Origin of the sequence: Fervidicella metallireducens AeB, from assembly GCF_000601455.1 — a bacterium.
GTDB classification, from domain to species: domain Bacteria; phylum Bacillota; class Clostridia; order Clostridiales; family Caloramatoraceae; genus Fervidicella; species Fervidicella metallireducens.
In genome coordinates this window covers 1-57,671 of the sequence record NZ_AZQP01000006.1, presented here as the reverse complement: position 1 = coordinate 57,671, position 57,671 = coordinate 1, and the positions used below count along the sequence as shown (strand labels likewise).

52 protein-coding genes and 5 pseudogenes (1 of these 57 running past the window's edge) are annotated in these 57,671 nt (G+C 31.1%); 5 read left to right on the top strand and 52 right to left on the bottom strand.

Annotated features, from left to right (window positions below; genetic code table 11):
* The 19 genes and pseudogenes from ffh to pta form a co-directional block, all read right to left on the bottom strand.
* A pseudogene (gene ffh / locus Q428_RS03175) lies at positions 1–470 on the bottom strand (signal recognition particle protein); it reaches 870 nt to the left of the window's first position.
* Positions 471–484: 14 nt separating this feature from the next.
* Positions 485–817, bottom strand: coding sequence for a YlxM family DNA-binding protein (ylxM, locus tag Q428_RS03170; protein ID WP_242847758.1), 333 nt, complete (start codon positions 815–817; stop codon positions 485–487).
* Between the two features lie 102 nt (positions 818–919).
* The gene (gene ftsY / locus Q428_RS03165; RefSeq protein ID WP_035378113.1) at positions 920–1,825 is read right to left on the bottom strand and encodes a signal recognition particle-docking protein FtsY; all 906 of its coding nucleotides are present in this window, start codon (positions 1,823–1,825) and stop codon (positions 920–922) included.
* Between the two features lies 1 nt (position 1,826).
* Positions 1,827–5,375: a chromosome segregation protein SMC gene (gene smc, locus Q428_RS03160; RefSeq protein ID WP_035378110.1), complete on the bottom strand. Its 3,549-nt coding sequence runs from the start codon at positions 5,373–5,375 to the stop codon at positions 1,827–1,829.
* Between the two features lie 331 nt (positions 5,376–5,706).
* Entirely contained in the window at positions 5,707–5,967 is a 261-nt protein-coding gene (locus tag Q428_RS03155) for a stage V sporulation protein S (RefSeq protein WP_035378108.1), read from the bottom strand.
* A 74-nt stretch (positions 5,968–6,041) separates the two neighbouring features.
* Positions 6,042–7,111: pseudogene (locus Q428_RS03150) on the bottom strand (elongator complex protein 3).
* On the bottom strand, positions 7,104–7,820 hold the full coding sequence (gene rnc / locus Q428_RS03145; RefSeq protein WP_051514862.1) for a ribonuclease III: 717 nt from the start codon (positions 7,818–7,820) through the stop codon (positions 7,104–7,106). The pseudogene Q428_RS03150 and the gene rnc overlap by 8 nt, the downstream one beginning before the upstream one ends.
* A gap of 110 nt (positions 7,821–7,930) precedes the next feature.
* Positions 7,931–9,169: a beta-ketoacyl-ACP synthase II gene (fabF, locus tag Q428_RS03140; RefSeq protein WP_035378105.1), complete on the bottom strand. Its 1,239-nt coding sequence runs from the start codon at positions 9,167–9,169 to the stop codon at positions 7,931–7,933.
* A 91-nt stretch (positions 9,170–9,260) separates the two neighbouring features.
* Positions 9,261–9,494: an acyl carrier protein gene (gene acpP, locus Q428_RS03135; protein ID WP_035378103.1), complete on the bottom strand. Its 234-nt coding sequence runs from the start codon at positions 9,492–9,494 to the stop codon at positions 9,261–9,263.
* A gap of 38 nt (positions 9,495–9,532) precedes the next feature.
* Positions 9,533–10,276, bottom strand: a complete 744-nt coding sequence (gene fabG / locus Q428_RS03130; RefSeq protein WP_035378102.1) for a 3-oxoacyl-[acyl-carrier-protein] reductase — start codon at positions 10,274–10,276, stop codon at positions 9,533–9,535.
* Between the two features lie 14 nt (positions 10,277–10,290).
* A complete protein-coding gene (fabD, locus tag Q428_RS03125) occupies positions 10,291–11,229 on the bottom strand; it encodes an ACP S-malonyltransferase (protein ID WP_035378182.1) in 939 nt (312 codons plus the stop codon).
* A 5-nt stretch (positions 11,230–11,234) separates the two neighbouring features.
* Positions 11,235–12,167 carry an enoyl-[acyl-carrier-protein] reductase FabK gene (gene fabK / locus Q428_RS03120; protein WP_084478069.1) on the bottom strand — a complete coding sequence of 311 codons (933 nt, stop codon included), beginning with the start codon at positions 12,165–12,167 and terminating at the stop codon, positions 11,235–11,237.
* A gap of 11 nt (positions 12,168–12,178) precedes the next feature.
* Entirely contained in the window at positions 12,179–13,165 is a 987-nt protein-coding gene (locus tag Q428_RS03115) for a beta-ketoacyl-ACP synthase III (RefSeq protein ID WP_035378100.1), read from the bottom strand.
* A gap of 20 nt (positions 13,166–13,185) precedes the next feature.
* On the bottom strand, positions 13,186–14,178 hold the full coding sequence (plsX, locus tag Q428_RS03110) for a phosphate acyltransferase PlsX (RefSeq protein ID WP_035378098.1): 993 nt from the start codon (positions 14,176–14,178) through the stop codon (positions 13,186–13,188).
* Positions 14,179–14,181: 3 nt separating this feature from the next.
* Positions 14,182–14,754, bottom strand: a complete 573-nt coding sequence (gene fapR / locus Q428_RS03105) for a transcription factor FapR (protein ID WP_035378096.1) — start codon at positions 14,752–14,754, stop codon at positions 14,182–14,184.
* A gap of 339 nt (positions 14,755–15,093) precedes the next feature.
* Positions 15,094–15,270, bottom strand: a complete 177-nt coding sequence (gene rpmF, locus Q428_RS03100; RefSeq protein ID WP_035378094.1) for a 50S ribosomal protein L32 — start codon at positions 15,268–15,270, stop codon at positions 15,094–15,096.
* A 12-nt stretch (positions 15,271–15,282) separates the two neighbouring features.
* Positions 15,283–15,777, bottom strand: a complete 495-nt coding sequence (locus Q428_RS03095) for a YceD family protein (protein WP_035378092.1) — start codon at positions 15,775–15,777, stop codon at positions 15,283–15,285.
* Between the two features lie 119 nt (positions 15,778–15,896).
* A complete protein-coding gene (locus tag Q428_RS03090) occupies positions 15,897–17,093 on the bottom strand; it encodes an acetate/propionate family kinase (RefSeq protein WP_035378090.1) in 1,197 nt (398 codons plus the stop codon).
* Between the two features lie 76 nt (positions 17,094–17,169).
* Positions 17,170–18,173, bottom strand: a pseudogene (gene pta / locus Q428_RS03085) (phosphate acetyltransferase).
* 182 nt (positions 18,174–18,355) lie between these two features.
* Between pta and Q428_RS03080 the strand changes: the two are divergent.
* Positions 18,356–19,585 carry a nucleotidyltransferase gene (locus Q428_RS03080; RefSeq protein WP_035378088.1) on the top strand — a complete coding sequence of 410 codons (1,230 nt, stop codon included), beginning with the start codon at positions 18,356–18,358 and terminating at the stop codon, positions 19,583–19,585.
* Positions 19,586–19,663: 78 nt separating this feature from the next.
* Here Q428_RS03080 and Q428_RS15335 read toward each other — a convergent pair whose 3' ends face one another.
* Together Q428_RS15335 and Q428_RS03075 are read right to left on the bottom strand one after the other, a co-directional pair.
* Positions 19,664–19,816, bottom strand: coding sequence for a hypothetical protein (locus Q428_RS15335; RefSeq protein WP_161633582.1), 153 nt, complete (start codon positions 19,814–19,816; stop codon positions 19,664–19,666).
* Entirely contained in the window at positions 19,816–20,463 is a 648-nt protein-coding gene (locus tag Q428_RS03075; protein ID WP_051514860.1) for a patatin-like phospholipase family protein, read from the bottom strand. Before Q428_RS03075 ends, Q428_RS15335 begins: the two co-directional genes overlap by 1 nt.
* Positions 20,464–20,516: 53 nt before the next feature.
* On the opposite strand from Q428_RS03075, the gene ylbJ reads away from it, so the two are divergent.
* Entirely contained in the window at positions 20,517–21,686 is a 1,170-nt protein-coding gene (gene ylbJ, locus Q428_RS03070) for a sporulation integral membrane protein YlbJ (protein WP_035378086.1), read from the top strand.
* Between the two features lie 176 nt (positions 21,687–21,862).
* Here ylbJ and coaD read toward each other — a convergent pair whose 3' ends face one another.
* The 7 genes from coaD to Q428_RS03035 all read right to left on the bottom strand — a co-directional run bounded on the left by coaD (position 21,863) and on the right by Q428_RS03035 (position 27,926).
* Positions 21,863–22,366 (bottom strand): pantetheine-phosphate adenylyltransferase, encoded by a 504-nt coding sequence (gene coaD / locus Q428_RS03065; RefSeq protein WP_035378084.1) that lies wholly within the window; start codon positions 22,364–22,366, stop codon positions 21,863–21,865.
* Entirely contained in the window at positions 22,359–22,922 is a 564-nt protein-coding gene (gene rsmD, locus Q428_RS03060) for a 16S rRNA (guanine(966)-N(2))-methyltransferase RsmD (RefSeq protein WP_035378082.1), read from the bottom strand. The genes coaD and rsmD overlap by 8 nt, the downstream gene beginning before the upstream one ends.
* Before the next feature lie 174 nt (positions 22,923–23,096).
* On the bottom strand, positions 23,097–23,312 hold the full coding sequence (locus Q428_RS03055) for an alpha/beta-type small acid-soluble spore protein (protein ID WP_035378080.1): 216 nt from the start codon (positions 23,310–23,312) through the stop codon (positions 23,097–23,099).
* A gap of 144 nt (positions 23,313–23,456) precedes the next feature.
* Complete coding sequence (locus tag Q428_RS03050) at positions 23,457–23,672, bottom strand: alpha/beta-type small acid-soluble spore protein (RefSeq protein ID WP_035378077.1); 216 nt, start codon at positions 23,670–23,672, stop codon at positions 23,457–23,459.
* Between the two features lie 100 nt (positions 23,673–23,772).
* Entirely contained in the window at positions 23,773–25,809 is a 2,037-nt protein-coding gene (gene recG, locus Q428_RS03045; protein WP_035378075.1) for an ATP-dependent DNA helicase RecG, read from the bottom strand.
* Between the two features lie 107 nt (positions 25,810–25,916).
* Complete coding sequence (locus tag Q428_RS03040) at positions 25,917–27,557, bottom strand: DAK2 domain-containing protein (protein ID WP_035378073.1); 1,641 nt, start codon at positions 27,555–27,557, stop codon at positions 25,917–25,919.
* An 18-nt stretch (positions 27,558–27,575) separates the two neighbouring features.
* On the bottom strand, positions 27,576–27,926 hold the full coding sequence (locus Q428_RS03035; protein ID WP_035378071.1) for an Asp23/Gls24 family envelope stress response protein: 351 nt from the start codon (positions 27,924–27,926) through the stop codon (positions 27,576–27,578).
* 281 nt (positions 27,927–28,207) lie between these two features.
* Here Q428_RS03035 and rpmB point away from each other — a divergent pair, with 281 nt between their 5' ends.
* On the top strand, positions 28,208–28,399 hold the full coding sequence (rpmB, locus tag Q428_RS03030) for a 50S ribosomal protein L28 (protein WP_035378069.1): 192 nt from the start codon (positions 28,208–28,210) through the stop codon (positions 28,397–28,399).
* Positions 28,400–28,425: 26 nt separating this feature from the next.
* On the opposite strand, the gene Q428_RS15595 is transcribed toward rpmB, so the two are convergent.
* The 20 genes and pseudogenes from Q428_RS15595 to dapF form a co-directional block, all read right to left on the bottom strand.
* A complete protein-coding gene (locus Q428_RS15595; protein WP_035378067.1) occupies positions 28,426–28,617 on the bottom strand; it encodes a hypothetical protein in 192 nt (63 codons plus the stop codon).
* Between the two features lie 22 nt (positions 28,618–28,639).
* Positions 28,640–28,801, bottom strand: a complete 162-nt coding sequence (locus tag Q428_RS15330; protein WP_161633581.1) for a hypothetical protein — start codon at positions 28,799–28,801, stop codon at positions 28,640–28,642.
* Between the two features lie 83 nt (positions 28,802–28,884).
* Complete coding sequence (locus tag Q428_RS03020; RefSeq protein WP_035378066.1) at positions 28,885–29,517, bottom strand: thiamine diphosphokinase; 633 nt, start codon at positions 29,515–29,517, stop codon at positions 28,885–28,887.
* Complete coding sequence (gene rpe / locus Q428_RS03015; protein WP_035378064.1) at positions 29,514–30,173, bottom strand: ribulose-phosphate 3-epimerase; 660 nt, start codon at positions 30,171–30,173, stop codon at positions 29,514–29,516. The genes Q428_RS03020 and rpe overlap by 4 nt, the downstream gene beginning before the upstream one ends.
* Positions 30,170–31,051: a ribosome small subunit-dependent GTPase A gene (gene rsgA, locus Q428_RS03010; RefSeq protein ID WP_035378061.1), complete on the bottom strand. Its 882-nt coding sequence runs from the start codon at positions 31,049–31,051 to the stop codon at positions 30,170–30,172. The genes rpe and rsgA overlap by 4 nt, the downstream gene beginning before the upstream one ends.
* A 12-nt stretch (positions 31,052–31,063) precedes the next feature.
* A complete protein-coding gene (gene pknB, locus Q428_RS03005) occupies positions 31,064–32,758 on the bottom strand; it encodes a Stk1 family PASTA domain-containing Ser/Thr kinase (RefSeq protein WP_051514858.1) in 1,695 nt (564 codons plus the stop codon).
* Positions 32,755–33,480, bottom strand: coding sequence for a Stp1/IreP family PP2C-type Ser/Thr phosphatase (locus tag Q428_RS03000; protein ID WP_035378059.1), 726 nt, complete (start codon positions 33,478–33,480; stop codon positions 32,755–32,757). Before Q428_RS03000 ends, pknB begins: the two co-directional genes overlap by 4 nt.
* 14 nt (positions 33,481–33,494) lie before the next feature.
* Positions 33,495–34,526: a dual-specificity RNA methyltransferase RlmN gene (rlmN, locus tag Q428_RS02995; RefSeq protein ID WP_035378057.1), complete on the bottom strand. Its 1,032-nt coding sequence runs from the start codon at positions 34,524–34,526 to the stop codon at positions 33,495–33,497.
* 4 nt (positions 34,527–34,530) lie between these two features.
* Positions 34,531–35,871 (bottom strand): 16S rRNA (cytosine(967)-C(5))-methyltransferase RsmB, encoded by a 1,341-nt coding sequence (gene rsmB / locus Q428_RS02990; protein WP_035378055.1) that lies wholly within the window; start codon positions 35,869–35,871, stop codon positions 34,531–34,533.
* Positions 35,872–35,973: 102 nt separating this feature from the next.
* Complete coding sequence (locus Q428_RS02985; protein ID WP_035378053.1) at positions 35,974–36,657, bottom strand: zinc metallopeptidase; 684 nt, start codon at positions 36,655–36,657, stop codon at positions 35,974–35,976.
* A gap of 12 nt (positions 36,658–36,669) precedes the next feature.
* On the bottom strand, positions 36,670–37,599 hold the full coding sequence (fmt, locus tag Q428_RS02980) for a methionyl-tRNA formyltransferase (protein ID WP_035378051.1): 930 nt from the start codon (positions 37,597–37,599) through the stop codon (positions 36,670–36,672).
* 11 nt (positions 37,600–37,610) lie between these two features.
* Positions 37,611–38,051 (bottom strand): peptide deformylase, encoded by a 441-nt coding sequence (gene def / locus Q428_RS02975; RefSeq protein ID WP_035378049.1) that lies wholly within the window; start codon positions 38,049–38,051, stop codon positions 37,611–37,613.
* A gap of 16 nt (positions 38,052–38,067) precedes the next feature.
* Complete coding sequence (gene priA, locus Q428_RS02970; protein ID WP_035378048.1) at positions 38,068–40,488, bottom strand: primosomal protein N'; 2,421 nt, start codon at positions 40,486–40,488, stop codon at positions 38,068–38,070.
* Positions 40,489–40,542: 54 nt separating this feature from the next.
* Complete coding sequence (gene coaBC, locus Q428_RS02965) at positions 40,543–41,733, bottom strand: bifunctional phosphopantothenoylcysteine decarboxylase/phosphopantothenate--cysteine ligase CoaBC (protein ID WP_035378046.1); 1,191 nt, start codon at positions 41,731–41,733, stop codon at positions 40,543–40,545.
* 14 nt (positions 41,734–41,747) lie between these two features.
* The gene (gene rpoZ, locus Q428_RS02960; RefSeq protein ID WP_035378044.1) at positions 41,748–41,969 is read right to left on the bottom strand and encodes a DNA-directed RNA polymerase subunit omega; all 222 of its coding nucleotides are present in this window, start codon (positions 41,967–41,969) and stop codon (positions 41,748–41,750) included.
* Positions 41,959–42,581, bottom strand: a pseudogene (gmk, locus tag Q428_RS02955) (guanylate kinase). The gene rpoZ and the pseudogene gmk overlap by 11 nt, the downstream one beginning before the upstream one ends.
* 14 nt (positions 42,582–42,595) lie before the next feature.
* A complete protein-coding gene (gene remA / locus Q428_RS02950) occupies positions 42,596–42,871 on the bottom strand; it encodes an extracellular matrix/biofilm regulator RemA (RefSeq protein ID WP_035378042.1) in 276 nt (91 codons plus the stop codon).
* 13 nt (positions 42,872–42,884) lie between these two features.
* A complete protein-coding gene (locus tag Q428_RS02945; RefSeq protein WP_035378040.1) occupies positions 42,885–43,763 on the bottom strand; it encodes a YicC/YloC family endoribonuclease in 879 nt (292 codons plus the stop codon).
* 138 nt (positions 43,764–43,901) lie between these two features.
* Complete coding sequence (locus Q428_RS02940; RefSeq protein ID WP_035378039.1) at positions 43,902–45,065, bottom strand: LL-diaminopimelate aminotransferase; 1,164 nt, start codon at positions 45,063–45,065, stop codon at positions 43,902–43,904.
* A gap of 68 nt (positions 45,066–45,133) precedes the next feature.
* The gene (gene dapF, locus Q428_RS02935) at positions 45,134–45,958 is read right to left on the bottom strand and encodes a diaminopimelate epimerase (RefSeq protein ID WP_035378036.1); all 825 of its coding nucleotides are present in this window, start codon (positions 45,956–45,958) and stop codon (positions 45,134–45,136) included.
* A 98-nt stretch (positions 45,959–46,056) separates the two neighbouring features.
* Between dapF and Q428_RS02930 the strand changes: the two genes are divergently transcribed.
* Positions 46,057–47,793 carry an Rqc2 family fibronectin-binding protein gene (locus Q428_RS02930; RefSeq protein WP_035378035.1) on the top strand — a complete coding sequence of 579 codons (1,737 nt, stop codon included), beginning with the start codon at positions 46,057–46,059 and terminating at the stop codon, positions 47,791–47,793.
* Between the two features lie 25 nt (positions 47,794–47,818).
* Here the strand turns inward: Q428_RS02930 and Q428_RS02925 are convergent, their stop codons facing one another.
* Entirely contained in the window at positions 47,819–51,598 is a 3,780-nt protein-coding gene (locus Q428_RS02925; RefSeq protein ID WP_479723633.1) for a phosphoribosylformylglycinamidine synthase, read from the bottom strand.
* Between the two features lie 276 nt (positions 51,599–51,874).
* Between Q428_RS02925 and truA the strand changes: the two are divergent.
* A pseudogene (gene truA, locus Q428_RS02920) lies at positions 51,875–52,611 on the top strand (tRNA pseudouridine(38-40) synthase TruA).
* 33 nt (positions 52,612–52,644) lie between these two features.
* Here the strand turns inward: truA and Q428_RS02915 are convergent.
* From Q428_RS02915 to Q428_RS02905, 3 genes are all read right to left on the bottom strand, one after another.
* Positions 52,645–55,572, bottom strand: coding sequence for an insulinase family protein (locus Q428_RS02915; RefSeq protein ID WP_035378033.1), 2,928 nt, complete (start codon positions 55,570–55,572; stop codon positions 52,645–52,647).
* Between the two features lie 126 nt (positions 55,573–55,698).
* Positions 55,699–56,316 (bottom strand): acetate uptake transporter, encoded by a 618-nt coding sequence (locus tag Q428_RS02910; RefSeq protein ID WP_035378031.1) that lies wholly within the window; start codon positions 56,314–56,316, stop codon positions 55,699–55,701.
* A 253-nt stretch (positions 56,317–56,569) separates the two neighbouring features.
* Complete coding sequence (locus Q428_RS02905; RefSeq protein WP_035378029.1) at positions 56,570–57,646, bottom strand: M24 family metallopeptidase; 1,077 nt, start codon at positions 57,644–57,646, stop codon at positions 56,570–56,572.
* Positions 57,647–57,671 lie beyond the last annotated feature (25 nt).

Below are 57,671 nucleotides of genomic sequence, written 5' to 3'. Positions count from 1 at the left end.
ACGTCAATCTGATTACCAAGAACTTGTAATTGTTTTATTGCAGCTGGCCTATATACGTCAGCAGCAACTAGCAATGGCTTTTTGTTATGTTTTTTCAGGTACAATGCAAGTTTTCCTGTCATCGTTGTTTTACCTGCACCTTGTAAACCAACAAACATAATAATGGTCGGTGGCATAGACGAAACATTAAGCTTGCTTTCAGTTTTTCCCATAAGAGTTACCAGTTCTTCATTTACTATTTTGATTACATGTTGAGCTGGTGTTAAGCTTTCCATTACTTCCTGTCCTACTGATCTTTCACTTACAGTATTAATAAAATCCTTAACAACTTTATAATTAACGTCAGCTTCAAGCAAAGCTAACTTTACTTCTCTCATAGCATCTTTTACATCTTTTTCAGTTAACTTACCCTTACCCTTTAATTTTTTAAAGGCTTCTTGTAATTTTGAGGAAAGACCTTCAAAAGCCATATATAAACCTCCCATTATTGTTCAATAAGCTCATCTATTAAGTTAATTACCTCAATTAATTCCTGCTTATTTTGTACCAACAATTTTTCTTTAACTTTTTCTAATTTTTGCTTCTGCAAAATAAACCTGCTCACTAGTCCTAGTTTATCTTCATAGTGTCTCAAAATTTTCTCACTTCTTCTAACTACATCGTGAACTGCTTGTCTTGATATATTTAATAATTCAGATATCTCTCCTAAAGACATATCCTCTTCAAAATGGTAGGATAGTATTTGTCTTTGCTTTTCAGTTAAAAGATTTCCATAAAAATCAAGCAGTAATGCTATTTCACTATACTTGTTAATCACACTTAACACATCCTTAAATGATAATAACAAAAAGGATTAAAGCTGTCAAGTAATTTTACTTAACATTTAAAATGTAAATTACACATCTTTATTGTATATGTTCTATAGCAAAGCATTTGCAAAAGCTGTTGGGTCAAATTCTTGAAGATCTTCTATTCCTTCGCCAACACCAATCATTTTCACCGGAATTTTTAATTCATTATTTATTGCTATAACAATTCCACCCTTAGCAGTTCCATCCAACTTTGTAAGAATTATGCCATTAACATCTGATACTTCCATAAATTGTTTTGCTTGTATTGTTGCATTCTGACCTGTAGTTGCATCTAGCACAAGTAGTGTCTGCTTATAAGCATCAGGACATTCTCTCTCAATAATTTTATTAATTTTTCTCAACTCTTCCATTAAATTTTTCTTGTTGTGTAATCTTCCCGCGGTATCACAAATTAATACATCTATTTTCTTAGCCTTTGCAGACTGAATTGCATCAAAAATTACTGCAGCAGGATCTGCTCCCTCCTGATGCTTTATAACATCTATTCCGCTTCTGTTTCCCCATACTTCAAGCTGATCAATTGCTGCTGCCCTGAAGGTATCTCCAGCAGCCAGCATTACCTTATATCCTTTATTTTTTAAATAAGCAGCCATTTTCCCAATTGAAGTAGTTTTACCTACTCCGTTAACACCAACAACCATGTATACAGCTAAAGTTTTTTCAGGTAAAATATTTCTAACTTCATTTCCAAGTAATTCTATTATTATTTCTTTCAAGAGTTTTTTAACTTCTTCAGCATCTGAAACTTTCTTTTCCTTTATCCTTTTTCTTAATAAATTTATAATATCTGTTGTTGTTTGAAATCCTATATCAGACATTATTAACGCTTCCTCAAGCTCCTCTAATAATTCTTCATCAACTGGTCTACTGAATGAAAGTATCTGATCAACCTTACCAGTAAGACTATCTCTAGTTTTAGCCAATCCTTCTTTTAGTTTATCAAACCATCCCATTTTAAATTCCTCCTTTTAATTTAAGAGATACCATCTTTGAAACTCCTTTTTCTTCCATGGTAACTCCATATAATGAATCTGCTACTGACATAGACCCCTTCCTATGTGTAATTATAATAAATTGAGTCTTTAATGCAAAATCCTTTAAAAAAGCAGCATACCTATTAACGTTTGCATCATCTAGTGCAGCTTCAATCTCATCTAAAACACAAAACGGTGTGGGTTTCATCCTTAATATAGCAAAAACTAATGCTATTGCTGATAACCCTTTCTCTCCCCCTGAAAGCAAAGATAAACTTTGTAGTTTTTTACCAGGCGGTTGAACTATTATGTCTATTCCTGAACTCAACACATCCTCACCTTCTAACTTCAGGTCAGCATAACCCCCACCAAATAACTCTCTAAAGGTTAGATTAAAGTTTTCTTTTATTTCTTTAAATTTTGATACAAACTGTTCCTGCATCTTTGTTGTTATATCTTCAATAACGCTCATTAATGAAGTTTCTGCCTTTTGAAGATCCAACTTTTGATTACTTAAAAATTCATATCTTTCTGTAACCCTCTTAAATTCCTCAATAGAATTAACATTAACTTCTCCTAGCAATTTTATACTGTTTTTTAGTTCATTAACCTTTTTATTTGCTTCGGAAAAATTACTAATATCTATCTTGTATTTTTCTGCCTGTGGAATAGTCAGCTCATAATCATCCCAGAGCCTATTAGCCAAAGCTTCTATCTCTGTTTCCAATTTTGATTTTACAACTTCTAATTTATATATTGATTGAATTGTACTATTTATGTTTTCTTCAATTACAGATTTTTGTTTTTCATTTAATATTAATTGATTTGATAATTCTTTTTTCGTATTTTCTATTGAAATTATTTTATCCTTTAATTCAATAATAAGTTCCGCAGATTTTTGAATATCCGCAATTAAATTTTTAATCTCATTTTTTGTAAACTCCAGACCCTTAATTGACTCATTCAGTTGTTCTTCATAAAATATTTTTTTCTTATTCCTGTTGTTTATCTGACTTTCTAAATCTCTTATTTTATCAGCCAATATTTCCATCGTCTTCATCTTATCAGCTAAGATTATTTTTTGTTTTGTTAATTTATCCCATACTTCTTCTTTATAAATTTGTAAATTTTTATAATCGTTTTGAAAAGTTTCGATTTTTTTATTTATATTTTCATGCTCTATTTCATATTTTTCTAGTAATAACGTATTTGATTTTATATTTTCAATATTTCTATGAATTTCTGATTCATTATGGGAAATCTCCATTTCAATTTCCTTTATTGTTTCAAAGATTGTATCTTTTTCCCTTTGTAACACTTCAATTTTATTTTTCTCAGTTTGTATTTTAATTGTATAAGACTGTATTTCGCTCTCTATTTTTCTTAAAATGTCTTTATATGAATTTAAATCCTTGTCTATATTTAATGATTTTTCTTCACTTTTTTTCAACAATTCCTTTTGTTCTTCTATTCTGACTGATAATTCCATTATTTCATTTTTTCTTGTAAAGACACCTGTGTTCTTCATATTAGTACTTCCACCGGTAAATGAACCACCTGCGTTAATAACATCCCCTTCTAGGGTGACAATCCTATACAAATAGTCAGTAATTCTAGCAATCCTCTGTGCGCTGGCTAAATCCTTACTTATTATTACTCTCCCTAAGAGATTTGAAATAGGATTTGTAAATTTAGCATTATAACTAACAATGTCAGCAGCAATACCAAGATACCCTTCAATTTCTTTTGTATGCTTATCCAGACTTATATTCCTTGGTTTTATTGTAGATAATGGCAAAAATGTTGCCCTACCTGCATTGTTCTGCTTTAAATATTTTATCATTTGAGATGCAGTATTTTCCGAATCTACAACTATATTCTGTATAGATGAACCAAGTGCAATCTCAATTGCTATTTCGTATCCAGTTGGAACTTTAATCAGATCACTAACTGTCCCAAAAACTTTTGCATCATCCTTGTAGTTCTTAATAATAGATTTAACTGCTCTGTTAAACCCTTCCATGTCCTTTTCCATTTCATTCAAAGTTTTGAACTTTGCTTCATAAATTTTCAAATTCTCAAAGCATTCATTTTTTTCCCTTATTAAACTATTTTTTTCCTTTTCTAAAATCTCTATTTTTTTGTTCATTTCATTTTTTCTATCATTTAATTGAAAAAGCTCTTCACTGTTATTATTTATATTCCCACTGGATTTTTCTATTTCATCCGTAGTCAAATTAAGCTTTTCTTTTTTTACTTCTATCTCTTTCTTTAATTGCATACTTCTATTTTTTATATTCTCAACTGTGGCTTCTGCAGAAGTTGTCTTATTGTTTATATCCGATATATATCCTAATATCTGAATAATATCTGCTTTACTATTTTCTATTGTTTTTTCAAAGTCTATGCAACTCTTTTGTGTTATTTCGTACTCTCTATTTATTTCCTTTAAGTTTTCCTCAATTTCAAGGACTTCTAATTCTACTCTGCCTTTCTCATTTATTAAATTCTCTTGTTCGTTGTGCATTTGAACTACTAAGTCTCCTTCTTCTTCAAGAAGACCTGTTAATCTTATACATTCCTTATTATAATTATCACAGCGTTCATTTAACAATTTCAATGTTCCCTGTTTATTTTCAAGTCCCTTTTCAGCATTAAATCTTTGGTCATTTGTTTCTTTAAATATATTATCGTAATGCTCTAATCTTTTTTTTAGCTCTTCAATTTTATCTATAATAAGTTGTCTTTCTTTATCTAATTCACTCTTACCTTCAGTTAGCTCTTTGATGTCGCTATTATGTTTTTTTAATTTTTCTTCATTAATACCATAATTATGCATCATAACATTTATTTCTAATTGTTTAAGTTCTTCCCTTAAGGTAAGGTACTTTTTTGCAATATCCGATTGTTTACGCAAAGGTTCTATTTGTTCTTCAAGTTCATTAATTATGTCATTAAGCCTAATCAAATTTTGTTTTGTATTTTCTAATTTTCTTTCTGCCTCTTGTTTTCTTGTTTTATACTTTACAATACCTGCAGCTTCTTCAAAAATATTTCTCCTCTCCTCTGATTTTGTACTCAATATTTCATCAATCTTACCCTGTCCAATTAATGAGTACCCATCTTTCCCTATTCCAGTATCCATAAAAAGTTCTACTATATCTTTTAATCTTACTATTGTATTATTAATTAAATATTCACTTTCACCTGACCTGTATAAGCGACGTGTGACAGTAATTTCACTGTATTCTAATGGCAAAATTTTATTTGTATTATCAATTGTTAAAGAAACTTCTGCACAGCCTAATGCTTTTCTATTTTCAGTTCCTGAGAAAATAACATCCTCCATTTTTCCGCCACGAAGTGTTTTTGCACTCTGTTCCCCAAGTACCCATCTAATAGCATCTGAAATATTACTCTTTCCGCTTCCATTTGGACCTACTATAGCTGTGATTCCTTTTCCAAATTCTAAATCTACTTTATCTGCAAAGGACTTAAATCCTTTAACTTCTAATCTCTTTAGATACAAATTAACACCTCACTTACTTCAATTGTATCTCAAACCAATAAAAAAGGATTCACCCGGGTGGACAAATCCCTCAAACATTATTTTAATTTTAAAATTTATTAAGTTTATTGTCAATCTGCTAAATAACACAAAAAATACTAGAACTTTTGAGATATCCCACTATAAGTAGTCACCCAAAAGTTCTATGTTCTTAGAAAATAACTTTAAAATTCCCTACTCAGGTCCAATTAATAACCTTTTTAATGATTATTTGTAGACCATATTTCCAAAAATCTCTTTAAATAAGATTCAAATATATTTTTCAACTATCTGAATCTATTAATAATCATTTTTATCTTGGCTCCACAATGAATTTAATTGCTGTTCTTTCTTCTCCTTCTATTTGAATTTCAGAAAAAGCTGGAATGACAACAAGATCAATTCCGTTTGGCGCAACAAAACCTCTTGTTATTGCAATAGCCTTAACAGCTTGATTTACAGCCCCTGCACCAACAGCCTGAACCTCTGCTGATGCTCTTTCTCTGAGGACTGCAGCAAGCGCTCCTGCTACCGCCTTAGGTTGTGATTGAGCAGATACTTTTAGTACTTCCATATACTATTCCTCCTCCATAAACTTCTCTGTAGAGTATAGTATAAATATTCTGCATTTTCACAAAAATCCCTTCTTTATTTTTCCAATTTTACATAGTCATATAATGACATTTTTCGAAAATAATTATTGTCGTAAAATGCCAATGTATAGCTATTAATCTCTTTAACTTGTCGTATCTTAATATTTTTTGTATTAAATTCTTTTATTATCTCATTAAAATATCTTTTTTTGTCGGCATAAAGTTTTGATATGTCTTTTGGTGAAATCGATATTTCAATATTTGAGGAATCTTTAAACTCTTTATTTATCACATACTTTATCATATCATTTAATAAAGATGACTCAACCAGTTCTCTAAAAGCCGGATGGAAAGGGCCTGCAACAACATCCTTTCCGGAATTTATTTGTTCTGTTACCTGAAGCCCAAGCCTTATCACATCAATCCTACTTCTTATGAATTCTTTATATAACTTCTTTGAAATACTAACTGCGTCTTCTAACTCTAATGGAATATATTCACCTTTAATAAACATTTCTTCTAAACTTGTTTTCTTTATAACTAGTGTTGGATAAATCCTTACAAAATCTGGGTTTAGTTTTATTATTTTTCTTGCTGTTTCCATATCTTTTTCTTCATTATCTCCAGGAAGCCCTATCATCATTTGAAGTCCTAGTTCAAAGCCATAACTTTTGATTAATCTAGACGAATTAACAACATCCTCCTGACTGTGGCCTCGTTCAGAGAGCATAAGCACTTCATCATCCATAGATTGTACCCCTAATTCGATAATTTTGACGTTATGTTTTTTCAGATTCAAAAGTATTTCTTCGCTTATATAATCAGGTCGTGTTGACAATCTTATAGCATCTATAAGGCCATTGCTGAGTGCATTATTTGCCACAGCAAGTAATTGATTTTGTTGAACTATGGGAATACCTGTAAAACTACCCCCAAAAAATGAAACTTCTACAAAAGCATTTTTTCTATCAATTGTTTTTAAGTGTTCTCTAATTATTCCTTCAACATCCTTGCAATCTATCTCAGCTTCTCTACCAGTTATTTTTTTTGATTACAAAACACACAGTCGTGTGGGCAACCTCTGTGTGAAACGAAGATTGGTATGATGTAATGTTTTTTAGTCATTTATCTCCACTCCTAAAACTTTTAATGCTTGTTTTGCAGCTAATTGTTCAGCCTCTTTTTTACTTTTTCCTGTTCCCCTTCCATAACATTTATTATCCAAATAAACTTCAATCTCAAAGGTCTTGTCATGATCAGGACCAAATTCTCCGGATATGTTATACTTAATGGCTGCAGCTAAGTTCTTTTGCACATATTCCTGTAATTTTGATTTAAAATCATTATAATTTTTAGATTCACTGAACAGTTCTATTTTCTGTTCTAAATTTTTTAATACAAAATCTCTTGCTTTTTCGAATCCTCTATCTAAATAAACAGCAGCAATAATAGCTTCACATGCATCAGCTAATAGAGAGTCTTTTTCGCGTCCACCTGAAAGTTCCTCCCCTTTTCCTATCCTTAAGTATCTATTTACACCTAATCTTCTTGATATTTCAGCTAAAGATGATTCACAAACAACTCCTGCCCTTATACGAGTTAATTTACCCTCAGGTTTATTTTTATATTTTTTATAGAGGTACTCGCTTACAATCATACTTAACACTGAATCACCTAAAAACTCTAATCTCTCATTGTGATCATTGTATGTAAGATTGAATTGATTTGCATAGGAGCTGTGAGTTAAAGCTACATCTAATAATTCTAATTTATTAAAATGAACACCAAGTTTCTCTTGAAAATCTTTCAACATTTTTTTTCTCTCACTATTCATACTTTACCTCCCAAATGACATCGAAGAAATAAGTAAACTAAAAGCTCAGTATTTATTTATTTCCTCTATGTCAAAATATAAGCTAGAGTTTCACTCTAGCTTTTATTTTATTATTCATATTTTTTCATTAAAATAACTGCATTATGCCCCCCAAATCCAAAAGAATTTGACATAGCATAATTCACTACTTTTTCAACTGCTTTATTAGGAACATAATATAAATCACATTCCTCATCATTTTCTTCTAAGTTAATTGTTGGTGGAATTATATTGTTTTTTATTGCTAACGCAATAACCACTCCTTCTACTCCACCTGCAGCACCTAAAAGATGTCCAGTCATTGATTTTGTTGAACTTATAGCAACATTATAAGCATTCTCCTTAAAAACCGCCTTAATTGCCTTTGTTTCAAGTTTATCATTTAATCCAGTTGATGTTCCATGGGCATTTATATAATCAACATCCTCAGGAAGGATTTTTGCATCTTCTATAGCTTTTTTCATTGCTAAAGCTGCTCCACTTCCCTCTGGATCTGGTGCTGTCATGTGATAGGCATCACAGCTTGTTCCATACCCAACTACTTCTGCATATATTTTAGCATTTCTTTTTAAAGCGTGCTCTAATTCTTCTAGTATCAAAATACCTGAACCCTCACCCATTACAAATCCATCCCTGTTTTTATCAAAAGGACGGGAAGCTTTTTTAGGGTTCTCGTTGTTAGTAGACAACGCCTTCATGGATGAAAAGCCTGAAATTGCAAGTGGAGTAATTGATGCTTCTGTACCTCCAGTTATAATAACGTCAGCTTCTCCTCTTAAAATAGCATTATAAGCATCACCAATTGCATTTGTACCTGATGCACATGCAGTAACTACGGTTTCATTTATTGCCCTTGCCCCAATGGACATAGCAATCTGACCTGCAGCCATGTTAGCAATCATCATAGGTATAAAGAATGGACTTACTCGCTTTGGCCCTTTTTCTATCAATACTGACATCTGATCTTCAAAGGTTTCAATTCCTCCTACACCACATCCCAGTATTACACCTAACCTGTCTTTATTAATTTTCTCTAAATCGATGTTTGCATCCTTCAATGCCATTAAAGCAGCAGCAAGCCCATATTGAGTATTCCTATCCATTCTGCGAGCCTCTTTTTTATCAAAATAATTTTCAGGTTGAAAATCTTTTATTTCTGCTGCTATTTTAATACCCAACTCACTGGTATCAAATCTTTCAATTACATCTATACCACTTTTGCCCTCAATTAATGAATTCCAGAATAATTCTACATCCTTACCTAAAGATGTGATTACACCTAATCCAGTTACAACTACTCTCTTTTTCATTCTTATCCTCCTGACTTCATCAGGTACAGGTAATCTATGTAAATTTAAAAATGTCACAGTTTAAAAGCCCCGAAATATTTCGGGACTATTACTACATGTCAGTATGTTCCTTTATGTACTCAACAACATCACCAACAGTTTGAATTTTTTCAGCTTCTTCATCTGGAATTTCTATTTCAAATTCCTCTTCTAAAGCCATTATTAACTCAACAACATCAAGAGAATCTGCCCCAAGGTCATCCATGAATGATGATTCCATAGTTACTTCATCAGCATCAACCCCTAGGATATCTGATATTCTTTCTTTAACTTTTTCAAATATCATCCAATTCACCTCCCTTCAATGAATCAACTATAATAATATTACATAACCATGCCTCCGTCAACATTTATTACCTGACCTGTGATATAGTTAGAATCTTCTGACGCTAAAAATAACGCTGTTTTTGCAATATCTTCAGGACTTCCTATAGTTTTCATAGGAATCCTTGATAAAATTTCTTCTTTTACTTTTTCATTTAGAACATCTGTCATCTTAGTTTGTATATATCCTGGTGCAATTGCATTTACATTAATATTTCTAGTGGCAAATTCTTTTGCAACTGACTTTGTTAGAGCAATAACACCTGCCTTAGAAGCTGCATAATTTGCCTGACCAGCATTACCAGTAATACCAACTACAGATGCAATATTGATTATTTTACCCTGTCTTTCCTTTAACATATACCTTGACAATGCTTTTATAGTATTGAAGGTTCCATTTAAATTTATGTCTATCACTTTCTGGAAATCTTCTATTGACATTCTCATTACTAATGAATCTTTGGTAATACCTGCATTATTTACAAGTATATCTATCTTCCCATGCTTTGCAACGAGCTCATCTACCATATTTTCAACTTCTGAATAACTAGAAATATCACATTTATACATTTCTGCACTACCACCAAGTCCCTTGATTTCTTCCACAGCTTCTTCTGCAACTGATTGATTTCCAATATAGTTTATAATGACATGAGCACCTTCCTGTGCGTATTTCATTGCTATAGCTCTACCAATTCCAGTTGAAGCACCCGTTATTAAAGCAATCCTGTTTTTAAGTTTCATTTCGAACCTCCTAGCTAACGTCCAATTTCCATTAATAGTTTGTCTAAACTTTTCATGTCCTCAACATTTAAAACTTTAATGGATTTATCTATTTTTCTCATAAAACTTGTCAAAGTCTTTCCCGGTCCTATTTCTATAAATAATTCAACTCCATCATCAATCATTTTTCTCATGTTATCTTCCCATCTAACCGATGATGAAATTTGTTTTTTTAATTTATATACTATATCAGTTACTTTACCACTATAATATTCATTGTCGTAATTAGATATTACTTTGATATTTGGTGAGTTAATATCAATTTTTATCAGCTCTTTCTCAAGCTCTATACTTGCTTCATTTAAAAGGCTGGAATGAAATGGTCCACTTACATTGAGTACGACTGTTTTTGAAGCACCTGCAGATTTCAACTCAATATTAGCCTTTTCAACAGCATTTCTTTCACCGGAAATAACTATTTGCCCAGGACAATTAAAATTAGCAATTTCAACAATTCCTTCATTTGATAGACTCCTGCAAATTTCTTCAACAGTTTTCCTATCAAGTCCCATCACTGCTGACATTGCTCCCCTACCTTCAGGAACAGCGTCCTGCATTATCTTCCCTCTCTTATGAACTAGTTTTACTCCATCCTCAAAACTAAAGGAACCAGCATAGATTAAGGCAGAATACTCCCCCAGACTTAAACCAGCAGTATAGTCTGCTTTAATATTATATTCTCTTAATACTTCTACAATTGCAGTAGAAGTTGTTACCATACATGGTTGCGTATTTTCTGTTTTAGATAATTCGCTTTCAGGTCCTTGAAAACAAAGGCTTTTTACATCTATATCTAATATTTCATTAGCTTTATCAAAAATATGCCTTGCACACTTAAAGTTCTCATATATCTCCCTTCCCATTCCTGGATATTGAGATCCCTGACCTGAAAAAATAAATGCGACTCTTCTCATCATTATCATCCTCTTAATTTATTTAATGTATTCTGATAATCTTTTATTAAATCCTCAATAATCTCTTTACATGGTTTTATATCTTTAATTAATCCAGATATTTGACCTGCCATTACCGATCCTTTATCTACATCCCCTTCGATTACTGCTCTTCTTAATGCACCAATTCCTAATTTTTCAATATCCTCTTTTGGTGCTCTTTGTTCTTCTAGTTTATCAAACTCTCTGGTTAGCTTATTTTTTAAACATCTTATTGGGTGACCAGTAGATCTTCCTGAAGCAACAGCATCCCTGTCTTTAGCAGATATTATTGCATTTTTATAATTCAGGTGCACAGTACATTCCTCAGAGCAAACAAACCTTGTTCCAATCTGAACCCCCTCTGCACCTAATGCAAATGCTGCTAACATTCCCCTACCATCTGCTATTCCTCCAGCTGCAATTACAGGAATAGTTACAGCGTCAACAACCTGAGGTACCAAACACATTGTTGTTAATTCGCCAATATGTCCTCCTGATTCTGTTCCTTCTGCTATTACTCCATCAACTCCATCTTTTTCCATTTTCTTTGCTAATGCAACAGATGGAACAACAGGAATAATTTTTGTGCCTGCTTCCTTTAGCGCTCTTATATATTTTCCTGGGTTACCAGCTCCTGTTGTAATGACAGGAACTCTTTCCTCAATAATCACATTCATTACTTCATCAACATATGGAGACAACAACATAACATTTACACCAAAAGGTTTGTCAGTTATCTGCCTAATTCTTTTTATCTGTTCTCTTACATATTCAGCATCTGCATTTCCTGCAGCTATTATTCCTAAACCACCGGCTTCTGAAACCGCAGCAGCTAAATGATATGTAGATACCCATGCCATTCCACCTTGAAAAATTGGATACTTGATATTTAACATTTCACAAATTCTTGTTCTCAATTTAGCACCTCCTACAATAACCAATTTAACAATACAGAACCATAAGTCAGCCCAGCTCCAAAACCAACAAGAATAACCTTGTTACCTTTTTTTATTTTTCCATCTGCGTATGCCTCAAAAAGTGTAACCGGAATTGATGCTGAAGACATATTCCCATATTTATCTATTGTTATACCAATTTTATCCATAGGTATTCCAAGCCTTTTCGTAGCTGACTCTATAATCCTTATATTTGCCTGATGTGGTATAAAATAATCAATTTCATCAATATTGCAGTTAGACTTTTCAAGTACACAATTAACCGCTTCAGGCATGGCTTTTACTGCAAATTTAAATACCTCAGTTCCATTCATAAAAGTATAATGTAATTTTTGGTTTACTGTATCAATAGAAGCTGGCATTCTAGAACCGCCTGCAGGTAAATAAAGATATTCACCACCAGAACCATCAGCCTTTATATATGCATCTATTACACCGACATCCTCAGTCCTGGAAATTACAACTGCTCCAGCTCCATCTCCAAATAAAACACATGTATTTCTATTTGTAAAATCAGTTACTTTTGACAATATGTCGCATCCAATCACTAAAATATTTTTATAAAATCCACTATTAATAAACTGTGTAGCCACTGTAACACCGTAAATAAAACCAGTACAACCTGCAGATAGATCAAAAGCCGCAGCTTTATTTGCACCAATGTTATTTTGAACTAATGCCGCAGTTGAAGGATACATCATGTCTGGAGTTACGGTACATACAATAATTAAATCTACTTCTTCAGCATTAATTTTTGCCATTTGCAAAGCTTTTTTTGCGGCATCTGTTGATAAATCAGAAGCTGCTTCATCACTATTTACAATTCTTCTTTCTTTAATCCCAGTTCTTGTTATTATCCATTCATTACTGGTTTCAACCATTTCTTCAAGGTCATGATTGGTTAAAATTTTATTCGGTACAGATATTCCTATTCCCGTTATACCCGCATTATAAATCATTTCTATCTCTCCTAAAAGATTTAATTAATATGCTCAATCTCGCTTTTTATTGAATTTACCACATTACCTTCTATACATAATATAGCTTGTTTTATTGCATTTTTTATAGCCTTTGCGTTTGAACTGCCATGTGCCTTTATTACTAAACCATCAATTCCAAGCAAAATTGCACCACCATGTTCAGTGTAATCAAATTTTTTCTTAAATTTGCTAAAAACTGGCTTGAGTAGCAAGCCACCTAATTTTGTTGTGAAAGATGACAATATTTCTTCCTTTAGTATTTTAAAAATTGTTTGTGATACACCTTCATACAACTTTAAAATTATATTTCCTGTAAATCCATCACAAACTACCACATCAATATCACCATCTGGTATATACCTACCCTCAATATTACCCTTAAAATTCAGAGTACTTTCCCTTAAAAGTTTAAAACACTCCTTTGTAAATTCAGTACCTTTTTCTTCTTCAGCACCTATGTTAACAAGTCCTACAGAAGGATTATCTTTCTTAAGTACCTTTTTAGAATATATACTTCCCATTAGAGCAAATTGTAATATGTTGATGCTTTTACATTCAGCATTTGCACCAGCATCCATTAATAGAAAATGACCATTTTTCCCAGGAATTACAGGAGTTAATGCAGGTCTATCTATTCCTTTTATTCTTCCTATTACGAAAAGCCCACCAGCTAACAATGCACCTGTATTTCCTGCAGATATAAATGCATCTGCTTTACCTTCCTTAACAAGCTTCATACCTACAACCATTGATGAATCTTTTTTTCTCCTAATTGAAATTGTTGGTGAATCTTCATTTGTTATCACTTCGGATGTGTGTACAATTTCAAAATTGTTTTTATCTAACCCATAGTTATTTAAAGCTTCTTCAATTTTATTACTGTCTCCCACTAAAATAATATCAGTTTTGAATTCCTTTGAAGCTTCAATAGCCCCCTTAACTATTTCGTATGGTGCATTATCTCCACCCATAGCATCTATAACTATCTTCATAAACTACTCTCCTTTACTTTCCTTTAATGCAGCTAATACAAATTTACCTCTGAATACTTCTTGTTGATTAATATAAATAAACACCCAGACAAAAAATTTATTTCCCCGAGTTCTTATAACTTCACCTTTTGCAACTAATCGTTCACCAGAATAGACAGGCCTTTTATATTTTATATTAGCCACACCTGTCAGAGCAGCTTTTGCATCGACTATTGCTAAAGCCAATGTTTCAGCCATGGAATAGATATATTGCCCCTTCACTACTTTAGTTTTTTCAAAGACCATGTTATTATCCGTATCTAAGATAGAAATTGCGTTTTTCCCTGGAACAATGTCAATTAGGTCCCCAACAAATTCTTTTCCTGCAATAGCTTTAACTTTTGAAAACTTATTTTCAGCAACACTTTTTACTCTCTCTCTAAGTTCTGGAATTCCAAGTTCCATCCTATCAAGTCTTATGGTTTGTACTGAAATTCCAAATTTTAAAGCAAGTTCTTCATCCGTTATAAAAGGTTCTTCCTTCAATAGTTCTTGTAACTTAAGCTGTCTTTCATGCTTCCTGAGTTTTGCGTTCATAGGTCCCACTCCTTATACTTATTTTTATGACCTACTACTAATATTAAGTATATAGGACATTTTAAAATAAATCAATATCTTTTATTATTGCAAAATTTACTGAATATTTGACTTACTAGTATTATAAACAATTTATTACTTGATATAAAGAGTTACAAAATCTTACTTTACTATCTTCATAATTGCAATGTACTTTTACTGACTGTAACTATATTCAAGTAAAAATTTCATCTTTATCTTCCAATAAATTTTATTCTTTATAAAATCTTAACAACTCAATGTTCTATAAGTTTTTTCTAGTTAAAAAAAGAGAAAGTCATTAAAGACTTTCTCTATTTATTACTTTTCTACAACTGTTCTATTTTTATAATGGCCACAATTTCCACATACTCTATGTGCAAGTTTCATTTCGTGACATTGTGGGCACTCTACCATACCTGGCATCTCAAGTTTCCAAGTCTGAGCTCTTCTCTTGTTAGTTCTAGCATTTGAATGTCTTCTTGCTGGATTTCCCATTGTAACACCTCCTCATTTACCTTTAAAAAGGTCTTTAAGTGCTGCAAATCTCGGATCAATATTATCTCTATTACAGTCACACTGACCTAAGTTTAAATTTTTACCACAAACTGGGCATAATCCCTTACATTCTTCACTACATAGTGGTTTAAAGGGCAAAGACATGATTATATTATCAATAACCATATCTTTCAAATCTATGTAGTTTTCTGAAAAAGGATAAATATCTTCATCCCTCTTGGATTTTGAAAATAATTCATCAAAATCAATTGTTAAATGGTAATCAACAGAGTTTAAGCAACGTGAGCATAGAGTTTTAATTACCAACGATATGTTACCGATAACATTTACTATCTCTCCGTCATAGTAAGCATTACCGACAACACTTATCGGTGAAACCAACTCCAACTGAAAATCATCTCTTTCAATTTGATCTGTTTCAAACAACATTTCAAATTTCATTTGATCTACTTTCTTTGTCAAAAGCCTTGAAACATCTAAAATCATACGCTCACCTCATAATACATGCCATGATTATTATATTAATTTGGCATAAAAAAGTCAAGAATAAATTAGAATAATATTCTAGGTTTAAACTAGAATATTATTCTATTTATCTAAAATTATTAACCATTAATAATTTCTTTTGTATCTCTTGCTATCATCAGTTCCTCATTAGTAGGTATAACAAATACTTTTACCTTTGAACCTTCTGCTGAAACATCAACAGCTTTACCTCTTACATTATTCTTCTCTTCATCTATCTTTATTCCTAAAAATTCAAGACCTTTACAAATTTCAAGTCTTGTTTCTGGTGAATTTTCTCCTAATCCAGCAGTAAATACAACCGCATCTACTCCACCCATAGCAGCTGCATAAGCTCCTATATACTTTCTCACTCTATATGTATATACATCAAGTGCTAACTGAGCTCTTTCGTTGCCTTCTTGTGCAGCTCCTTCTATATCTCTAAAGTCACTGCTGACTCCTGAAATTCCAAGAACTCCTGATTTTTTATTCATTAAATTATTTACTTCTTCAGCAGACATACCTGCAGTTCCCTGAAGGAAAGTAACTATTGCTGGATCCATATCTCCACATCTAGTTCCCATTGCTAAACCTTCAAGAGGAGTAAAGCCCATGCTTGTATCAATTGAATTACCACCTGAAACAGCTGCACAACTTGCTCCATTTCCTAAATGACAAGTTACAATCTTGCAGTCTTTTATATCTTTTCCTAACATATCTGCAGCAACTTGTGATACATATTTATGTGAAGTTCCATGGAATCCGTATCTTCTTATTCCATATTTTTCATATAATTCATATGGTAGAGCGTAAATAAATGCTTCCTTTGGCATAGTTTGATGGAATGCAGTATCGAAAACACCTACCATAGGAGTATTTGGCATTAAAGCCTTACAAGCATTAATACCTATTATATTTGGAGGATTATGTAATGGAGCTAAATGTATACACTCATCTAGAGCTTTCATTACATCATCATTTAATAATACTGAACAAGCATATTTTTCACCTGCGTGAACAACTCTATGTCCTACAGCTGAAATTTCAGACATGTCTTTTATAACACCATGTTTTGAATCCACAAGGGCATCAAGTACAAGTTTTATTGCATCCTTGTGATCTTTCATAGGTTGTTCTATAACCACTTTATCCATACCCTCTGGTCTGTGAGTTAATATTGAGCCTTCAATTCCTATTCTTTCTACAAGACCCTTTGCCATTACCTTTTCATTGTCCATGTTAATCAATTGATACTTTAATGATGAACTGCCACAGTTGATAACTAATACCTTCATTACTGTAACTCCTTTCAAAAATGATTTAATATATTAAATTTTTAACTTTTAACATTATATCACAATTAGTTTGAAATTATAAATCCATACCTTGAGCTTGAACTGCTGTTATAGCAACAACATTTACTATATCTTCAACACTGCATCCTCTTGAAAGATCATTTATAGGAGCAGCAAAACCTTGACAAACAGGCCCTATAGCTTCTGCTTTTGCAAATCTTTGAACTAGTTTGTATCCTATATTCCCAGCTTGTAAATCTGGGAAAACTAAAACATTTGCATTTCCAGCTACTGGACTCTGAGGAGCCTTTAATTCTCCAACTTTTTTAACAACAGCCGCATCTAATTGTAATTCACCATCAATCATAAGTTCAGGTGCTGCTTCCTTTGCTAATTTTGTAGCCTCAACAACCTTGTCAACTAATTCATGTTTTGCACTGCCTTTAGTTGAGAAAGATAGCATAGCTACCCTTGGCTCTATTCCGCATAAAACTTGTGCTGTTTTTGCAGTTGCAATTGCTATTGATGCAAGCTCTGACGCAGTGGGATTTGGATTTACAGCACAGTCAGCGAAAAGTAACATTCCATTTTCCCCATATTCACAATTAGGAACTTCCATTACAAAAGTACTTGAAACAGTTGAAATTCCTGGAGCTGTCTTAATTATTTGTAATGCTGGTCTTAACAAATCTCCTGTTGAATGTATTGCACCTGAAACCATTCCGTCAGCATCCTTAGCCTTGACCATCATAGTTCCATAATATATTTCATCTTTTACAATTTCCCTAGCTTGTTCTATTGTAACACCTTTATTTTTTCTTAATTCATAAAACATTTGAGCATATTCTTCCAATTTTTCTGATTTACTTGGATCGATAATGCTAATTCCTTCGATATTTGCATTTTCCTTTGCAGCTAATTCACGTATTGCATCCTCGTTTCCTATAAGAACAACTTCTGCAAGTCCTTCTCTTTTTATTATTTCTGCTGCTTTCACAGTTCTTGGTTCATTTCCTTCTGGTAAAGCTATTAGCTTCTTTCTCCTTTAGCCTTAGCCCACACTTTTTCCATTAATCCCATTTCAAAATTCTCCTTTCTTCTACAAAATACTCACAAGTCTATAACTTCTATACAAAATCAAAAAATCCTTCTTATATATATAATGTTTATAAATAAAAAATTTATTTACTTTTCTGACATTTAAAACAACTTTACAAAAACAACCAAAAAATGTACAATATTTTCTCTAGGAGGTTATTATTATGAAAGTAAATGGTGTTATTGTTGAGTATAATCCTTTACATAATGGACATATATATCACTTAAATAAAACTAAAGAATTGACATCTTGTGATTATGTTGTAGCTGTTATGAGTGGAAATTTTGTTCAAAGAGGCGAGCCAGCATTTGTTAATAAATGGGCAAGAACAAATATGGCCCTTTTATCAGGTATAGACTTAGTGTTAGAACTGCCAACTATATACTCGATAAGCAGTGCTGAAGGATTTGCTTTTGGAGCTATAAGTATACTTGATAAACTCGGAATTATTGATACTATTTGTTTTGGAAGCGAATCTGGAAACATTAGTGAGCTTATGATGTTATCAAAAATCCTTGCAGAAGAACCCCAAGAATTTAAAATTTCTTTGGAAAAGTATTTAAAGCTCGGAATTTCTTTCCCTGCCGCAAGAGAAAAAGCATTACATGATTTTATGAACAATAATTATCCAAATACCGAAGAAAATAGTAGATTAACTAAGATTTTAAATAACTCAAATAATATTTTAGCTATTGAATATTTAAAGTCTCTGCATAAGTTGTCAAGTAATATTTCTGCGTTTACGATTCCAAGAATAAATAATAGGTACAACGAAGAAAATCTTACAGGTAATATATCAAGTGCTACTTCCATTAGGAAGAATTTGTTACTACAAAACAATATTAAACAATCTATACCTGACTATGTGGATGACATTTTACAGGAAGAAATAAAACGTGGCTGTGGGCCACTTCTTCTTAATAACTTTAGTGATATTATAATGTATAAATTGAGAACTCTAAGCATAGCAGACATTTCAGAAATATTAGATGTATCTGAAGGTCTTGAAAATAAAATTAAAAAAGCATGTGAGAATACAACAAATATTAATGACCTGATAGAGTTAATTAAGACAAAAAGGTATACAACAACTAGACTGCAAAGAATTTTAATATATACCTTATTAGATATTAAAAAAGATGCTCTCAACATTATTAAGTCACCTGCTAAGTATGTCCGAGTACTTGGTTTTAATGATAATGGTAAAAAACTTTTAAAGGAAATAAAGAAAAGATGCCCCTTACCTATAATAACTAATCCTTCTGCAAATGATATAGATACGTTAAAATATGATATTTCAGCTACCGATATTTATGTTCTTGGATATTCAAACAACGAATATAAAGAAGCCAGACAAGACCTGAAAAAACCACCAATATATTGTAAAATTTAAAATTTAATAATTACATAAAATTTCATTGAAATAAAAAAGTGGTTATTTATACCACTTTTTATTTTATATAATCAATGTTCATAAATGTTTTCCAATAATAAAGTTTAGCTCTTCAATTTTCTGCTTAATAGCTGGGATTTTCTCTTCAGTTGCTGCTTTTCCCCTCTCAACACACATATCTACCAAATCAAATCTTGTTGGATCCATATCATCTAAATCAACTTTAATCATTATATCTGCTTCATTTTTTTATAATTAAAATATTCAAGCTGCATTAAATCATATGCTTCATATAATACATGAAAAATACTTCTACAATTGCATGTCATAATATTTGAACCAACATCTACACCTATTACTAAATCCATCCCCCTACTTTTTAATGTGTTAGCAGGTACCCTTTCAATTACAGCTCCATCAACAAGTACCATATCGACTTTTTCAACTGGGACAAAAATTCCTGGTATAGAAATACTCGCTCGAACAGCTTCATGTAATTTGCCCCTTTCTATCTCTACCAATTTTTTATTTTTTAAATCTGTAGCTGTAACAATTAATGGGATATTCAAATCCTCAAAATTTCTATTTTGGGTAATTAACTTAATTATTTCCTGAATTCTATCTCCCTTTATTAAACCTTTTCTAGGTACAGTAATATCAATATAATCCTTTTGCTGGAGATTTTTAAACAAAGCCTTAACATATTTAAAATCAACACCGCAACAATATAAACAACCTATTAAAGCACCTGCACTACTTCCTGAAACCATATCAAAGCTAATGTTATATTTTTTTAATGTCTCTAAAACCCCTATATGAGCCAGGCCTCTTGCAGAACCAGCTCCCAATGCAAGGCCAATTTTACAATTATTACTCATATATTATCCCCCACTTTAATAAAAATATATAAAGTACTCTATAAGGGATAGATATGAATATATTTGTTTTTGTATTACTAATTACAAATTTTATGTTGTTCCTAACGAAATTTAAAAAGAAATCAATTGTTTATTTATTGTTATTGGTTTTATTGCTATTAGTTTTATATCCTTATCAATCTTTAAATTCTGCAAAGGATGGAATAAACCTTTGGTTTTTTGTTGTTGTACCATCCCTTCTGCCTTTTTTTATTATTAATGATATGCTAATATCACTTAAGGTACCAGAAAATATTTCACGTATGTTTTCACCACTGGCGAAATACCTTTTTAATACTTCAGGATATGGGGCTTATGTATTTATTATGAGTCTTTTTTCTGGATATCCAGCAGGAGCTAAAATTACTGCAAAATTGATTGAAAGTAAAAAGATAACTGTTGAAGAAGGAGAAAGAATACTTAGCTTTAGTAGCACTTCAGGTCCTTTATTCATTATAGGTGCAGTAGGTACAGGTATGCTGAATAATTCAAGTTTAGGATATTTTCTATTTATTTCTCATATTTTAGGTGCTATTACTAATGGCTTTGTTTATAAATTGTTTACTAGAGAAAAAAATATCTATTGTAATGTTGCATTATCTCATGAAAACCGTAATGTACGTGTAGGTGAAATTCTTTCAAAATCTATATCTGACTCTTTAATAACCTGTGGATTTATAGGAGGCTATATAATCTTATTCTCTGTTATCATAACTCTTCTAGAAAATATTGATTTTTTTGTTATTTTAAATTTACTACTAACAATGCTTTACATTCCTAAAAACATCTCTAACTACATTTGTACATTATTACAGTCATCAATTGAAATTTCTAATGGTTGTAAAATTATCTCAAACCTTGGGAGCTCTTTATCAACAAAAATGATACTTATAAGCTTTATAATTTCTTTTAGTGGTTTTTCCATCATAGGTCAAGTAACTAGTATTCTATCAAAAACAAAAATTAATATTAATAAGTATATATTTTTTAAACTTACTCATGGAATTTTTTCTGCACTTATTTGCTGGATTTTATTAAAAGTAAATTTATTAGATACAACAACCTTTCATCATAAATATACGTCAATAATTCTTAATCCAATAGTCCTTTTAGAGACATACCTGACTTTAATTCTATGTTTAAACTTATTAAGCCAATTATTTTTCCAAATTAGAAAACATTGATTTTATTTTTATTAACATATGAAAATAATTTACATAATATTTTAAAATCCCATAGTCTGTATAACTTTAAGTGTACTAAATTCTCAGCTATACAGACTATGGGATTATATTATGTTTGCCGAATTAATTATGATTTATATTCAGTCTATAAACCTTTTTTACTAATAAGAAGATTACTACCTTGAGCTTAATTTTTTCTGATTAATCTTATTTTTAATATCCATAATAATATTCTCTGGAACTAAGTCATCAATACATCCACCGTAAGTTGCAACTTGCTTAACTGATGTAGAACTCACATAAGAATACTTACTGTTAGTCATCATAAATAATGTTTCTACATCAGAATCTAATTTATTATTCATCAATGCCATTTGAAACTCATACTCGAAATCTGACATTGCTCTTAACCCTTTCACAATTACATTTGCATTCTTTTTATGCATATAATCTATTAATAACCCTTTAAAACTTTCTACCTCCACGTTTTCAATGTTCTCTGTTACCCTTTTTATTAAATCAACCCTTTCCTCAACAGAAAACATAGGATTTTTCTTTTCAGGATTTTCTAATACTGCTACGATTATTTTATCAAAAATTCTAGATGATCTTTCTATAATATCTAGGTGTCCATTTGTTATTGGGTCAAAACTTCCCGGATAAACAGCTATTCTAGTCATAATTTTCCTCCTTAGTCCAAAATGAAATTTTCGTTCTACCATATTTCTGAGTTCTATAAATTACTAGATTTCCTATTTTTTCTGGCATTTCGTCAGTCTGATCATATTCACTTACAACGATTCCATTACTTTTTAAGATATCGTGTTTGTCTATTTTTGCAATTGACTTTTCTATTAATCCTTTTCCATAGGGTGGATCTAAAAATATAATATCAAATTTCTCCCCTGAAGCAGCAAATATATCTAATGCATTTAAGGCCTCTTTATTTAAAACCTCCCCTTTATCACTAAATTTTAGCTCCCTTACGTTTTCTTTCAATATTTTCAATGTATCTTTATCATTCTCTACAAAAATACACCTTCTTGCATACCTGCTTAATGCTTCAAGGCCAAGATTACCAGTTCCAGCAAAAAGATCCAAAACATCAGCTTCAAAGCATATATCATTTATAATATTAAATAAAGATTCTTTTACTCGATCAGCTGTAGGTCTAGTATTCATACCATCTGGGGCTTTTAATTTTTTTCCTTTTGCAATACCAGTTATTATCCTCATCTTATCCTCCAATTATATGTATTATTTTTTATAATTTTATTTATTTTGGCAAAGTATATGTGAAATTACTACCAAACATATTATAAAACTAAACCAGTATAAAATCAAAATTATTTAAAATACCAACCTAAATGTAAAGAAAAGGGATGACTAAAAACACCCCTTTTCTTTTTGTTATTTACCTATTAAGCTGTTTTCATAAACTTCAACCATTCTTTTTACCATGTAACCACCAACAGAACCGCATTCTCTAGATGTCATATTCCCCCAATACCCGCTCTCTGGTGGCTGAACACCAATTTCCCTAGCAATCTCATACTTAAATTGATTTAAAGCTTTTTTTGCCTCTGGAATTACTGTTTGATTTTTTCCACCTAAATAATTATTCATAATACATACCTCCTGTTTCAGTTGCTTATTAATATTTTGCCCATCTAAATATATGTTATGCATATTTATAATTTTTTTGTATGTTTTATTCATGATATATCTTAATATAAAAAGGAGCCTCATGGCTCCTTTTTATATTAAAAACTATTTATTAGCTAAACCTCTTTCATAAGCTTCAACCATCTTTTTAACCATATATCCACCAACTGATCCACACTCTCTTGATGTCATATTTCCCCAGTATCCACTCTCTGGTGGTTGAACACCTATTTCCTGAGCAACTTCGTACTTAAATTGATTTAAACCTTTTTTTGCTTCTGGGATTACTATTTGATTTTTTCCACCTAAATTTGTATTCATAACTTACACCTCCTGTTTGTGTTGTATTATTAATTTACCCATTATAAGAATGATTAAACTAGTAATTTAAAGGAGATATAAGTTTCAAATTCCATAAAAACTAATTAAACGTATGCTTGTTTAACTTTTCAAAAAACAGTCTCTCAACTTCATTTTTTAAATTACTAAATTCTTGTATTTGTAGTAAATTATTTTCTATTATCCATTTTGATAATTCCTGTGCTTCTTTTAAAATTTCTCTATCCTTTATTATATCAGCTAATTTTAGCTCTGGCAGGCCATGCTGTCTTAAGCCAAAAAACTCCCCAGTTCCTCTTAAAAACATATCTTTTTCAGCAATTACAAAGCCATCATTTGTTTCAGTCATTATTTTTAATCGTTCCTTTGTTTCTTTATTTGAAGCATCAGAAATAAGTATACAATATGATTTATGAATTCCTCTTCCAACCCTTCCTCTTAATTGATGTAATTGTGCCAAACCAAACCTATCTGCATTTTCAATCAGCATAATTGTAGCATTGGGAACATTTACACCAACTTCAATTACTGTAGTTGACACCAGTATATCTATATCTCCTTCTTTAAATTTTTTCATAACGTTATCTTTTTCAGTTGATTTTAATTTGCCATGCAAGACATCTATTTTAAACTCTTTAAAATAAATATTTTTAAGTTTTTCAGCTGTTTCTAGAGCTGACTGTGCTTCTATTTTTTCTGATTCTTCAACAAGGGGGCAAACAACATATGCCTGGCGTCCTAATAAAATTTGTTGTTTAATAAAATTATACGCACGTTCTCTTAAGTTTGATCTTACTGCATAAGTATTTATCTTTTGCCTTCCTGGAGGTAATTCGTTAATCAAAGATATATCCATATCTCCGTAAATAAACAAAGCTAATGTTCTAGGTATTGGTGTTGCAGTCATCACTAATACATGTGGATTATGTCCTTTATTTACTAGCTCTGCTCTTTGTCTTACTCCAAACCTATGTTGCTCATCGGTAACAACTAGGGCTAATCTATTAAAATCAACATTCTCTTGAATTAATGCATGGGTTCCTATAATTATATTTATATCACCTTCAGCTAGTCTCTCTAGAATTTGTCTTTTTTGTTTTTGGGGAGTGCTTCCGGTGATTAATTCAATATTTACATTCCAATCTCCAAAAAGCTTTCTCAATGTGTTAAAATGTTGCTCAGCCAATATCTCAGTAGGGGCCATCATTGCACACTGATATCCATTCATAGCACAGTTGAACATAGCAATTGCTGCAATTACTGTTTTTCCAGAACCTACATCTCCTTGGACTAATCTATTCATCGGTCGAATATTTTTTAAGTCTGTCAATATTTCTCTAACTACCTTTGATTGAGCAGTGGTCAACTGAAATGGGAGACTGTTCTTAAAATCCTTCATTTCTCTACAAACTTTTATTGAAAAAGAATTCTTATTTTCTTCTGAAGTCTTTTTTGCTTGTAATAAACATAGTTGTAGAATCAGCAGTTCATAGAATTTTATGCTTTTCTGGGCTTTATTAAGTGTTGCTCTATCATTAGGATAATGAAGGTTCATAATAGCATCTTTTAAAGGTAAAATCTCATACCTCTTTAATATTTCTGAATGCAACATCTCACTTATTTGAGTATCGATATGTAAAAGTGATTGACTAATAATTTTTTTTAAAATCTTTTGTGATAAATTTTTGTTTGTTGGGTATATTGGATTAATTGATTTAAATACATTGAAATCTTTATCATATTGTGGATCGATAATTTGTATTTCTCCAAATTTCCTTGTAATTTTGCCACTTAAAATAACTCTTTCTCCAACTTGAAAATTATTTTTAATATATGGCTGATTGAACCAAACACCTGTCAAAAATCCACTATTATCTTTGAAAATAATTTTATTGATATATTTACCAAACTTCAATTTTTTTGTTGGTAATATGAGTGAAACCTCACATATAAGCGTTACAAATTCATCATTTATAGTTTCTGAGATACATTTTATATTATTCCTATCTTCATAATCTCTTGGAAAAAAATAAATTGCATCTTTAACTTCATTAATACCTAAAGATAGTAAATACTGCTCTGTTTTGGAGCCTACTCCTTTTAATTCATTTATTTTCACTTTATCACCTGCTTTAAAAGACAAATACTAATTCAGTTAATAATATTATTTTTAGAAAACGGTAAAAACCTGTAAAATGAGCTTGCAATAAGCAAGCTCATTTGTTTCTATTCTACTGAAATTATATAATAGTATAAAGGTTGACCACCATAATTTATACTAACATCACAGTCAGGATATTTCTCACATATATAATCTTCTATTTCAGCTGCATCTTCTTCATTTAAATCATTTCCGTAAATTATTGTAATTAATTCACTACTTTCATCTATCATTTCATCTAGAAGTTCCTTTGTAACATTATCTAGTGATTCTCCTGCTTTTACAAGTTTTCCATTAAAAATGCCTAAAATATTTCCTTCTTCTATTTCTACATCATTAAATGTAGTACTTCTAACAGCATAGGTAACCTGACCCGTTTTAACATTATCAATAGCTTTAAGCATTTCTTTAGTATTTTCTTCAGGTGAAGCATCAGGATTCAAAGTTATAACAGCTGTAATTCCCTGAGGAATACTTTTTGTAGGTATAACCACAACATTTTTATCGCTAATATTTTTCGCCTGTTCCGCAGCCATTATAATATTACCATTGTTAGGTAAAACATAAATGTTCTTTGAATTTATTGAATTAATAGCAGCTAAAATATCTTGGGTACTTGGATTCATTGTCTGTCCACCCTCAATTACAACGTCTACTCCTAGATCTTTGAAAATATTTGTAATTCCATCTCCCATGGCAACTGTCACAATTCCATATTCTTTTTCTTCATTAGATATTTCTTCTTTAGCAATTTGAGGATACTCTGTTTCTTCTTGCAAATTTCTATGTTGCTCTCTCATATTATCTATTTTAATTTTTGAAAGTTCACCTAATTTCATAGCTTCATTTAGAACAGTCCCAGGTTCATTTGTATGTATATGAACTTTTATTAAACTCTCTGTTCCAACAACTACTATTGAATCACCAAAATTTAATATCTTGTTCTTAAATTCATCTGGATTTGCATTTGATGTTTTTATAAAAAATTCTGTACAATATCCAAATTCAATATCGGTATCTAAATCGTTTTTAATTATCGGTTGCATTGTTGTTTCTGTGTTAGAAGGGTAGTTATTTAATTCAACCATTTGGCCAGTTAATCTTTTATACATTCCTTGGTAAATGCATAACAAACCTTTTCCTCCCGCATCAACTACCCCAGCTTGTTTTAATACAGGTAACATTTCAGGAGTTTTATTTAAAGTTGTATTTGCTTGTTCATATATTTTTCTCATAAAGATTTCAAAGTTATCTTCATTTTTGCTAACTTCAATTGCTTTATCAGCAGATTCTCTTGCCACCGTCAATATAGTTCCCTCTGTAGGCTTCATTACAGCTCTATAAGCTGTATTAACACCCTCCTTTAATGCAAGGGCAAAATCAACTGTTTTTATTGATTCTTTGCCCTTTAAATGTTTTGACAGACCTCTTAAAAGCTGAGATAAAATAACTCCTGAATTACCCCTAGCACCCATAAGAGATCCCATAGCAGCAGCATCAGCAATATCATAGATACTTGTGCTTTTTTTATTTAATACTTCATTTGCTGCAGCCATCATGGTTGCTGACATATTAGTTCCAGTATCCCCATCAGGAACTGGAAATACATTTAAAGCATTAACCATTTCTTTGTTATTTTCAAGTTCATATGCTCCACTTACTATCATTTCTTTTAGCAGTTGTCCATCAATTGTTGTATATTTCAAACTTCGTACCTCCTTGCATTAAACTCTTATTCCCTGTACAAAAACAGTAACTTTTGAAACATCAATTCCTGTCAAGCCTTCAATAGTATATTTAACTTTTTGAATAATGTTGTTAGCAATCACAGAAATTTTTGTACCATATTCAACAATAATATACAGTTCAATGGAGACTTCATTACCAGATGTAATTATTTTTACTCCTTTACTTAAATTTTCTCTTTTTAATAATTCCCACAGTCCATCTGTTGCTCTTTTAGAAGCCATTCCAACAACGCCGTAACACTCCATAGTTGCAATACCAGCCAAATTAGCAATAACATCGTCTGTAAACTCTATATATCCATAGTTTGTAGTAGTTTTAATCGCCATATAATTACCTCCCAGATATTAAAATTTTTTCAGGGAATTTATATTCTTAGCTATAATTTTATATTAATATTAATTTTTCTTCAACACTTTTTTATTTAGGTGTAAAGTAAAAACACTTTACAAATTAGTAATTAATTTATATAATATTTATACCAATGTTCTTACATGTTTATAAATATTAGCATACATAATATTTATTGCAAATATGCTATAATTCTGCTAGAATATATATGTTTGAATGTGGTATTTTTTGTTTATGCTTTATAAGGAGGTGTTACCATATGTCAAGAAGATGTGAAATATGCAATAAAGGCTTAACTTTTGGTATTCAAGCCAGCCACTCTAATCGTAAATCAAACAGAACATGGGCCCCAAACCTTAAGAGGGTTAAAGCAGTTGTTGATGGTACTGCAAAGAGAATATATGTTTGCACAAGATGCTTAAGATCTGGAAAAGTTCAACGTGCTCTTTAATAAAAATGTGCTTTTTAGCACATTTTTTATTTGTGCCACTTTGTATAAATGTTAAATGCTTCCACTATCAATAATACTCCAACAATTAGAACCCAAATCCATCTTGGTAGTATTACTACTAACAACATACCTAAGCCTATGGCTGCCAGTATTAGTCCTATGGTATCTAAATTCTTATAAATTATTCTTTTATTACATTTATTTTTATGGTGTCCCAATAATAAAACCTCCATAATAATCTCATTTATAATATATATCTATTCCAATTACTATTAGGATAATTCCTGCAATTAAAAACCATAACCAAAGGGGCATCCAACATACTATTAAAGCTATTCCTACTACAATTAATATAAATGATAGAATTTTTCCATTTCTTTTTTTGCAACACTTTTTGGACATAAAAAACCCCCCATAATGTCTTATTTTATAATATGCAGAAAACTAAAATATGACACAATGGAGGTATTAGTTAGATATTTTATTTAATTTTGTTTAATAACCAGTATTTCACCATTAGAAACTTTAATTGTACAAGTATCATTAATCATAACATTAGATATTCCTATGCATCTTCCAAATTTGATATCCTCACCATTTAAAGAATATTTTAATCCTGTTGTAAATAGACCACTTGCAGAGTTTTTAAATGGAATTAAGGAAATAATATCACCAATTTTACCCTTAATTTCCAATTCATCACTACATAAGAATATATCACAGTATTCTGATTTTATATATCCATTAGCCCCCTTTTCTTTTATAAAATGTAACAGTGCTACATTACCTAAACTATGATCAAACCTTCCCCCAATACCTGATATAATACAAATATCATTGCAACCCAGCTCAATAGCTTTGAGTACACATAATTCTGTATCGGTAAAGTCTTTTTCCCTTGGATATCTAATGATGTTGACATTTCTGTTTTCAAAATAGTTTAAAATATTCCTGTCTAACGAATCAAAATCCCCTATTAAATAATCTGGTATCAAACCTGCTTCAAAAATATATTTTCCACCGCCATCAGCGCAAATAATGATATCACTATCAATACAGATTTTTTTTAGTTCTGATATTTCCATTGTTTCTCCGTAAGCAACAATTACAGCTTTCATAAACTTGCCCCAATTCTTTTAAATTCTTTAACAGCTTCTTCAATATTGTCACTTCCATATATAGCAGAACCTGCAACGATTATGTTTGCTCCAGCCTCTACTACTTCTTTCACATTGTTTAAATTAATGCCTCCATCAACTTGAATGTCAACTTTTAAATCTTTATCTGATATAATCTCTTTAAGCTTTCGTAATTTTGGTAAGGTACTGTTTATAAAATTTTGTCCACCAAAGCCAGGGTTAACGCTCATGATTAATACCATGTCTATATCATCAAGTACATATTCAATTGCGTTTAATGGTGTAGCAGGATTCAATGCAACAGCTGCCTTAATGCCAAAGCTTTTAATTAGCTGTATAGTTCTGCTTAGATGTTTACATGCCTCAGCATGTACAGTTATTATATCTGCTCCTGCCTTAACAAATTGTGGAATATACATATCTGGATTCTCAATCATCAAATGAACATCAAAAACAAGTTTACTTTTTGGTCTAATTGCTTCAACCACTAGTGGTCCTATTGTTATGTTTGGAACAAAATGTCCATCCATAACATCTATATGCAAGTAATCTGCACCAGATTGTTCTACTAAATTAATATCACAATATAAGTTACTAAAATCCGCGGATAAAATTGAAGGTGCTAATTTTATCATTTTCTAGTCCTCCTGTTTTCTTTAAGCTCCTTTAATATTTCTACATAAGCATTATATCTTTCATTTGATATTAAACCATCTGTTACTGCATTTTTTATGCTACAGCCTATTTCTTTATCATGAATACACGATGAAAACTTACATGTTCCAAAATAATCACTAAATTCCTTAAAAGTATATTGCAATTCCTCAGGTTCAAGGAAACTTAAATCGATAGATGAAAAACCTGGCGTATCTACAATAAATGTATTTTTATCAATTTCAATTAGCTCTGCATGTCTTGTTGTATGCCTTCCTCTTCCAATCCTTTTACTTATTTCACTGGTTTCCATTTTTACCTTGTCTTGTACTTTATTAAAAAGTGTGGATTTGCCAACCCCCGAAGGACCTGCAAAAACTGAAATTTTATTTTTTAATAGCTCCTTCAAAGTGTCGATACCTTCACCTGTTTTACCATTCGTTTTAATTACTTTATAGCCTACCCTTTCGTAAATCTCCTTAACCTTTGCAAAAATATTTGCTTCATCTAAATCAGCCTTGTTTAAACAAATAATTGCCTCAACTCCATGATGCTCAATAAATAACAATAACTTGTCTAAAAGAGTAAAGCTTAAATCTGGATTCTTTAGAGAAAAAACAACTATTGCTTGCTCAACATTTGCTACTACAGGTCTTATTAGTTGATTCTTTCTAGGATTAATTTCTACTATAACACCATGTTCATTATCCAAAAGTTCAATTTTTACCTTATCGCCAACAATTGGTGAAATATTTTCTTTTCTAAATTTTCCTCTTGCTTTACATTCTATGATGCTGCCATTAGCTATTTCAACATAATAAAAACCACCAATTCCCTTTATTATTATCCCTTCCTGCATATTAACCTCCATTTACTGATTCCCTTGTGTATTTTCTTCGTTATCTAATTTATTAACTGTAATGTTTATAACTGTTCCCTCTGGAATTTCATCACCGGGGTTAATATCTTGGTTTATAACTACTCCATCAACGTAATTAACGTTGGTATCATAAATTATGTCTCCTAATACTAATTTCATTTTTTCTAATTTACGCTTCGCAGTCTCCAAATCACTGCCTATCAAAACAGGCATTTGTATCATTTTCTTCTCTGGACCTGTACTTATTACTACATCAATCTTTGTTCCTTCTAAAACCATCTCATTTTGTGACGGGTAATGTTCTATAATTAAACCCTTACTTACATTATCGCTGCTTTTATAATCAATATTTCCAAGTTCAAGTTTATAACTAGCTAAAGTGGTTTTAGCCAATTCTAAATCAATATTGCGCAAATCCGGTACTGCTACTTTTTTAGGTCCTGAACTGACTATTACTTTAATTGTTGCATTTTCCTTTACTTTTTCACCTTCATTTGGATAACAGCTTAAAATTACACCCTCTGGTTCCTGACTACTTTGAGTTCCATCAATAACAAGGTTTAATTTATTCTGTTCAAGCAAATTCTTTGCTTCATTTTCACTTAATCCAATTATTTTAGGCACCTGAACTTCTCCAACTATATACAATTTTTCATATGCAAAATAACTTAGAACAGATACAGTTATTACTAATGTCATGATTAAAACTGCTAACTTTATTTTATTCCTTTTCTTCTTGGTATACTCATTATTTTTGTTGTTCCTTATTCCCTTTTGATTTAAAGCCCTGTCAATATCATCAATTGGAATTACTCTTGTAAATTGATCATCTTTATCTGAAAAAATGAAATTTAAATGGGGATTTTCTTTTGCCTTGTTTATATCTTGAATTAATTCCTTAACATTTTGATATCGTTTAGTCATATCCTTTTGCATCGACTTTACTACAATATCATTCACGGCTTTAGGTATGCTTGCGTCTACTTGTATAGGCTCATCTAAAGTTGCTTCAATATGTTTTAGTGCAACTGTAACAGGGCTTTCAGCATCGTATGGAAGTTTTCCTGTAAGCATTTCATACATGACAACTCCTAGAGAATAAATATCTGTTCTATGGTCAGTAAATCCGCCTCTTGCCTGTTCAGGCGAAAAATAATGAACTGAACCCATAACAGTTCCAGTATTGGTCATTGTCATAGATGATGATGCACGTGCTATACCAAAATCAGTTACTTTTACTATCTTATCTTCTGTTATTAAAATATTATGTGGTTTAATATCTCTATGAACTATACCTTTTTTATGTGCACAGTCCAAAGCTAAAGCTATTTGATTTATTATATTAAGAGTTTCTTCATATTGTAGTTTCCCTTTTTGTTTAATGTAATCTTTTAATGTTTTTCCATTTACATATTCCATAACGATGTAATATATTCCATCCTGTTCTCCAACATCATATATACCAACAATGTTTGGATGTGAAAGACTAGCAGCTGATTGCGATTCCCTTTTAAATTTCATTATAAAATCGTTGTCTGTAGTAAATTCTGGTCTTAAAATTTTTATCGCTACATATCTATCAAGTGTCTGGCATCTTGCCTTATATACTAATGACATTCCTCCGTCACCTATTTTTTCAAGTAATATATATCTATCTGCCAGTATCTTTCCTAAGAAATTACTCATTTCTCATCCTCCTTCCTTGCAATTATAACTGAAATGTTGTCACTGCCACCTCTAGAATTTGCTAAATCAATTAGTTCAAATACTGCATCCTCTTTTTTTTCTTTAACGATTTCAAATATTTCTTCGCTGCTTACATATGTAGTCAAACCATCTGTGCAAAGTATTATTAAATCATTCTCCATTATATTTTCAATTTTAGTGTCTACAACTACATGTTTATCTGTACCTATTGCCCTTGTAATTAAATTTCTTTGGGGATGTCTTAATGCCTCGTTTTCAGTAATGCTACCATTATCTATTAATTCCTGAACGAAAGAATGATCCTGAGTAATCTTAGTAATTCCTTTTTCATTAACAATATAAGCCCTACTATCACCTACATGACCTAGGTATAATTTATCGCCTTTTATTAAGCAGCAGGTTATTGTTGTTCCCATCCCATTTAGAGAATTATCTTCTGTTGATTTGTTAAATACAATCTTATTTGAAGATATTATTGCATCTCTTATTAACTCTTCAGTATCGATATACAAACTAAAATTTTTAAAAATAAAATCTCTGATTGAAATAGAAGCTATTTTACTTGCAATCTCACCTGCTTTATGTCCCCCCATTCCGTCAGCTGTAATCAACAATACGTAATTTTTCCCTTTTAGTGTTAAAATATAATCCTGATTACTCTCCCGTACCATGCCTTTATCTGTTTTACATTTGATACGCACAAAACCACCTCACATCAACCCTTATTAGTTAAGTAACTTCTTCTCAACTGACCACATGCAGCGTTTATATCACTTCCCAATTCCCTTCTTATAGTCGTTTCTATTCCATTTGCATTTAGTATTTTTCTAAAAGCTTCTATTCTTTCTTTATTTGATTTACTGTAAATTTTCCCTTCAACCTTATTAACAGGTATTAAATTTACATGGCACAGAATCCCTTTTAACTTATTTGAAAGTTCTTTTGCATTATCATCGGAATCATTTACCCCACTTATCAGTGAATATTCAAATGTAATTCTCCTGCCTGTCTTATTAATATAGTACTTACAAGCATCAAGCAATTCATCAAATGAATATTTATATGCAATAGGCATTATACTCCTTCTTACCTCATCATTAGGTGCATGTAAAGAAATTGCTAAGGTAATCTGCATATTAAAATCAGCAAGTCTTTTTATTTCCGGTACTAATCCACAGGTTGATAGTGTTAAGTGCCTCATACCTATATTTAATCCTTCTCCATGATTTACGAGTTTAATAAACTTAATTACATTTTCAAAATTATCCAAAGGCTCCCCTGTGCCCATAAGAACGACATTTGATACTTTTAAATTTGAATCTCTCTGAACTTTTAAAACCTGTCCTAGCATTTCTCCTGGAGTTAAATCCCTATTCTTTCCACCTATTGTTGAGGCACAAAATGTGCATCCCATACTACAACCAGCTTGAGTAGAAATGCATATCGTATTGCCAAATGAATACTTCATTAAAACACATTCTATAATATTACCATCATTTAGTTTCATTAAATATTTCATTGTACCATCTATCTTTGAATGAAACTTTTCTACAATCTCCATATTACATATATAAACCTCATTTTTCAACATATCTCGCAATTTTTTTGATAAATCAGTCATTTCATCTATATTCTCAACGCCCCTATGTATCCATTTGAAAATCTGTTTAGCTCTAAAATTTTTTTCTCCAAACCTTATTAATAGTTTCTCTATGTCCTCAATATTACAACTTCTTAATTCTATCATGTTCTCACCATTTTCTCCTCAATTTTGAAATAAAAAATCCATCTGTGTCGTGAACATTTGGAAATAGCTTGACATAACCATCCCTACATGTGTCAGAGAACATTTTTTCTGGCAGATAAGAACAAATATTTACCAGTTCATAATTTTTATTTTCTTGTAAAAATCTATTTATAATATCTTCATTCTCTTCCACACTTATTGTACATGTGCTATAGACAATGACACCATTTTTCTTCACATATTTACTTGCATTACTCAAAATCAGAAATTGTATATTCGCTAGTACATCAATGTCCTGCTGATGAACATTCCATCTGATCTCAGGTTTTTTCCTTATTAGTCCTAATCCTGAACAAGGTGCATCAACAAGAACCCTATCAGCATAATCTATATACTCCTCCAAAAGAACAGTTGCATCTTTCAGTCTTGTTTCTATTATATTAATACCAAGTCTTTTGGCATTCTGATTGACTAATTCTAATTTATGCTCATGTATATCAAATGCAATAATTTCACCTTTGTTGTTCATTTTTTGAGCTATATGTGTTGTTTTACCACCTGGTGCACTGCATAAGTCTATAATCTTTTCTCCAGGCTTTGGATCCAAGACATTTGCTACAAGCATTGAACTTTCATCTTGGATAGTTAATAATCCATCATTAAATATACTTGACTTCTCAATTAAATTAAATCCTTTCAATATTAAAGATTCATCGAGTTTTCCACTTTCCACATTCACTCCTTTATCCATTAACATTTGTACCAGATTTTCTTTGTTAGTTTTAATACTATTTATCCTTATCGTTAATTCAGAGGGAGTGTTGTTTTTTTTCATCAAATCTATTACAAATTCTTCTCCATAGATCTTAATGAATTTTTTAATAAACCATTCAGGATGGGAATATTCAATTGACAATCTCTTTACTTTATCTTTTTCACGGATATCATTAAAAAGATTTTTATTTCTTAATATGTTTCTTAAAACGCCATTTACAAATGGAGCTGCGTTTTTATCTTTTATTTTTGCAATATTTACAGCTTCATTAACAGCAGCAAACTCAGGAACTTTGCTCATAAAAAATATCTGATAAACTGCTGTTCTTATACAATTTAAAGTCCATATATTTATCTTTTCTAATTTAATCCTGGAAAACCGTTGTATCATATAATCAATTTTTAGTTTCCATCTTAATGTACCATACAGAATTTCAGCTGAAAATGCTCTATCTTTTGGATTTAAATCAAATTTTTTAAAGTATTGATTTAATTTTATATTCGAAAAAGCCTTTTTTTCATCCATATCACTTAATGTTTTAATCACGACTATTCTGGCTTTATCCTCCATAATATTTCCTCCCTAACTTTACTAAAACAGTGGCAAAATAGTTTTAATAAGCACTATTAAGCCACCACAACAAAATCAAAAATTGAAAATTTTAAATCTATTTTAATCCCTTGAATCTCTTGTTATTAATATCAATCTGAGTAACTGGGAAATCGCAACAAGTGTTGCCGCCACATATGTTAAAGCTGCTGCATTTAATACCTTTTTAGCTCCATCAATCTCTTGTGAATTCAAAATGCTACTCTCTTCTAATTGATTTAATGCCCTTGCGCTGGCATTAAACTCAACAGGTAATGTTATTATCTGAAATATAACTGCTGCAGAAAACAACAAAATTCCAAAATTTATTAACTGAAGAGACCTGATTGCAAATCCAATAATAATAAAAATCCAAGATAAATTTGAACCAATATTAGCAACAGGTACAAAACTATTTCTAAGTATTAATGGAGCATAAGATTTTTGATGCTGTATAGCATGACCAACCTCATGAGCAGCGATGCCTATCGATGCTAAAGAGTCGCTATAATAAACCTCTTCAGATAGTCTTAATACCCTTTTTGCTGGATCATAATGATCTGATAATTTCCCACGTACTAATTCAATCTGAACATTGTAAAGACCATTATTATCTAGTATCTTTCTAGCAACTTGAGCTCCAGACATTCCACAAAATGCTCGTCTTTTAAAATATTTATTGAATGTAGTCTGTATTTTGGTTTGGGCATAAAATGAAAACAATAATGCTGGTATTAAAATAATAAAAGAAGAATCATAATAAAACATATACCATCACCCCTATTCAAATATATCTCCGACACTTATATTATGTCCATTTAAATATGCTTGAATGTCTAATCTTTTTCCCCCAACTTCCTGAACTTCTTTAATTATCAAACTGCCATTTTTACAAGCCACTTCAATACCATTCCTATCAACTCCTACTACTTGGCCAGGAGAAGAATTTCCACTGTAATCTCCGATACAAGATTTCCAAATTTTTAGCATTTTATTCTGATAATAAGTAAATGCACCTGGCCAAGGTGTAACTCCTCTTATAAGGTTATTGATAGTTTTAGAATCCAAATTCCAATTTATTTTTCCAAGTTCCTTATTCAGCATAGGTGCATAACTTGACATGCTATCATCCTGCTTTTCTGGTATAACTTGATTAACTTCGATTCTATCAAGTGTTTCAATTAGAACTTCTGCTCCAAGAAACATTAATCTGTCATGCAATTCCCCAGCTGTTTCATTCTCTCCAATTTCTACTTCTGATTTTAATAGCATATCTCCTGTGTCAAGTCCAACATCCATCTTCATTGTTGTTATTCCCGTTTTAGTGTCTCCATTTATAATCGACCAGTTTATTGGTGCTGCACCCCTGAGTTTTGGTAAAAGCGAAGCATGAACATTTATGCAACCATATTTAGGTATATCTAGTACCTCCTTTGATAATATCTGACCATAAGCAACAACAACTATTACATCTGGATTTAAATCTTTAAGTTTATCAATAACCTCTCTGTCAGATTTTAATTTTGAAGGCTGATAAACTGGTATATTACATTTTAAAGCCAACTCTTTAACTGGGGAGTATTGCACTTTCTGACCCCTACCTTTTGGCTTATCAGGTTGAGTTAAGACAGCTACTACATCGTGTTTTTCTAAAATTTTTTCCAAGGTGGGTACTGCAAATTCTGGTGTCCCTGCAAATATAATTCTCATAAAATCACTCCTTACTTTTCTGCCTTATCTATAAAAAGTATGCCATCTAAATGATCAATTTCATGACACAATGCCCTTGCTAAAAAACCTCTACCCTCAACTACAAATTCTTCTCCATTGTCATTTAATGCTTTAACAACAACCCTATCCGGTCTTTCTACTACACCTCTAGTGTTTGGTATACTTAAACATCCTTCTGTGTCCTTATTCTTACCTTCATACTCAATTATTTCAGGATTAATCATTTTTATAACACCTTCACCTATATCAACAACTGCAATTCTCTTAAGAATTCCTATTTGGGGAGCTGCAAGACCTACCCCATTTGCATTATACATAGTTTCAACCATATCTTCTATTAGCATCTTTAATTTGTCATCAAATTTATCTACCATCTTACTTTTCTTTCTTAAAACTTCATCACCTAAAGTTCTTATCTCTCTTAAAGCCATTTACAATTCCTCCCATCTAATACATACTATTTGGATTTATATCTAAGCTATAGTTAATGCTACTTCCAAACAGATTTTCATTTAGTATTTCCTTTATAATTTTATAATACTTGCTAGCATCACCTTTAATCAACATATGCCATCTAAACAAATTATTAATTTTTGATATTGGACATGGAGTAGGTCCTAATATGATAGAATCTATGGAAAGTCCTGTATTTTTGATTTTTTCCTTAATTTCCATGCATTTTTTCACCAACTCATCCTCCTTTTCAGAAGTAAACAATACGTATAGTATTTCTGTAAATGGAGGATTATTTAAAATTTTTCTATAATTTATCTCTTCATTGTAAAAACCACAATAATCATGATTTTTTACGTATTTAATACTATAATGCTCAGGTTCGTATGTCTGTATAATTACTTTTCCACTTTTTTCTCCTCGACCAGCTCTACCAGCAACCTGCATTAAAATTTGAAAAGTTCTTTCTGCTGCCCTAAAATCAGGTAAATTTAAGCTTGTGTCAGCAGCTACTACACCAACTAATGTCACGTTTTTAAAGTCCATACCTTTTGAAATCATTTGTGTTCCAATAAGTATATCTGCTTTATTTTCTTTAAATTCTTTATATATCCTCTCTTGCTCTCCCTTTTTTCTTGTAGTATCTAAGTCCATTCTTAAAATTCTTGCATTAGGGAAAAATTTCTTTATCTGATACTCAATTTTTTCTGTTCCTGCACCAAAATATTTTATATATTTACTACCACATTGTGGGCATTGGCTGGGAATTTCTTTTTGGGCACCACAGTAGTGACATTCCAATTTATTTGTATTTGCATGGTATGTCATGGAAACATCACAGCTTTCGCATGCACAAACATATCCACAGGCTCTACATGAAATAAAAGTTGAATATCCTCTTCTATTTAAAAATAAAATGGTTTGATTATGATTATCAAGATTCTGCTTTATAGACTCTAAAAGTTCTCTGCTGAAAACACTTCTATTACCATTTTTTAACTCTTCCCTCATATCAATTATTCTTATATCGGGTAATTTTTTATCATCAACTCTTTTATCTATTTCCACAAGATTATATTTATTTCTCAATGCCAATGTATAACTTTCTAAAGATGGTGTTGCTGAACCTAAAACCACAAGGCCTTTATTATTATTCATTCTAAACTCAGCAATCTCCTTTGTGAAATACTTAGGAGTTACCTCTGATTTATAAGTGTGCTCATGTTCTTCATCAATTATAATTAACTTTAAGTTCTTTACGGGCATAAATACTGCAGATCTAGCACCAACTACAACCTTAACATTACCCCTAGCTATTCTTCTCCACTCATCAAATCTTTCTCCTTCAGAAAGCCTGCTATGAAAAACCGCAACCTCATCACCAAATCTTCCCTTAAATCTTTCAACTGTCTGAGGTGTCAAAGCTATTTCCGGTACTAATACAATTGAACCATATCCTTGATTCATAAATCTTTCTACTAAATCTAAATAGATTTCCGTTTTTCCACATCCTGTAACACCTCGAAGGAGTGTAATATTCTTACCTGACTCATAGCTTTTTATAATATTGTTAATAGCATTTTTCTGATCATCAGTTAAGTTATTCTTTTTATATTCATTAAAAGTTGCATATGGTTTCCTTAATATTTCTTTATTCACTTTAAATATTAAACCTTTATCTTCTAAAGACTTAATTACAGAACTGCTACAACCATATCTATTGCACAACTCTGATAAAGTTAACTCACAATTATCTTTAATTATTTTCTCTAATATCTCTTTTTGACGCAACAGCTTATTTGAAGCATTTTTTATGAATTCCTGAGCTTCTCTTTCATCTTTTATTTTATACACTTGTCTAGCTTTAATATTTACTTCTTGATGCATAACCTTCTTTATTTGTATTATACCCTTTTCTGCCAATGAAAAAAGCGCAGCCCTTGTTATATTTGGAAAAACTTGTTTTGCATTTTTATATTCAATAAATTTATCTTTACTCAAGCTATTTAAAAAATTTGCGTATTTTCCACTCTCATTTTTATAGTTTTCACCTAACTTTAAATATATCTTTTCCTTTAAATTTATACCTGTTGGCAATATTGTTTTCAGTGCGTCATTCATTGTACAGTAATACTTATCCTTTATAAAAAAAGCAAGTTGTAACAATTCTTCGCTTAAAAATGTATCACAGTCTGTAATATCTATGATTTTTTTTAACTTTTCAGTATCAAATTCTGTATCATTTTTAATTTCTATTACATATCCTTCTATTGTTTTATTGCCTTTACCAAATGGAACGATTACTCTCATACCAATCCCTATTATACCAATTAATTCTGAAGGAATAATATAATCAAAGGTTCTGTCAACTTCTTTAGATGGATTATCAACTATAACTGAAGCAATTTTAAACATAATAAACCTCCCCAATCCTTGGGTATATTGGTAGAATTAATTAAAAAAAGCGCCTTAGCGCTTAATATTTAAAATATGATCTAAAATATTGTGTGCAACTTCCTCTTTAGCCATATTCGGAAGCTGAATAATAGTTCCATCCCTGTCAATTATCTTTACTGTATTTGTATCTACGTCAAATCCTGATTTTTCCATAGTTACATCGTTTGCAACAATAAAATCTAAGTTCTTTTTGCAAACTTTATTTTTTGCATTACATACCAAATCATCTGTTTCAGCAGCAAATCCAATAAGTAATTGATTCTTTTTAATTTTACCTAACTCGAATAATATATCCTTATTTTTAGTTAATGGAATACTCATGTCATCATCTGATTTTTTAATTTTCTTTTCACTCTTCTCTAGGGGCCTGTAATCAGCTACAGCAGCAGACTTTATTACAATATCAACCTCATCAAAATGCTTTAAGACTTCATTGTACATTTCTGTTGCACTATTTATGCCAATGAATTTAACCCCTTCTGGTCTAGGTAATTTGGTAGGCCCAGAAATTAAGATAACTTCTGCACCTCTATTTCTTGCTGCTTTAGCTATGGCATAACCCATTTTCCCTGAAGAGCGATTTGTTATATATCGAACAGGGTCAATGTCTTCTCGTGTAGGTCCTGCTGTCACCAATATTTTTTTACCTGCAAAATCCTTATTGCTATACAGTAACATATCAATCATGTCAACAATCTTATCGGTATCAGCCAATTTGCCCTTACCAACTGATCCACAGGCCAATCTGCCTTCATCAGGTTCAATAAAATTGTATCCTAAATCTTTAAGCAGCTTTATATTCCTTTGTACAATCGGATTTTCGTACATATTTGTATTCATTGCTGGAGCAATTAATACTGGTGCCTTTGTTGCCATAACCGTAGTAGATAACATATCATCTGCTATACCATTTGCTATTTTACCTATTATATTTGCTGAAGCAGGAGCTACAACAAACAAATCTGCTCTTTCAGCTAAAGAAATGTGCTGTATCTCCCAATGTTTAGGTTCTGCAAACATGTCAACAACAACATAATTTTGACTCAAAGATTGAAAGCTCAATGGAGTTACAAATTTTGTGGCAGAATCAGTCATAATTACATGGACGTTAATATTTTTTTTCTTCAATTTACTTACTATATCCAATGCTTTATACGCAGCAATTCCACCTGTAACTCCAAGCACTACTGTTTTTTCCTTCAAAGCTAAACACCTCTTTATTTGATGCCTGATTTTACGCTTTCGTAACTTATTTTTCCTTCATTAACCTCATTGATAGCAACAGTAACTGGTTTAGTAGAATCCACGTCTGTCAGTGGTTCTGCACCGTCAATTAACTGCCTTGCACGCCTTGCAGTTACTACAACCAGTGAATATCTATTATCAACTTTTTCTAACAAAGAAACTATTGATGGATTTATCATTGAATTACTTGCCATCTAAAATCCCCTCCTGTAGAATCTTAATATCATTTTTCATTCTATCTATTCTGCATTTTTCTGCTACTATTATACTTTCTAATTTCCTTACTGCTTCATCAACTGTATCGTTAACAACAACATAATTATAGTTTGAAACATAATTAATTTCTTGAAAAGCAGCTGTAAATCTCTTTATAAGTGACTCTTCTGTTTCAGAACCTCTCTTTTTAATTCTGTTTCTTAGTTCCTCCATTGATGGGGGCATTATAAAAATGAATACCCCTTCATTATATCTTTCTTTAACTTTTAATGCTCCTTGAATATCTATTTCTAAAATAACATCCTTACCCTCATTTAGTGTTTTTTCCACATACTCACATGGAGTTCCATAATAATTATCATATACAGTTGCATACTCCAAAAACATGTTTTTGTAATCATTTCTTCAAACTCATCTTTATCTATAAAAAAATAATTCACACCATGTTGTTCATTTACTCTTGGTTTTCTTGTTGTGCATGAAATTGAGACAGTTAAGTTCCTGTTTCTGCTAAGCAACTCTTTACACAAAGTACCCTTACCAGCTCCCGACGGACCAGAAACTACTATAAGCAATCCTTTTCTAGACATCATATTCTCCCCTCTTATTCTTCATCATCATCCATTTCATCTTCAGCATCTTTAGCAGATAGCCTATGTGCCACCGTTTCAGGTTGGACTGCTGATAATATAATATGGTCACTATCCGTTATTATAACAGCTCTTGTTCTCCTTCCATATGTAGCATCTATTAGCATTCCTCTATCTCTAGCTTCCTGAATTATTCTTTTAATTGGAGCAGATTCTGGACTAACTATTGCAACAAGTCTGTTTGCAGAAACAATATTACCAAATCCAATGTTTATCAATTTAATTGCCATAATTGACCTCCTACTATTCAATATTCTGAATTTGTTCTCTGATTTTTTCTAATTCACTCTTTATATCAACAACTAAATTAGTTATTAGTAAATCATTTGCCTTAGAACCAATTGTATTAGTCTCTCTATTCATTTCTTGAATTAAAAAATCTAGTTTTCTTCCAACTGTCTCTTCAGCTGTTATTGTATCTTTCAACTGTGTTATATGGCTTTTCAATCTTACTATTTCCTCAGTTATGTTACTTCTATCCGCAAAAAAAGCCACCTCGTTTACAAGTCTTGCTTGGTCAATTTCTACTTCCCTGAGATATTCAGAGATTCTTTGAGTTAATTTATCCCTGTATTCATCAACAACTACTGGTGATCTTTCTTCAATCTCCAGAACTTTTTTGTTAATTATATCACATCTTTGAACAATATCTTTGCTTAATTTTAAACCTTCCTTATTGCGCATGTCAATAAACATTTCCAAAGCTTGATCTAAAGCTTTAGATAAAATACTCCATAGATAATCTATATCTTCTTCTTTTCTCTCTATAGTGAATATATCAGGAGCTTTGGCCAATAACCCTAAGCCTATTTCCTCAGCTAAATTAAATTTTCCCTTCAGGCTATAATATGCATTATAATATGCCTCAGCAAGTTGTTCATCAACATTAATAACTACATCGTCCTGACTATACTTTTCTAATGTAATGTAAACATCTACTTTTCCTCTTGAAACCCTTTGAGATATATATTTTCTAATTTGATCCTCCATAGAATTTAATTGTTTTGGCATTCTGATATTCATATCAAGATACCTGTTATTAACTGATTTCATCTCTACTAGAAAACCTATGGAACTATCTTCTGACTCTCCCCTTCCGTATCCAGTCATACTTTTAACCATTACATTCACCTGCCAATATGTATTTCTTAATAATTCGTTTTTATGTATTATTTCTTAATTCTTTCTCATTATACCTAATTATTACATAGTTTTTCAAGTTTTTATTTTATATAATAAGTCCATGAGAAATCATGGACTTCAGATTGTTTTTAAACTTCTTATTCTTTCCATAGCCTCTTTTAGTAAAAAACTATCCGTAGTTAATGAAATCCTGCAGTATCCTTCCCCTGAATCTCCAAAAGCATTTCCAGGTGTTATTATAACACCAGTATTTTCCAGCAAATATGCTGCAAATTCTTCAGATTTAAATCCTTCAGGTATTTTAAACCAAATATAAAAAGCCCCCTTTGACTTATAGACATTAAATCCCATTGATTCAAGTTCCTGTGTTACAAGATTTCTTCTCTCATCATAAATATTCTGTAAATGTTTTACGAAATCCATATTGTTGTTTAATGCATTTGCTCCAGCTTCTTGTATAGCCGAAAACTGTCCAGAATCAAAATTCGTCTTCACAATCATCAATCTTCTTAATACTTCTTTATTTCCAACTACATATCCTAATCTCCATCCAGTCATATTAAATGACTTAGATAAAGTTCCAAATTCAACGCAAACGTCCTTTGCATCATCTATTTGTAGTAGACTTATTGGTTTTACCCCATTTTCTAATATATCCATATAAGCACCGTCATTAACAATAATTACATCGTTTTCCTTGCCAAAATTTATTAAATCCCTATAAAACTTTATATTAGCGATAGCTCCAGTTGGATTATTAGGATAATTAACTATAAGTAATTTGGCTTTTTTTGCTACATCAGAAAATATATTTTCCAGTTTAATAAGATAATCATTTTTTTCTTGTAAATACATTTTATAAACATTACAACCTGCTATTACTGCACTTGAATAATAAACCGGATATCCAGGATCAGGAATTAAAACATAATCTCCAGGATCTGTAACCGCCAACATTAAATGAGCAATCCCTTCCTTAGACCCAATTAATGCCACTACTTCAGATTCAGCATCTAAAGCTACATTAAAATTCTTTAAATAATAATTTGACACTGATTTTCTAAACTCTTCTGTGCCATTATAAGGGGGGTATCTGTGATTATTATTTTTTTTCAGTGCTTTTTCCATAGTATTAATCACAAAATCCGGAGTTGGTAAATCCGGATCTCCTATGCCTAAATCTATAATGCTTATCCCTTTTTTAAAAAGCTCTCTCTTTATCTTATCTACTCTGGAAAAAATATATGCCGGTACTTTGGAAGTCCTATTTGTAATTTTCAAAAGAATCCCTCCTAAATATTCCTTGAATTATAATATTCAGAAGGGTTATTATAAGTTACTGATGAATATTAAAATAATAACTTTCCTTCACAAATAAACTCTGCCGGCCCTTCCATAAAAACATCATCCCCGATATACTCTATAAGCAGCTCACCTTTTTCTAGTTTTGCCTTAACTTTATCTGTGACCAAACCGTTTCTATATGAACAAACAACACTAGCACACGTTCCTGTACCGCATGCTAAAGTTAAACCTGCTCCCCTTTCCCAAGTTTTAATTTCTAATAAATCTTTCGCCAATATTTTAACAAAATTTACGTTTGTTTTTTTAGGGAAATACATATGATTCTCTATAATTCTACCAAATTCAACAATAAAATCATCGTTAATCTCATCTACATAAATAACTGTATGTGGTACTCCTTGAACAATTGTTGCAGCCTTAAAAGTTCTATCCTTTACTTTAAGTGTATAATCTAAATTATTTGCAGGTCCTGTAAAAGGAATGCTGTCACTTTTACATATTGGGGAACCCATGTTTATTCTAACACTCCTAACCAAACCTGATTCTACTTTATTTTCACATTTCATAATCCCAGCTAAAGTTTCAACATTAAAATTCTCTTTATTTACAATAGATTTTTCATACACATATTTACTGAAACATCTTATACCGTTTCCACACATTTCAGCAATACTACCATCTGAATTTATTATTTGCATTCTTATATCAGCCTCATCTGAATCTTCCACAAGTATAATTCCATCAGCTCCAATACCAGTATGTCTGTCGCAAACCTTTCTTGATATTTCCTGCCAATCATAATCTTTCGCCTTAATATTTTCAAAAATAATAAAATCATTTCCTAAGCCATGCATTTTAGTAAAATACATTTTTTACACTCCCTTACCTTTTAAAAATTATAAATGAATGATATACTTTATCTCATAATATACGTTTTAAAATAACTAGTAAAGTGGAGGTACCTTATATGCCATTTGATGGAATATTTACAAACAGTGTAGTTAATGAATTATCATGTTTTGCTGATTATAAGATAGAAAAAATACATCAACCTTCAAATGATGAAATTATACTTTTGGTTAGAAAAGATAAACAATCAAAAAAAATTTTGTTGTCTGCAAATACAGCTTTTCCAAGAGTACATGTAACAGAAGAAGCAAAAGAAAACCCTCTAACTCCTCCAACATTTTGTATGATACTTAGAAAACACATAACTAACGGTAAAATAGTTAATGTAGATCAAATTAATTTTGATAGAATAGTAGAATTTAAAATTGAAGGAAAAGATGAGTTGGGATTTTCAATATTTTATTTTCTGATAATAGAAATAATGGGGAAACACAGTAATATAATCCTACTCAACCAGGATAGAAATATAATAGATAGCATTAAACATATCAACTTTCTTATAAACAGATACAGAGAGATTCTACCTGGTAAATTATACATCCTTCCCCCAAACAATAAATTAAACCCTACGACTATATCTAAAGAGGATCTGAATAAGATAATTATAACCTCAACTGGTAAAATTTCTAATGTTTTCTCAAATAACTTTACTGGTATAAGTAAATTAATGGCAGAACAAATCTGCATGGAATTTTCAGATAAAAACATAGCTGATTTAGATAACCTTCATATAGAAAAAATTATTTCCAACTTTTTTTACTATATGATTAAAATAAAATCTGGTGATTATAAATATATTCTCTTTTACGAAGGCTCTATAAAAAAAGATTTTTATATTTTTCCTCTTAATATATATAATAATTTTTCTACAAAAACTTTCCAAAGTTCAGGAAATTTATTAGATACATTTTATCATGAAAAAAATTTAAAAGACACCCTTAAACAAAAATATACCGATCTGTTTAAGTTGGTTACTAACCTTATAGAGCGAAACAGTAAAAAAACTCAAATATATATTTCTAAAATCAATGAGTGTAAAAACTTTGAACAATGGAAAATTTATGGAGATTTAATAATGGCTAATCAGTACATTATAAAGGATGATATGGAATGTATTGACCTTGATAACTTTTATGATGAAAACTATAGCAAAATTACAGTTCCACTTGAAAAAGGACTTACCCCATTGCAAAATGCACAAAAATATTATAAAAAATATACAAAGGATAAAACAGCCATAAATGTTGTAAAGGAGCAACTTGAGGGAGCCAGAGAAGAAAAAGAATACCTTGATTCAATTCTCTACAATCTTGAGAATGCTTCTGATATCGATACCATTGAAGAAATAAAATCAGAATTATCTGAGCTTGGATATATAAAGAGAAAGAAAAATACAACAAAAGCGAAAAAATCCTCACCCTATCATTATCTATCCAGCGACGGATATGATATTTTTGTTGGTAAAAACAATAACCAGAATGATTATTTAACAACAAAACTAGCCAACAATAATGACATTTGGTTACATACCAAAAATATACCTGGATCACATGTTATAATAAAATCTAAAAATAACAATGTTTCAGACAATGCTCTACTTGAGGGGGCACTCCTTGCAGCATATTACAGTAAAGGAAGAGACTCTTCTAATGTGCCAGTGGATTACACAGAAAAGAAAAACGTCAAAAAGCCTTCTGGTTCAAAACCAGGTATGGTAATATACTATACAAATAAAACCATCTACATTACTCCAAATGAAGAAAAAATAAAAAAACTAACACTTATAAGCAAATAATGGACTGCCTTAGCAGTCCATTATTTTATTTAAAATAATTAACACCAGCCTCAAAGAGTCTTTGGTCTTTATTGCCAGGAATATTTTTCAATATATTATCTCCAATTCTTTCTGAATGTGCCATTTTACCTAATATTCTCCCATCTGGACTTGTAATTCCCTCAATAGCTTCATAAGAACCATTTGGATTGAAATCAATATCGTATGTTGGTCTGTTTTCAAAATCAACATATTGAGTAGAAATCTGACCCTTTTCAAAAAGATTTTCAATAAATTCTTTACTTGCAATAAATCTGCCTTCTCCATGTGATATAGGAATAGTATGAATATCACCAACATTAACATTGTTAAACCATGGTGATAAATTAGAAACAACCTTGGTTCTTACTATTTTTGACTGATGTCTACCTATCTTGTTGTAAGTCAATGTAGGGCATGTACAATCAACATCAACTATTTCACCATATGGAACTAATCCTAGTTTTATTAAAGCCTGAAATCCATTACATATTCCAAGCATTAAGCCATCTCTATTTTTAATTAAGTTCATAACTGCTTGTTTTATCCTAGGATTTCTAAAGACCGTTGCTATAAATTTACCTGAACCATCCGGCTCATCTCCTGCACTAAATCCACCTGGAATCATTATAATTTGAGAATTATCAATGAATTTAACCATAGTATCAATAGAGTCTTCGATATCTTTGGAGGATAAATTTCTAAATATAACAGTATCTACATGTGCACCTGCTTTTTCAAAAGCTCTTACCGAATCATATTCACAGTTAGTTCCTGGAAATACCGTTATAAGAACCCTTGGCTTTGGAAGACTAATGGAAGGTCTGATTATTTTACCCTTGTTATATATTTTATCAATTGGAGTTTCTTCTATGATTTCCGTTTTTATGGGGAATATATTTTCCAGTACGCCCATCCAGCTTTCAATCATTTCATCTATCTTTATATCTAATCCACATATTGTAATAACTGACTCTTCCTTTGTTTCACCAATAAGTTTATAATCTATGTCTTTTAAAGCTTCATCTAAATTAACACTATTATCCATTTCTAATATTATTGAACCATAGTCAGGTGTAAATAATTCTTTTACATCTATATCATTTATAAATTTAAAACCGATTTTATTTCCGAAGCTCATCTTGCTTATAGCTTCTGCTACACCACCCATTCTTATGGTATGAGCTGCATTTACCATTCCTTCATTTATTAGTTCATATACTCTCATATAATTTTTCTTTAGAACTTCAAAATCAGGAAGTTCAAATTCATCTCTTGTTACCGGTATTATAACAACCTTACTATTTACGTTCTTAAATTCTGGCGAAATAACTTTATCTGTATTTATTACATTAACAGCAAATGCAATAAGTGTTGGGGGTACGTCTAAGTTCTTAAATGTTCCTGACATACTGTCTTTTCCACCAATAGCAGGTATATTAAGCCTGTTTTGAACATAATAAGCACCTAACAATGCACTAAATGGTTTGCCCCATTTTTCAGGAATATTACCTAATTTCTCAAAATATTCTTGAAGACTTAACCTGGTTTTTCTATAATCCCCACCTACAGCCACAATCTTTGAAACTGCTTCAACTATTGAATATACTGCACCATGAAATGGACTCCATTTTGCCAATTTGGGGTTATAACCATAGGACATAATTGTTGCAGTTTTAGTTTCCCCTTTTAAAATAGGAATTTTTGCTATCATGGCTTCAGATGGAGTTAATTGATACTTGCCGCCAAATGGCATTATAACCGTTCCTGCACCTATGGTACTATCAAACTTTTCAACTAGACCTTTTTGTCCGCAAACATTAAGATCCATTAATGTATTAAGCCATGCCTCTTTAACATTAATATTTGTAGATACATTACCAATTAATGCCTTTTGGAAATAATTTTCACCTTCTATTGGTGTTTCAACAACAACATCTGTTTCCTGTTTAACTCCATTTGTATTTAAAAAGTCTCTGCTTATATCTACAATTGTTTTTCCTCTCCAGGTCATCTTTAACCTATTATGAGATTTCACTTCAGCTACAATTGTTGCTTCAAGATTCTCTTCATTTGCAAATCTTATAAAAGATTCTGCATTTTCCTTTGATACAACAACCGCCATTCTTTCCTGAGACTCTGATATGGCAAGTTCAGTTCCATCTAATCCTTCATATTTTTTAGGTATCAAATCAAGATTGATTTCCAAACCATCAGTAAGCTCACCTATGGCAACAGAAACCCCTCCTGCTCCAAAATCATTACATTTCTTAATTAATCTACTTACCTCTGGATTTCTAAAAAGTCTTTGTATTTTTCTCTCAGTTGGAGCATTACCTTTTTGTACTTCTGCACCGCAAGTTAATATAGATTCTTCATTATGTTCCTTTGAAGAACCTGTAGCCCCTCCGCAGCCATCTCTTCCAGTTCTTCCACCAACTAATATTACAACATCTCCATCCACCGGTCTTTCACGTACTACATTCTCCTTTGGAGCTGCCGCAATTACTGCCCCAACCTCCATTCTTTTTGCTATAAAACCTTCATCATATATTTCAGCTACTTGACCTGTAGCAAGGCCTATTTGGTTGCCATATGAACTGTATCCATTAGCTGCTTCAGTTGTTATTTTTCTTTGCGGCAATTTTCCTGGTAATGTATCTTCTATTCTTGTTCTTGGATCACCGCTTCCAGTAACACGCATTGCCTGATATACATAACCTCTTCCTGATAATGGGTCTCTTATTGCTCCACCAAGACAAGTAGCAGCTCCACCAAATGGTTCAATTTCAGTAGGATGGTTATGTGTTTCGTTCTTAAACATTACCAACCATTTCTCACTTGCTCCATTTACATCTACATCTACAACTATACTGCATGCATTTATTTCATCTGAAACATCTAAATCATCCAGCAATCCTTTTTTTCTTAGTTCTTTCATTCCTATAACCGCAATATCCATTAATGATATATCCTTTCCCTCTTTACCATAAACAAATTCTCTTGATTTTAAATAATTTTCATATGATATGCTTATTGGAGTAGTTAACTTTCCACTTTTTATATCAACTTTATTAATTTTCGTATGGAAAGTAGTGTGACGACAATGATCTGACCAATATGTGTCTATTACCTTAATTTCTGTAATAGATGGATTTCTTTTTTCTACATTTTTAAAATAATTATTTACATACACTAAATCCTCAAAACTCATTGCAAGTCCATGAGTAATAAGAAAGTTTTTTAATTCTTTTTCATCCATGTTAATAAATCTGTCGATTATTTCAACATCTTCTGGTACTAATTCTTCCAATTCCAGTGAACTTGGTTTTTCTAAAGATGCTTCTCTAGAATCAACCGGATTTATACAATACCCCTTTATTTGTTTAAATTCTTCTGAATTTATATCTCCCTTTAAAACAATAACCTTCGCTGAATGAACAATTGGTCTTTCCTTTTGTGTAAGTATTTGAACGCATTGAGAAGCTGAATCTGCCCTTTGATCATATTGTCCAGGCAAATACTCAATTGCAAATATCTTCTCATTATCACTTACATCAAGATGCTCATCAAAAACATTATCAACAGGTGGTTCTGAGAAGATTGTATTTCTTGCCCTTAAATATTCCTCATCATTAATTCCAGAAATATCATATCTATTGAATATTCTTACATTTTCAAATCCTTTGATCCCCAAGGTATTTTTAATTTCCTTCAATAAACTTTTTGCTTCAACATTAAAACCTTCTTTTTTTTCTACATATAACCTTCGAACCATATCGTTCATATAATTTGTCTCCTTTCATTTTTTATTTATCATATCGAATATTTTTTAATTTATTAATTTTATATTTCGTTATACAGCTATTATATCACATATGTTTCATAAAAAAAGCAATAAAACTTTTGAAATAAAAATTTTCATATTTTTCTAATTTATAGTCTAAAATTTTATTAAAAGAGATTTATTTATAAAAATCATAAATTGTATAGATATTGCATAAATCCAAAAAATAATTTAGTATTAATATGCGCAAAACTAATATTTAATAAGGAGAATCCTATGAAAAATTTTAAATTGACAATTCAATATGATGGAACAAAATATAAAGGATGGCAAAGATTAAGTGATAACGATGATACTATTCAAGGTAAAATTGAAAATGTGTTAAGCAGATTAACAAAGGAGGAAATTGAGCTAATCGGATCTGGTAGAACTGATGCAGGAACCCATGCCGAAAATCAAATAGCTAACTTTAAAACAAATTCTAAACTTTCAAGTTGTGAGATTCTAGATTACTGCTATGAATATTTACCACATGATATAGTTGTTAAATCTGTTGAGGATGTAGATCCAAACTTTCACTCAAGATATAATGCAAAAAGCAAAATCTATCTTTACAAAATATGTAATAAAAAAAGACATGATGTATTTACAAGGAAGTACTCCTATCATGTTAAAGATAAACTTAATATTAACAAAATGAAGGAAGCTGCTGAATTTTTCTTGGAGAACATGATTTTAAAAGCTTTACATCCCTTAAATCCAAGAAAAAATCAACTATTAGGAAAATTTATTCAATAAATTTTGAAGTTATAGACGACAATATAAATATCTCTTTTCATGGTAACGGTTTTCTTTATAATATGGTCAGAATTATTGTGGGCACTTTATTAGAAGTAGGATTAGGAAAGATTCCGCCTCAGGAAATAAAAAAAATAATGGAAGCAAAGGATAGAAGCCTTGCAGGTCCAACTGCACCTGCCCAGGGACTTTTCCTGATGGAAGTAGAATACTAAAATTCCCATCATATTTTGATGGGAACTTTAGTTTTACCCTATAACATTTATTATTTTTTTAAACATCTTATTTGTTTCATTAAGTTTTTCTTCATTCCCAACAACACAAATATAGTCTTTATGCATAACTTCAAAAAGAAGCTCACTATATTCTCTTATCTTTTTCTGATTTGTATTTAAAATCTCATCCCTTTCTCTTTGTATATCATCATAGGTTATTTTCCTTAAATAATTTGCAGTTGCCTGCTGTCCCCTCATTGCTGGACTTAAGGGATAATCAAGCTTACTGATTGTTCCAATAATATATTTCGTCATTTCCCTATCATTAACATTAAAATTTTTTATAAACTCATATACTTTATTATAGACATCTAAAGTTTCACTTAAGTTTGGATCCCTGTAAGATGTAAAGTACATATTCCCGCCTTTTTCAAAAACCCCAAAGCAACCATAAGCACCACCCTGTAATCTGACTCTGTTCCACAAGTAATCTAAATTAATTATTCCTTTCAATACTTGTATACTTCCTGAATAATTAAAACCTAACTTTATATAATTAAATCCCTTTGCAACATATTGAACCCCTGATTGTAATATTAATCCTTCATTTTCAGCTTCTAAAATAAACTCATACTTATGCTCTTCAACTTTTTCGTTTTTAAGATTCCTTAAGAGCAGCGGAAGATTTTTTACTAAAGCATCATAGTCCTCCTCAGAAGAAGTAAAACTTATAATTAAATTAGACTTATTAAAAATAACCTTTGATACAAAAATAAGGTTTTTGATGATTTCCTCAGACTTATTATTAAAGTTTTTTTCTAAATCTACAATAAACTTATAAAAACTCAATCCTGTAGTTATTTCTATATACTTTCCTGATGGAGAAAAATATGAAACTAATCTGCTTGCTGCAACCATATGCCCATTTTCGTATAAGCTCATTTCAAGTCTTGATTTAATTTCCTGTATTATCTCCTTGAGTCTCTGTTTATCATTAAAGTTTGTTTCAACTATAATATTCTCAACTAATTCAAACAAAGTTGTTATTTTATCATTCATGAATTTCATCTCAATAGTAAACTTAGGATGATATATTTCATCGTCGCCTTTTTCGATATATACTTCTGTTTTAAATCCTACTCCCCCACTGTATATATTTATTAAATTAGCTAATTCAGTATAATTATACTTTTTAGTATTTAATTTACCTAAAATCCCTGACAATAAAGTAACGTACTGAATCAGTTCAATAGGAACCCCCTTTGTGTTAAACAATAATCTTGCATAGGAAATTTTATTAGTTAATATTGGATGAAATAATATTTTTATATCCTTTTCATAACTCTCTATAATCGGCAATTTCTCTGCATTTCTGTTTATATCACTGATTTTTAATAGAGGTATTTTTTCAACATCATCTTTATCGTCTTGAGCCTCCTGTATCTGTTTTAGTCTTTCTGTATCTTCAATAATTTTACTTAACTCTGAAGCTGACAAGGTTTTCTTATACTCACTTAATTTTTCTTTAAGTTTCTTTAGCTTTTCTTCATAAAATCCTTTTTGGGGAAACAATGTTATTATTGAAGCATGGCTGTTGTTTAATATATATTTATTTATGAGTTCCTCGAAATAATTTAATGATAAACCTTTCTTTATTTTAACTAATAATTTTTCATATTGTAGTGGTAACCATGGTTCTTTATCGTATAGCCATGTATCCATAGACTTAATTCCGTATAATAAACCCTTTGGATATCCTTGATAATCCCCCTCCCTTAAATTAAACTCTTTTCTATTGATGGATGCTTCAATCAGTTCTTTATCTATACCATTTTGAACCAACTCATTAAGGGTTTTATAAACCAGATTTATAAATTCATTCTTTTTTTCAATGTTTGAGTTCTTGATTGCTATTGTAAATATAGGCTGTAATATACCTCCATTGTAACTGCCAATAACATCCTTTCCCAAATTAGCACTTATTAGGGCTTTTTTCAATGGAGAGGCTTGTGTTTCCATAAGCAAATATTCAAGTATTTCTAAAGCAAGATTAGTTTCTACATCGGTTGAAAAAGTAGTTGCAAAATTTAAAGCAAAATAAGTTTTATCTGAAACATCCTCTTCAGGTGAAATAGGATATACGAATTTTAAATCTTTAATTTTATCAAATCCTTCTTGATATTTTATATCTGAATCGATTTTTTTCTTGTCAAAATACCTTAAATATTTTTCATCTAAAAATTTTAATTTATCATTTAAATTAAAATCCCCATAAAGATATATATAACTGTTAGAAGGATGATAATATTTGTCATGGTAATCAACAAAATGTTTATATGTAAGAGATGGTATATAATCTGGATCACCACCTGCTTCAAATTTGTATGGAGTATCAGGAAAAACTGATTCTCTTGCCTTTCTAAAAAGTAGTGACTCTGGAGACAAAAATGCTCCCTTCATTTCATTGTAAACAACACCTTTGTATTCTATTTCATCTTTTTCATTTTCTAAACTGTAATGCCAACCTTCCTGCATAAAAATTTCCGGTTGACTATATATTCGGGGATAAAAAACCGCATCCAAATATACATCCATTAAATTCAAAAAATCTTTTTCATTCCTGCTTGCTACTGGATACATTGTTTTATCTGGAAAAGTCATAGCATTAAGAAAAGTATTTAGTGATCCCTTGGCAAGCTCTACAAATGGATCCTTGACTGGGAACTTTCGTGAACCGCACAACACAGAGTGTTCCAATATATGGGTCAAGCCTGTGTTATCATCTGGAGGTGTTCTAAATGTAATTGAAAACACCTTATTATCATCACCATTTTGTATTGCGAAAAGTCTTGCGCCACTTTTTAAATGGTTAAATAACCTCCCAATAGAATTTATTTCATTTAATTCCACCTCTTCTGTCAACTGAAAACCACTATATATCATACCCTTTTTAAACGACATTTCTTTCCACCTCTATTAAATTACTCTATACTTAACTCGGGGTCTCATAAATAATATGTGAATTAAAAATGGTTTTATTCTAAAAAAACACCTTATCGGATAATGTCCGATAAGGTGTTTTAAAAACTACTTTTTAAATATTCCAAAGGGTTTTCCAACTGGTAGAAATACTCTACCAAAATGTTTATTTAGTACAGCCGCTGCTGAACCATAGAATGAAAGTAATGATATCAGCAATTCTGACCATGCAGCTAATTCATGTGCTGCTTCTTTCATTATTCCAAGTGTTGAAAATGATAAACCTATAAATAAAAAGTCTATTAATACAAATATAGAAAATAAAACTTTATGAGTTTCCATAGCTCCAACAGTCATATATAAAGAAAATATTAAATATCCAACAAAAGCTATTCCTAACTGTTTTGGGTCAACGTTTGACTTTAAAGTTTCTCCAAATACTCCGTTTTTTATAAGCCATGATGTTGCAACAGCGAACCAAAAAAATGCATATCCTCCAAATGCTGTAGTTCCAAAAGTATTATTATGCTTTGAATCATTTATACATGCAAATAATTGGGCAAACGCTCCTAAAAATAAGGCCCAAGGAATTAAAAAAGCCTCTCCTGATGTAAATCCAAGTTTTTGTGATGATGCAACAAGTGTTACCATTGCAAGACCAAATAGTCCTAGTGCTGATGGATCAGCTGCTACGATTTGTACACTTTTATTTTCGTTATTCGCCATAAATAAATTCGTCTCTTCTGGTAGAAAAAATATAAATTTAACATAATTCCATTATATAAATAACTACCATTAAGAAACTTTGCCCTCCTTCCAAACTTTAAATTCGATAAAAAAATACACGCATTAAAAATAATAACAGAAATAATGCATGAAATCAATATAATTTGTATAATTTTGTTTATATTAATCGAATTTTGCTACCAAAAAGAAACTAGCCTCAAATTCTACATTTTAAGGCTAGTTTCTATAATTATCACTCTACGATTATTAATTCTTTATCATACTTATTAAGAACTTCACAGCCATCTTCAGTGACAAGAATTAAATCCTCAATTCTGACCCCAACTTCCCCCGTTAGATATATACCTGGTTCTATCGAAAAAATCATTCCTGGCTCTACCCTATCAGTGTTTATGGAAGAAACATCACCAAAATCGTGTACCTCTATTCCTATTGAATGTCCTGTTCTATGAGTAAAGTACTTCCCATACCCAGCTTTTTCAATATATTCTCTTGCAGCATTATCTATATCGCAAAACCTGACACCTGGCTTTACAAGTTCAATTGCCCTTTTATTAGCTTCTAAAACAACATTATAAACTTCCTTTGATTTTGAAGATACTTTTTTATAAAATACTGTTCTTGTCATATCAGAACAATATGAATTCTTTTTACACCCTATATCTATTATGATACTATCTCCCTCTTTAACTGTTGAGTTATCAGGCTCATGATGAGGATCTGCGGCATTTGCTCCATAGGCTATTATTGGATCGAATGAAAACCCTTCTGCTCCTAATTCCTCATATATACTTTGAAGTTCTAAAGCCATTTTCTTTTCTGTATACATCTGCGGAATCAATTTAATCATTCTATCCACTGCTAAATCATTTATTCTTGAAGCTTCCCTCATAAGGTCTTTTTCATTTTCGTCTTTACACATTCTGACTCTATCCAATATTACTGAACCATTAACAAATGTACTTCCACCCTTTAGTTCCATAAGTCTTAATAAAAAGCGTGCTGGCCAGTTCTTATCGATACCCATTGGCTTTTCTTTATCAACATACCTTGAAAGGATTTCAACAGAATCTTGAGTATCATTAAACCAAACTTTTTCCACTCCTAAATCCTCATATACAGGAAACAATTCATTAATAAACAATTTATTATTGCCATTTACATTTATATATAGTGCCAGCATTCTCTCACCAGGATGAATCCATTTTCCAGTAAGATAAAAAATAGCTGCAGGGTCAGAAACTAACATCTGTGGTAGATTTCTTGCTTCCATTTCCCAAAGTACTCGCTTTAATCTTGCTTCATTCATTATAGTTCCCTCCTAAAATCTATGG

Bases quoted from the DNA above. Each gene is read 5' to 3' on its own strand.
- ftsY (WP_035378113.1), bottom strand. From the start codon at position 1,825: ATGGGATGGTTTGATAAACTAAAAGAAGGATTGGCTAAAACTAGAGAT.
- Q428_RS03090 (WP_035378090.1), bottom strand. From the start codon at position 17,093: ATGAAGGTATTAGTTATCAACTGTGGCAGTTCATCATTAAAGTATCAA.
- acpP (WP_035378103.1), bottom strand. From the start codon at position 9,494: ATGATATTTGAAAAAGTTAAAGAAAGAATATCAGATATCCTAGGGGTT.
- rpe (WP_035378064.1), bottom strand. From the start codon at position 30,173: ATGATAAAATTAGCACCTTCAATTTTATCCGCGGATTTTAGTAACTTA.
- Q428_RS03020 (WP_035378066.1), bottom strand. From the start codon at position 29,517: ATGAAAGCTGTAATTGTTGCTTACGGAGAAACAATGGAAATATCAGAA.
- dapF (WP_035378036.1), bottom strand. From the start codon at position 45,958: ATGTATTTTACTAAAATGCATGGCTTAGGAAATGATTTTATTATTTTT.
- Q428_RS03075 (WP_051514860.1), bottom strand. From the start codon at position 20,463: ATGAGTAATAATTGTAAAATTGGCCTTGCATTGGGAGCTGGTTCTGCA.
- Q428_RS03055 (WP_035378080.1), bottom strand. From the start codon at position 23,312: ATGAATAATTATTTAGGTGGAAAAAATCAAACAGTAATTCCAGAGGCA.
- def (WP_035378049.1), bottom strand. From the start codon at position 38,051: ATGGCTTTAAGAGAGATAAGAACTTTAGGTGATGAAGTTTTAAGAAAG.
- plsX (WP_035378098.1), bottom strand. From the start codon at position 14,178: ATGAAGATAGTTATAGATGCTATGGGTGGAGATAATGCACCATACGAA.
- Q428_RS02930 (WP_035378035.1), top strand. From the start codon at position 46,057: ATGCCATTTGATGGAATATTTACAAACAGTGTAGTTAATGAATTATCA.
- rsmB (WP_035378055.1), bottom strand. From the start codon at position 35,871: ATGGAGGATAAAGCCAGAATAGTCGTGATTAAAACATTAAGTGATATG.
- rnc (WP_051514862.1), bottom strand. From the start codon at position 7,820: ATGAATAGTGAGAGAAAAAAAATGTTGAAAGATTTTCAAGAGAAACTT.
- fabD (WP_035378182.1), bottom strand. From the start codon at position 11,229: ATGAGAAGAGTCGCATTTATTTTTTCAGGTCAGGGATCTCAATATCCA.
- Q428_RS02910 (WP_035378031.1), bottom strand. From the start codon at position 56,316: ATGGCGAATAACGAAAATAAAAGTGTACAAATCGTAGCAGCTGATCCA.
- Q428_RS03155 (WP_035378108.1), bottom strand. From the start codon at position 5,967: ATGGAAGTACTAAAAGTATCTGCTCAATCACAACCTAAGGCGGTAGCA.
- rsmD (WP_035378082.1), bottom strand. From the start codon at position 22,922: ATGAGGATAATAACTGGTATTGCAAAAGGAAAAAAATTAAAAGCCCCA.
- Q428_RS15330 (WP_161633581.1), bottom strand. From the start codon at position 28,801: ATGTCCAAAAAGTGTTGCAAAAAAAGAAATGGAAAAATTCTATCATTT.
- Q428_RS03035 (WP_035378071.1), bottom strand. From the start codon at position 27,926: ATGGCGATTAAAACTACTACAAACTATGGATATATAGAGTTTACAGAC.
- Q428_RS15335 (WP_161633582.1), bottom strand. From the start codon at position 19,816: ATGATTAAAGTTGATTTAGATGATATGGATCCAACAAGATTTGATTTG.
- Q428_RS02925 (WP_479723633.1), bottom strand. From the start codon at position 51,598: ATGAACGATATGGTTCGAAGGTTATATGTAGAAAAAAAAGAAGGTTTT.
- rsgA (WP_035378061.1), bottom strand. From the start codon at position 31,051: ATGCAGGAAGGGATAATAATAAAGGGAATTGGTGGTTTTTATTATGTT.
- Q428_RS02915 (WP_035378033.1), bottom strand. From the start codon at position 55,572: ATGTCGTTTAAAAAGGGTATGATATATAGTGGTTTTCAGTTGACAGAA.
- fabG (WP_035378102.1), bottom strand. From the start codon at position 10,276: ATGAAACTTAAAAACAGGATTGCTTTAATAACGGGTGCTTCAACTGGA.
- rpoZ (WP_035378044.1), bottom strand. From the start codon at position 41,969: ATGGCAAGTAATTCAATGATAAATCCATCAATAGTTTCTTTGTTAGAA.
- remA (WP_035378042.1), bottom strand. From the start codon at position 42,871: ATGGCAATTAAATTGATAAACATTGGATTTGGTAATATTGTTTCTGCA.
- rpmB (WP_035378069.1), top strand. From the start codon at position 28,208: ATGTCAAGAAGATGTGAAATATGCAATAAAGGCTTAACTTTTGGTATT.
- Q428_RS03080 (WP_035378088.1), top strand. From the start codon at position 18,356: ATGAAAGTAAATGGTGTTATTGTTGAGTATAATCCTTTACATAATGGA.
- Q428_RS03095 (WP_035378092.1), bottom strand. From the start codon at position 15,777: ATGATTTTAGATGTTTCAAGGCTTTTGACAAAGAAAGTAGATCAAATG.
- pknB (WP_051514858.1), bottom strand. From the start codon at position 32,758: ATGAGTAATTTCTTAGGAAAGATACTGGCAGATAGATATATATTACTT.
- Q428_RS02945 (WP_035378040.1), bottom strand. From the start codon at position 43,763: ATGGTTAAAAGTATGACTGGATACGGAAGGGGAGAGTCAGAAGATAGT.
- fmt (WP_035378051.1), bottom strand. From the start codon at position 37,599: ATGAGAATTATATTTGCAGGGACACCAGAATTTGCAGTACCCACCTTG.
- Q428_RS02905 (WP_035378029.1), bottom strand. From the start codon at position 57,646: ATGAATGAAGCAAGATTAAAGCGAGTACTTTGGGAAATGGAAGCAAGA.
- rpmF (WP_035378094.1), bottom strand. From the start codon at position 15,270: ATGGGAAATCCAGCAAGAAGACATTCAAATGCTAGAACTAACAAGAGA.
- priA (WP_035378048.1), bottom strand. From the start codon at position 40,488: ATGTTTAAAATTGCTTCAGTTATAGTTGATAATCCATCTAAAGAAGTT.
- fabF (WP_035378105.1), bottom strand. From the start codon at position 9,169: ATGAAAAAGAGAGTAGTTGTAACTGGATTAGGTGTAATCACATCTTTA.
- ylbJ (WP_035378086.1), top strand. From the start codon at position 20,517: ATGAATATATTTGTTTTTGTATTACTAATTACAAATTTTATGTTGTTC.
- rlmN (WP_035378057.1), bottom strand. From the start codon at position 34,526: ATGATAGAATTAAGAAGTTGTAATATTGAGGACATAGAGAAACTATTA.
- fapR (WP_035378096.1), bottom strand. From the start codon at position 14,754: ATGAACGCAAAACTCAGGAAGCATGAAAGACAGCTTAAGTTACAAGAA.
- Q428_RS02985 (WP_035378053.1), bottom strand. From the start codon at position 36,657: ATGTTTTATTATGATTCTTCTTTTATTATTTTAATACCAGCATTATTG.
- Q428_RS03050 (WP_035378077.1), bottom strand. From the start codon at position 23,672: ATGAATACAAATTTAGGTGGAAAAAATCAAATAGTAATCCCAGAAGCA.
- coaD (WP_035378084.1), bottom strand. From the start codon at position 22,366: ATGACTAGAATAGCTGTTTATCCGGGAAGTTTTGACCCAATAACAAAT.
- Q428_RS03115 (WP_035378100.1), bottom strand. From the start codon at position 13,165: ATGATTTATAATGCGGGTATAACGGGAATAGGAATATCTGTACCGAAT.